The following is a 57671-nucleotide window of genomic DNA, read 5'->3' as shown; positions in this document are numbered from 1 at the left end:
AGCAGTGGCGGCAGGTAAGTGAGGGCGGGTATCGCGGCGGGACAGCGGTCCACCTGGCTGGGCGGGCGGTTGAGGCGGTGGGGACAGCGGCGGCGATGCGCGGGTGGAGGGCGGCGTGCTGCAGCGGGACTGGCGGGGGCGCTTTGACGGCTGAAAGCCGTCGGGCCGGACGCCGCTGGTCAGGCGGTACAGGATTTAGAGCCGACCCCGCATTTTGCGGGTATAGTACACCAGCGACAGCAGGCTGGGGACCCCCAGCCAGAGACACATCACGGCCAGCGTGACCACCTCGAAACAGGGGACGGCCACCAGGCCGGCGATGTAGAGCACCACCGCCGCCGGGGAGATGATACCGAGCAGTCGGTGGGCCAGATCCCAGGTGTCGCGGTCGCGGACCGTCCAGGGCAGGCGCAGGCCGGTGTGCCTGTTAAAGGGCAGCTTGGGCGACACCGCCCCGCTAAAGAGGATAACCACCGAGAGGATGGCGGCGGCCAGCCATTTTTCGCCATTTTGGGTGAGCTTTAGCACGCCGGTGCCCAGCAGGACGGCGACGGCAGTGCACAGCAGGAGCAGCACGACATGAAACAGGGTGGTGACCCGTATCGCCCCGAGCCGGCAGTTGCCGTCGGTGGGGCTGGTGAGCAGGGCCAGATTGCGATACAGCACCGCCAGCGCCGCCAACATACAGAGCCCCACCGCCACTGCGGCGGCCACCGGGCAGCGGCGCAGGGCCATCGCCAACAGCAGCGCCAAAAAGGTGAGACACAAAATGAGGTGCCGCTTATTTTCTATTTGGCGCAGAGTGCGGTAGGCGCGCACCTGTTGGGCCAACTGCTGGTTGAGCTGCGCCAGCTGCTCGCTGAGCTCGGCGATGGGGGCGCTTGGAGCGGTTGGGGCGGGGCTGCCCAGCAGCTGGCTGACCGGGACTTGCAGCAGCGCCGCCAGCTGTACCAGCATGTCGGCATCCGGCACCGACAGCCCTTTTTCCCATTTGGAGATGGTCTGCCGCACCACGTGCAGGCCGACGGCCAGCTGCTCCTGACTCATTCCTCTCTCGCGGCGCAGCGCTCTGATGTTGTCACCGATCACGGCGATCACGCTCCTTTCACCACGATCATAGCAGCTGGGGCGGCGGCGGGCAAGCAACGGATGTTAACAGTGGCCGACAGAGCGCGCGGGAGCGGGTGTTAGGCGGGTATCGTATCGAGACGGCGGGCTGGTTTGGGCTGGTTTGGGCTGGGTCTGGGCCGGGCTGATTTGGGCAGGGCTGGGCTGGGACCGGTATGCCGGGCTGGCCCCGTTGGCGGCGGGGCGACCAGCGATAGGGGCCGCGGCGACGGACTGCACTTAGCGGTACCGGGCAGCCGTTTCGTTTAGACCGGTTTTATTTCGCTGACCTGGCGGCATAGAAAAGAGCGCCCCGACACGGTGTATTTCGTGTCGGGGCGCTCTTTTAGAGTGTTGCGGGTGGTTTTTTGTTCACACCGGGGCGCGGCCGGGGCGGACAGCCCGCCTTTATGGATGGCTGGGGGAAACTACTTCCACAGGTCTTTGAGCCGCTCGAAAAAACCCTTCTGCTTCTCGTAATTTTGCTCGATAGAGAGGGACTGCTCGAACTCCTCCAGCTCTTTTTTCTGGTCTTTATTGAGCTTTTTGGGCACCTCGATAGACACCTTTACGTACTCGTCGCCTTTGCCGCGGCCGTTGAGGTAGGGGATACCTTTGCCCCGCAGCCGGAAAGTGGTGCCGGGCTGGGTGCCCTCGGGTACCTCGTACTTGACTTTGCCGTGGACGGTGGGCACCGTGACTTCGCCGCCCATGACGGCGGTGTAGTAGGTGATGGGCACCTCGACCCAGACATCGAACCCGCGGCGCTCGAACAGCGGGTCGGGCCGCACCGAGACGATGACGATGACGTCGCCGCTGGGGCCGCCGTTGACGCCGGCGTCGCCGTAGCCGCGCAGGGCGATGGTCTGGTCGTCGTCGATGCCGGCGGGGATGTTGACATCCACCTTTTTGGTGGCGCTGACCCGGCCGCCGCCACCGCACTTTTTACAGGGGGTGTCGACGATCTTGCCGGTGCCGCCGCAGCGCGAGCAGGGCCGCTGGCTCTGTATGACGCCGAACGGGGTGCGCTGGTTGGTGGTCACCTGGCCGGTGCCGCCGCAGTCGGGGCAGGTCTTGGGGCTGGTGCCTTTAGCCGCACCGGTACCGCCGCACTCGTCACAGGTCTCGAGCTTTTCGATGGTGATGGTCTTTTTACAGCCCTTGGCCGCCTCGAAAAAGTCGAGCACGATGTTTACGTGGTTGTCGGCCCCGCGGCGCGGCGCGTTGGGGTTCTGCCGGCGGCCACCGCCGCGGCCGCCAAAACCGCCGCCGAAAAAGGTCTCGAAAATATCGCCCAGGTCGTCAAAGCCGCCAAAGCCCGCGCCGCCGTAAGCGCCGCCACCGCCGCCAGCCCCGTAGCTGGGGTCGACACCGGCGTGACCGAACTGGTCGTAGCGCTGGCGCTTTTGCTTGTCGCTGAGCACCTCGTAGGCCTCGTTGACCTCTTTGAACTTTACCTCCGCCTCTTTGTTGCCGGGGTTTAGATCGGGGTGATATTTTTTCGCCTTTTTGCGGTAGGCCTTTTTCAGTTCGTCGTCGCTGGCGGTCTTTGCGACCCCCAGGACCTCATAGTAATCTCTTTTCTCTGCCAAAAGCTACCACCTTCTCCTCATGGTCGGCCCCGGCACAAATGGGGCCGGGCGTATGGGCCACAGGGACCCTATACCCGCCATAGGGGCGGGAGAATCATTCCCCCACCCCGCCGGCGCTGGGCGCGGACAGCGCCGCGCCATCTATGTGTTTGGCCCGCAGTCGATCAGGGCTGGGCCATTTTCGTGTGTGCTGAGTGCCGAGTGTTGTGTGCCATGTGCTGTACACAGTAAACAGTGCACAGTGCACGGTGAGCAGTTCCCGCAAAGGCGGCTTATTTCTTGTCCTCGTCGTCTTTGACCTCGGTGTACTCGGCGTCGACGACACCGTCGTCAGCCGGGGCCGACTGGGCGCCGGCAGCTGCCGCGTCGCCGGCGGGCTGGGCGCTGGCGCCCGCCTCTTTGTACACCCGCTCGCTGACGGCAAAGAAGGCTTTCTCCAGCTCCTCGCGCTTCTGCTTCATACCCTCGATGTTGTTTGCGCTGATCTCGGCTTTGAGGGCGTCGACTTTGCTCTGCAGGTCGCTCTTCTCGCTGTCAGTCATCTTGTCGCCCAGGTCTTTGATGCTCTTCTCGGTCTGGTAGACCACCTGGTCGGCGGCGTTTTTGGTGTCGATCTCCTCGCGGCGTTTCTTGTCGGCCTCGGCGAAAGCCTCGGCGTCTTTGACCGCTTTGTCGATGTCGTCTTTGGACATGTTGGTAGAGGAGGTGATGGTGATGTTCTGCTCTTTGCCGGTGCCCAGGTCTTTGGCCGACACGTGGACGATGCCGTTGGCGTCGATGTCAAAGGTGACCTCGATCTGCGGGACACCTCTGGGGGCGGGGGCGATACCGTCGAGGATAAAGCGACCCAGCGTCTTGTTGTCGGCGGCCATCTCGCGCTCGCCCTGCAGCACGTGCACCTCTACCGAGGTCTGGCCGTCGGCGGCGGTGGAGAACACCTGGCTCTTTTTGGTGGGGATGGTGGTGTTGCGCTCGATGATCTTGGTGGACACGCCGCCCATGGTCTCGAGGCCCAGCGACAGGGGGGTGACGTCCAGCAGCAGGATGCCCTCGACATCGCCGCCCAGCACGCCGCCCTGGATGGCGGCGCCGATGGCCACGCACTCATCGGGGTTGATGCCCTTGAACGGGTCTTTGCCGATAAAGCCCTTGACGGCTTCCTGCACGGCGGGGATACGGGAGGAGCCGCCCACCATCAGCACTTTGTCGAGCTGCGAGGCCGAGAGGCCGGAGTCGGACAGCGCCTGACGGACCGGGCCCATGGTGGCCTCGACCAGGTCGGCGGTGAGCTCGTTGAATTTGGCCCGGGTGAGGGTGAGATCTAAGTGTTTGGGGCCGGTGGCGTCGGCGGTGATAAAGGGCAGGTTGATGTTGGCCTGGGTCATGCCCGACAGCTCGATCTTGGCTTTCTCGGCGGCCTCTTTCAGGCGCTGCATGGCCATCTTGTCGCCGGACAGGTCGATGCCGCTGTCTTTTTTGAACTCGGCTACCAGGTAGTCCATCACCCGCTGGTCGAAGTCGTCGCCGCCCAGTTTGTTGTTGCCGGCGGTAGCCAGCACTTCCTGTACGCCGTCACCCATCTCGATGATGGATACATCGAAGGTGCCGCCGCCCAGGTCGTAGACCATGACTTTCTGGTCGTCCTCTTTATCTACGCCGTAAGCGAGCGCTGCGGCGGTGGGCTCGTTGATGATGCGCTTTACGTCCAGACCCGCGATGCGGCCGGCGTCTTTGGTGGCCTGACGCTGGGCGTCGGTGAAGTAGGCGGGGACGGTGATGACCGCCTCGGTGACCGAGCTGCCCAGATAGGCCTCGGCGTCACCTTTGAGCTTTTGCAGGATCATGGCCGAGATCTCTTGCGGGGTGTACTTTTTGTCGTCGATAGCGACGGTATAGGAAGAGCCCATGTGCCGCTTGATGGAGCTGATGGTCTTTTCGGGGTTGGTGATGGCCTGACGTTTGGCCACCTGACCCACCATGCGCTCGCCGGTCTTGGAGAAGGCGACCACCGAAGGGGTGGTTCTGGCGCCCTCTGCGTTGGCGATGACTACTGCCTCGCCGCCCTCCATGACGGCTACGCAGGAGTTGGTGGTGCCCAAGTCGATGCCGATGATTTTTCCCATTGTTGTTTCCTCCTTATATAAAACCTGATATTTTACCAAATCGTCTGTCTATGAAAAAGGGTCTGCCGCCCGCACAGGTGTTTTTGCATGTACGGTACAGGTGGCCGTGCGGCCCTGAGATTTTGCGCTGCTATAAGTGGCAATGTGCCCCTGCTTTCTTCTGTAAATGGCCAGCGACCAGTGTCTTACATCGACACTGTGACCGGAAGAAGGGGCGGTGCCGCGCACAGCGGCAGGAGGGGCTGCGCCCCGACAGCGCCTTCTTCTTGGAGTGGCAAATTTCTAATTTGCCACTTTTACCATGGCATACCGGATGACCCGGTCGCCCATGACGTAGCCCTTTTGGAACACATCTACGATGGCCCCTTCACCCAGTTCGTCGTCCTCGATGTGCATGACGGCGTTGTGCAGGTTGGGATCGAAACTGCCGCCGGCGGGGTCCACCTCGGTGACGCCCAGCTTTTCGAGCGCCGCTTTGAATTGGGTGACGACCATGGCGATGCCTTTGGTAAAGTCGTCCTCGGTCTCGCTGGCCGCCAGCGCCCGCTCCAGATTGTCGAGCACATCGATAAACTGGGTGACGGTGCCGGCCACGCCTTCGGCGTAGATGCCGTCTTTTTCTTTGGTGGAGCGCTTGCGGAAGTTATCGTACTCGGCGCTTATCCGCAGCAGGCGCTCCTGCAGCTGGCTGTTTTCCTCTTTTTGCTTATCCAGCTCCTCCTGCAGGGGATCTTTTTTCTTTTTGCGGTGTTTTTTCTCTTTGCTCTCCGCCTTTTCCTCTGATGGGATCTGGTCCTTGTCGGTACTGGGCGGGTCGCCGGCAGCGGCCGTAGCCTGCTGCACCTCGTTGTCTGCGCCGGGCTGCTGGGCCTCGGTCTCTGGCGTCTTCTCTTCGCTGTTCACCTAAAAGCTCCTTTCTGGCCCGCTGGCCGCGGTCACTGGTCGCCCTCACTGTCGGCGCCACTTAAAATATTGCCGAGCAGGGCGGTAAAATATTCTATATGGGGTATGATCTTGCTGTAATTGAGGTAACTGGGCCCGATGACGCCCAGCACGCCGCTCTCGCCACCGCCGGAGCGGTATGGGGTGCTGACAAAGGCGATACCCGACAGGTTGGCACCCAGGTCGTCGCCCATGGTGATGGCGATCTGCCGGGGGGCGGGGCTCTGGTCGCGCCGGGCGCGCTGCTGCAACAGGTCGAGAAAGGTGAAAAAGTCGGTGTCTTGCCGGGCGTAGCGCAGGAGGTTGGTCTGCCCCTGCACCTGCACCTTTACCGAGCACAGCTCCTGACACAGGCCGATGAGCTGGGCCAGCACCGGCTTTAATACCGGGCAGGCCGCCAGCACCGCCAGCATCTCGCCCTGCAGATGGGCGGGGACGATCTCGCCCACCGGGCGGTCGAGGATGTTGCGGCGGACAAAGTTCTCGAGCACTACCAGCGCGTCGGCGTCGGCCGGCTCCTCCAGCCGACACACCCGGTTGAGCACCAGCCCGCCGCCGGTCATGGCCACGATGGCCAGAGTGGTGGGCGAGAGCAGCAGCAGCTCGATCTTCTGAAAGCATATATCCTGCATTTGGGGGGAGGTGGCCAAGGTGGCGTACTGGGTGAGGTAGGCCAGCAGGTTGCCCGCCCGCTGCAAAATGCTGTCGGGATCGGGCAGGCCGTGGGTCAAAAACTGGGCGATCTGCTGCTGCTCGTCGGCCGAAAGCTCGTCGCGCTCCATCAGGTGGTCGATGTAAAAGCGGTAGCCCAGACTGGTGGGCACCCGGCCGGCCGAGGTGTGGGGGTGGGTGAGAAAGCCGTACTTCTCGAGGGCGGCCATCTCGGCGCGGATGGTGGCCGAGGACATGCTGATGCCCGGCAGCGCGGCGATGGCTTTGCTGCCCACCGGCTCGCCGGTGCGGGCATATGCGTCGCAAATGGATTTTAATATGAAGCTCTGTCTCTGGGTGATCAAACCGCCCGCACCTCCTGCCCGGGCAGCCCGCCGGCAGAAAACCGGCAGCCGCCGCTCTATCTTTTCTTTAGCACTCATATACATCGAGTGCCAACACATACAATGTATCACGAAAGTCAAACAAAGTCAAGCGAGGATTTTACAATTTACATATTGGTCACAAACCGGCCTTACAACCGCTAAACATCGCCGTTTATCCCGCTGTTTTGACAGCGGTGCAGCGGCGGCGTATACTGGTGGGCGAGAGACTGGCAGCCATTTGCCAGGCGACGATGATAGAGGAGAGTTGCGACATGCCCACTGATAGACCGACCGCCCCGGCGGTACGCCCCTTTGCACCCCAAGACCTGCCCCAGATGACCGCGCTGTGGAACGACGTGGTCGCCGCCGGCTGTTACTTTCCGCAGGAGGTGCCGCTGGCCGCGGCGGAGGCCGGTGACTTTTTTGCCGCCCAGTCGTTTACCGGTGTGGCGGAGCTAAACGGCCGGGTGGCGGGCCTTTACATTTTGCACCCCAATGGGATCGGGCACTGCGCGGTGACGGCCAACGCCTCCTACGCGGTGGACGCCGGCTGCCGGGGCCAGCACCTGGGGGAGCTGCTGGTGCGGCACTCGCTGCAAAAAGCGCGGGAGCTGGGCTTTGTGGGGCTGCAATTTAACGCCGTGGTGTGCACCAACGCCCCGGCCATCGCCCTGTATAAAAAGCTGGGCTTTACCCAGCTGGGGACCTGCAAAAACGGCTACCGGCTAAACGATGGCCGCTGTGTGGACCTGCTGCTGTTCCACCACCCGCTGTAGTGCGATATGAAAACAGGCCGTGCCTGTCGCCGTTTGGCGACAGACACGGCCTGTTTTTTTGTGAGAGCGCCCGCCTGGCTGACGGGCAGGCATCGGCAGCGGACACCAGAGCGGGGGCGCGAGCCGGAAGTGGCGGGCCGGCGTCGGTGCGGTCTGCCGCCGACAGGTGGGCGCTCGGGCCCGGCCGCTACATACCGCCCTCTAGGGGGGTACGGTCTTGCCGCTGCCGCCGGCGGTGAGCGTATAGCCCTGCCCCGCCTGCAGGCCGGGCGCCGAGAGGCAGTACCACTGGTAGCTCTTTTCAGCGGTGACCGAGAGCAGCGCGTTGCCGGCGGCATCGGTGAGCGTGAGCTGTGCGCCGGCGGAAATGCTGGCAGTACCGGCGATAAAGGGCTGGCTGGAGGACTGGTCGGGCTGCTGGGCCATACCGGAGCTGCCCAGAGCCAGCAGCGTACCGCCGGAGAGATCAAATGAGTCGTCGAAATCCAGCGCGCCGTCGCCGCCGCTGGTGGGGCCCTGCACGGTGACGGTGCCACCGGTCATGGTGATGCTGCCGTTGGCGTCGAGACCGTCGCCGCTGGCATTTACATAGAGCGTACCGCCGCTTATGGTGAGACTGGCCCCCTGACTCTGCTCAAAGCCGCCGCGGCCGAGGCCGGTCTCGGGGTTTTGGGCGCTGTCGCTCTGCTCGTCCTGTCCGGCGTCGCCGGCGGCGTTGATGCCGTCGTCGCTGGCCAGGATCTGGATATCGCCGCCGGACAGCAGGATATCAAAGGCCTCGAGCCCCTCGTAGCTCCTTGTAATGTCGATGGCGCCGCCCTCGACGGTGAGCGTGCGGTCGGCGTGCATGCCGTCATCGCCGGTGGCGATGGTGTAGCTGCCGCCGGTGACGGTGATGGAACTGTCGCTGTGCACCCCGTCGTCGTAGGCGTCGATGGTCCCGGTGCCGCCGGCCAGCACCAGATCCACATAGCACTTGAGCCCCTTGGTGCTGTTGCTGATGCTGTCGTCATCGGTGGCGGCGACGGCTTGGGCCGTGACCTGACTGCCGGCGGCCAGTGGCCGTTGGCCGCCCGGTCCGCCGCCACCGCCGCCCCAGGGCAGCTCGGCATCGGGCACGTTTTGATTTTGGGGGGCGTTGGCGCTGCCGCTGCCGGTGGTGAGATCGAGCGTGCCGCCGTTTACCCGCAGCAGCGTCTCGGCCTGGATGCCGTCGCCGTCTGCACGGATACAGATGTCGCCGCCGTCGATCATCACATAGCCGCGGGTGGCGTCTTCCGTGTTGGTGGCCTTGATACCGTCGCCACCGGCGGTGATGGTGAGACTGCCGTCTTTGATCGAGACACTGTCTTTGCCCACCGCCCCGTTGCCGGCGGCGGTGATATCGACAGTGCCGCCGACAACTTTGAGGGCGTCTTTACACTTGACACCGTGCTGGGCGGCAGCCTGCACGGTGAGCGACCCGCTGCCGTTCACCGTGAGATCGTCTTTGGCGAAGATGGCGGCGTCAGGGTCGTCCTGGCTCTCGCTGGGGCGGGCGTCGATAACTGTGTTTTGACTGCCGGGGGCCAGCGTGAGGATGGTATCGCCGTCTTTTATATAGAGGGGCGCCGAGCTGGCGCAGCTGATCGATACGCCGTCCAGCACCAGCTTGACCGCCTCGCTGCCGGAGACCTCGACGATGATCTGTCCGTCGCTGATCGCGCCGCTGAGCAGGTAGGTGCCGGCCTTGGTGATGGTGACCGTGCTGCCGCTGACGGTGGCCCCGCTACCGCTGACGGTGCTGCCGCTGTCGCTGAGTACGATGGTGGGGCTGTCGTTTGACCAGCTGGCATCGAGCTTTTCATCGCTGTACTTGCCGGCGGACAGCGCGACGGCATTTATGGTGGCGTGGCCGTCGGCGGTGAGCACCTGGGCCACGGACGGTGCATCTTCTGACTGGGTGGCGGTGCCGGTGCTGGCGGTGGACTGCTGCCGGCCGCTACAGCCGGCCAGCAACAGCCCGGCCAGGCACAGCGCCAGATATTTTTTACCCGTTCTTATCACTTTCATCACCCGCCTATAGCTCCTGCTGCTCGGATGCCAGACGCCCGCAGCTGACTGTCAAGTTGCCGTTGCGGCAGCGGATGGCGTCGATCATCTGTTTTTCGCGGCGGCTGTCGCGCAGCACCACGGTATAGCACAGCTGATACATGCTGCCCAGGTTGGTGGTCTTGACCTTGACCAGCGCCGACTCTTTGGTGTACTCGGCCAGGATGTCGTCGAAGATCTCGGTATAATCGAGGTTTTCGGGGATGGTGATGGACAGGTCTTTTTGTTCCCACCGGTGCTCGCCAAAGCGGGTCTTGCCCAACAGGAGCAGCGCCAGACCCACCAGCAGCGAGAACAGCGCCGCCAGCGTGAGATAGCCCATACCGGTGGCCAGGCCTACGGCCATGGCGATAAAGATGGCCACGATCTCACGGGAGGTGCCGGGCGCCGAGCGAAAGCGGACCAGACTGAAGGCGCCGGCCACCGCCACGCCGGTGCCCACGTTGCCGTTGACCATCATGATGACCACCTGCACCGTTACCGGCAGCAGCACCAGCGTCATGACGAAGTTTTTGGTATAACTGCCCAGCTGCATATACACCACGGCGATAAACAGCCCCAGCGCCAGCGAGACCAGCGCACACAAAAGCGCCTGGCCGATATCCAGCCCGCCGGTGACCCCGGTCAAAATACTGTCAAACATCATCGATCTATCCTTTCGCGCCCAGGGCTGCCGGGCCAAACAGACCGCGGCTGGCCAGTGTAGGTGTACAGCCCGCTGTTGGGGCGGGGTGCTCTCCCCGAGGTAATGTCAGCTGCCCCCGGGAGAGCGCCCGCCGGTATACGCTGCCGTACTTGGAAAAAGAGATCGGGTACAGCTGCATCGCGGACAGCAGCTGAGACAGCCAAAGCGGATAGGCGCCGGGGACCTTGATCTCCATAATAAAGTGACTGGGATCGAGCAGCTCGTCCTGAGGGCTGTCCTCCAGGCTGATGTGACTGCGCCGGCTGCGGATGCGCTCGTCGATGGTGATGCGCAGGCCGTCTTCGCCGGTAAAGGCCTCGCGGTCGTAGGCCAGGTACAGCGCTGGGCGCGGGCGGTAGAAGGAAAAGAAGTACTGGATCTCGCGCAGCACCTGATCGGGGCACGGGGGCAGCTGGCCGCGGCGCAGAAAATCGCCGGCCTGCGGGCGGCTGAGCGCGGTGCGCCGCTTGTACACGATACCGCGGTATTTTTTCTTGATCTCTAAAAACACGGTGCTGTCGCCGGTGAGCTGGTTATAGCAGCGCACGCGAAACTTCTCTTTGTATTTGGGCCCCTCGATGGACTGGCGGATCAGGGCGTAGGTATCGGTGTCGTAATAGATATTGTGGATGGTGTGATGGCCGTATTGGTCCAGCTGGATACGGCCGGCGGCCGCCTGCAAAAAGTCCGCCCGCTGCCGGGCGGTGAGCCGGTACTTTTGTTCTACCCGCTCAAAGACGCGTTCCTCGCGCATACTGTGTCACCTCTCTACTTTGATGCTACCAGCATAGCCGGGCTATCTGTAAAGAAGATGTAAAGCCGGTGAAAGTTGTGTGAATACCGCCCCAGGAGATGCCTGCCGGCGCGCGGCGCCGCTAAGACGCAGCGAGCGGGCCCTGACAGCAGATGCGTCAGGGCCCGCTTAGACCGTTTTTATTGAGCTCCCATCAGCCAAACAGCAGTTTGGCGGTGATAGCATTGGAGAGCAGAAAGCCCGCCGGTGTGAGCGAGACCCGGCTGCCCTGTACCAGCACCAGACCGGCTGCCGCCAGCGGCGCCGCCCGGCCGGTGACCGCCGCCAGATCGATATCCGGGTCGGGCGGGAGACGGCCGCTGCGCAGCTGGCGGCTGGCGGCCGACACGTCAAGCCCGTCGGTGAGCCGCAGCCGCAGCATGCAGTACTCCTCCAGATCGCTTCTCCCCTCGTGCCGCAGCAGCTCCAGCCCGCCGCCCAAAAAGGCAGACAGGTCGCTGGGGTAGTAACAGCGCCGGCCGCGGTACAGGCTGTGGGCGGCCGGACCGATACCGATGTAGTCCTCCAGCTGCCAGTATTTCATGTTGTGCACACACCGGCGGCCGGGCCGGGCGAAGTTGGATATCTCGTACTGGTCGTACCCCAACTGGGAGAAAGCCTGCACCGCCGCCAGGTAGAGGTCGGCCACCGCGTCCTCGTCAGGCAGGTCCAGCGCATCCTTTTGCGCGTACAGCGGGGTGCCCGGCTCGAGCTTTAGCATGTAAGCTGAGATGTGGGTGGGGCGCGTCTCGTGCAAAAAGGCCGCCATATCGTCTGCCGCCTGCACCTGCTGGCCGGGCAGGCCCAGCATAAAGTCGACCGACAGATCGCTAAACCCGGCGGCGCGGGCATCCAGCAAGCTGTCTTTTGCCTGCTGCACGGTGTGCAACCGACCCAGCTGTACCAGCTGGGCGTCACAGGTGGACTGCACCCCAAAAGAGAGCCGGTCTACCCCGGCTTTTCGCAGGGCGTTGTACTGGTGGGGGGCGATCGTGGCGGGGTTGCACTCCATCGATATCTCGCAGCCGGCCGCGACGTTAAAGTGGCGGCGCACCGCGTCTAGGACGGCGGGGATATCGTCGGCCAGCAGGCTGGGGGTGCCGCCGCCAAAATAGATGCTGTCCACCGTTTCGCCGCTGCACCGCTGCCCCCACAGGGCGATGTGCCGCCCTAACGCCCGCAGGTAGTCGGCCCGCTGCTGCCGGCCGCCGGGCAACGAGTAGAAGCTGCAGTAGGCGCATTTGCGGGCGCAGAAAGGTATGTGGATATACAGGCCGACAGCCATAGGCGCACCTCCCATAGAAAAGTAAAGAACAACTTTTGACAGAGAGAGCCGCCGCCCCAAGGCGGTGGCTCTCTGTCAACGGATCACATGTGTAAGATCTGGACGACCGATGATGCGGCAGACCCGCACCGCGAAAAATACATTATTGCGAAGCAGCGGGAGGGACGGTATCCCGACAGTAGTTCTTACACTTTTTGCGCCACTGGGTGGGAAACACGATCTCTCCATTCGTACCGAGCCCGTATGACCTTTTGCGCAAGAACAAGCATCAAGCGTACCACTGACCGTAAGAATCCTGTTGTTGCAGCGCAACACGAGGGGCTGCGCCCCGTGAGGGATTCTTACTCTTTTTGCGCTACTTGGTGGGGAACACGATCTCTCCATCCGCACCGAGCCCGTGTCACCTTTTGCGCAAAACAGTCAGTAAGCGTACCACTGACCGTAAGAAATACGTCGCTGCGAAGCAGCGGGAGGGGCTGCGCCCCGACAGGATTTCTTACTCTTTTTGCGCCACCAGGTGGGGAACACGATCTCTCCATCTGTACCGAGCCCGTGTGACCTTTTGCGCAAGAACAAGCATCAAGCGTACCACAGACCGTAAGAAATACGTCGCTGCGAAGCAGCGGGAGGGGCTGCGCCCCGACAGGATTTCTTACTCTTTTTGCGCTACTAGGTGGGGAACACGATCTCTCCATCCGTACCGAGCCCATATGACCTTTTGCGCAAGAACAGGCATCAAACGCACCACGGACCGTAAGAATCCTGTTGTTGCAGCGCAACACGAGGGGCTGCGCCCCGAGAGGGATTCTTACTCTTTTTGCGCCACCAGGTGGGAAACACGATCTCTCCATCCGTACCGAGCCCGTATGACTTTTTGCGCAAGAACAAGTATCAAGCGTACCACTGACCGTAAGAATCCTGTTGTTGCAGCGCAACACGAGGGGCTGCGCCCCGACAGGATTTCTTACTCTTTTTGCGCCACCAGGTGGGAAATACGATCTCTCCATCTGTACCGAGCCCGTGTGACCTTTTGCGCAAAAACAGACAACAGCGAACCACAGACCGTAAGAATCCTGTTGTTGCAGCGCAACACGAGGGGCTGTGCCCCGAGAGGGATTCTTACACTTTTTGCGCCACCAGGTGGGGAACACGGTCTCCCCATCCACACTAAGCCCTTATGACCTTTTGCGCAAAAAAAGGCAGTAAGCGTACCAGCGACCGTAAGAAATACGTCGCTGCGAAGCAGCGGGAGGGGCTGCGCCCCGACAGGATTTCTTACTCTTTTTGCGCTACTAGGTGGGGAACACTGTCTTTCCTCCCCCACTAGGCCCACATGACCTTTTGCGCAAAAAGCTAGTCGCCGCTATCCAGCTTGAGCACCGCCATAAACGCCTCTTGCGGGACCTCCACCGTGCCCAGCTGGCGCATGCGCTTTTTGCCCTCTTTCTGTTTTTCAAGCAGCTTTTTCTTGCGGGTGATATCGCCGCCGTAGCACTTGGCCAGTACGTCTTTGCGCAGGGCGCGCACCGTTTCCCGGGCAATGATCTTGCCGCCGATGGCCGCCTGGATGGGGATCTCGAACATCTGGCGGGGAATATTGTCCTTTAACTTCTCGGCCATTTTGCGCGCCCGGGGGTAGGCCTTGTCGGTGTGCACGATGAACGACAGCGCGTCCACCACATCGCCGTTGAGCAAAATATCCAGCTTGACCAACTTGGAGGGGCGGTAGCCGATGAGCTGGTAGTCCAGCGAGGCATAGCCCTTGGTGCGGGACTTGAGGGCGTCGAAAAAGTCGTAGACGATCTCGTTGAGAGGCAGCTCGTAGTGGATATCCACCCGGGTATCGTCTAAATAGGTCATGTCTTTAAACACGCCCCGTTTCTCCTGACACAGCTCCATGATGTTGCCCACAAAGTCGGACGGGGCGTAGATATCGGCCCGCACGAACGGCTCGTAGGCCTGCGCGATGACGGCCGGGTCGGGGTAGTTGGTGGGGTTGTCGATAAACACGGTAGAGCCGTCGGTGAGCTCGATCTTGTACACCACGCTGGGGGCGGTGGTGATGAGGTCCATGTTAAACTCCCGCTCCAGCCGCTCCTGGATGATCTCCATGTGCAGAAGGCCCAAAAATCCGCAGCGGTAGCCAAAGCCCAGCGCCACCGAGGTCTCGGGCTCAAAGGAGAGCGAGGCGTCGTTGAGTTTCAGCTTTTCCAGCGCCTCGCGCAGGTCCTCGTACTTGGAGCCGTCGGCCGGGTAGATGCCCGAAAACACCATGGGCTGCACCTCGCGGTAGCCCTGCAGCGGCGCAGCGGCGGGGCGCTCGGCGTGAGTGACGGTGTCGCCCACCTTGGTCTGGCCCACGCTCTTGATGCTGGCGGTGATGTAACCCACCTCGCCGGCGCGCAGCACATCCGCCGGCTCCATCTGGGTGGCGCGCAGGTAGCCGGTCTCCACCACGTCGAACTCGGCGCCGGAGGCCATCATGCGGATGCGGTCGCCGGGCTTGACGCAGCCCTCTACGATGCGCACGTAGACGATGACGCCGCGGTAGCTGTCGTAATAGCTGTCGAAAATGAGGGCCTGCAGCGGTGCGGTCGGGTCGCCCGATGGGGGCGGCACGTCGCGCACGATCTGCTCCAGCACCGCCTCGATATTGACGCCGTTTTTGGCCGAGATACAGGGGGCGTCTTCGGCGGGGATGCCGATGACGTCCTCCACCTCCTGCCTGACCCGCTCGGGGTCGGCGGCGGGCAGGTCGATCTTGTTGATGACCGGCAGGATCTCGAGGTCGTGTTCCAGCGCCAGATAGGTATTGCCCAACGTCTGCGCCTCGATGCCCTGCGAGGCGTCGACCACCAAAATGGCCCCCTCACAGGCGGCCAGCGAGCGGGATACCTCGTAATTGAAGTCGACATGGCCCGGGGTGTCGATCAGGTTGAGCTCGTAGGTGTCGCCGTCCTTGGCGGTGTAGTCGAGCTTGACGGCACGGGCCTTGATGGTGATGCCCCGCTCGCGCTCCAGGTCCATATTGTCGAGCAGCTGGGCGCTCATCTCGCGGCTGGCCACCGATTGGGTGGTCTCCAGCAGGCGGTCGGCCAACGTGGACTTGCCGTGATCGATATGGGCGATGATAGAAAAGTTGCGGATCTTATCTAAATAGGACAGAATGCTCACCTCGCGCTAAAGTCTCGGGGCGCGCCGTCGCGCGGCCCCTGCCGTCGGCACAGCTCGTCCCCCAGCGGGGCCCGGGGCGGCCGACGGATCTATCGTGAGCCGGCTGCCGGGCAGCGGCCCCTTTTATAAGGTATATGCTAAGGTATTGTACCACAGCCGGCCGCAAAATACCAGCAGTTTTCCCGCTGTGGGGCGGCGGTCTCGCCGGCGCGGGTGCGGGCAGAAAAAAGAGAGGGTCTCCCCTCTCGATCTCTCTTTTTAAGGCCGCTGCCAAAAGTTAAAACAGCGCCGCCAGCCAGCTGTAGGCCAGCTGGCAGAGCACCTTGACCTCGCTGGGCAACAGCCGGTAGCCCAGCTCGCCGCCGCGGTGGACCCAGCGCTCGAGCGGCAGCTTGGGCAGCCGCAGCTGGCCCTGCATCATCTGGTAGGTATTGAAAAACGCCACCCCGATGGCCAGCGCCATGCAGATGATGGCCAGCGCGAGCAAAAAAGCGGTAAAGAACCGGCGGGGCGCATCGGGGTCTGAGATGTATTTTCTGTGCAACTGCGCACCTCCTGTATCTTGAGACATCTGCCGGCTCACGCGGCGCCGCTCAGCCGGCGCGGGCCTTGAGGTATTGGGCCAAACCGCGGCCGATGAGCTCGCCGGAGTACACCGCCTCGCCCAAGGTGTTGGCGTGGCCGCCCACCTCGATGAGGATGTTGGCGGGGGTGAGATCCTGGTTGTAAAAGCGGTAGTCGAACAGGATGGGCCGGGTGAGGTCGGGAAAGCTGGTCTCGAGCACGTCCTGCAGATCGGCGGCAAAGCGCAGGTTCTTGGCGTACCCCGGCAGCTCGTTGTCGCTGGTGTTGCAGCCCACGATCATCATGATCTGGGCGGCGTTTTTGCCCTCGATCTGGGCGGTGGGCTTGGCACGGGTGCCATCGGAGTACTGTATGGCGTCGCGGTGCACGTCGATGACCACTTTGATGGAGGGGTACTTTTTGAGGTACTCCTGCACGGTGATGCGCGAGCGGTCGTAGGCGCCGGTATACTGGGGGTTATCGTGTTGGGTCTTATCCTGGATGGCACAGATGCCGGCGGCGTTGAGCTGAGCCACCAGCGCCTCGCCCACCCGGGTCATGTTCTGGGCGTTGTCCTCGTTTCGCGAGGCGGCGCCTGGGTCGTAGTAGCCCAGGTCGTAGTTTTCATAGCTCTCGGTGGCGTGGGTGTGGACGATGAGCACCTGTGGCTCGGAGGCGCCCAGCTGTATTTTAAAGTCGGCGTCGTCCGACAGTGCCGAAAGCACCTGCTCAGCGCTCATCTCGGTCTTGTTGTTGATGGCGCCCGATTTATAGGGGATGCCTTTTTTGGTGGAGAGGTTGACCGTCTCGATGGGCAGCGCGCCCTCGGGGCGCTGCTGGTCGGCGGGGGCGGCGGGCTCGGTCTGCGGGGGCAGGAGCGACTTGAAATCGGTCCAGCTCTCGTCTTTTTCCAAAATGGTGGTGCCCTCATCGTCGTCGCGGTTGGCCCTGTTCTCTGACGGCGACAGGCCGGAGAACACCTGGCTGCCGATCGCCACATTTTTGCCGGCAAATTTCTGGTACCAGCCCACCAGCGTATCGAGATTGCCGTATACCGTCAACAGCACCAGTGTCAGCGCGGCAAGCACCACCTTGCCGCGCCCCTGTCTTTTTTTCCTTTGTGTCGCGATCCTTGTCCGACTGCGCCTGGCCATAGGGCACCTCCCAGATAGTCACTGGGTAGTAGTATATGTGCCCGCCGTCGGCGGTATGTCAGCGGCGCTACGACACCAGGTACTGCATGTCCTCAGGCGAAATGCTCGGCTGCAGCGCCCGGTTGAGGGCGGCGGCCATCACCGCACAGCCCCGCTTTAAAATGAGATCGATCTCGCGGTTGGTGACCATCATGGCGCTGCCGGCCGCGTCGCAGGGACGGCCGGTAAAGTGCTCTACCAGAGTCGCAGCGTCCACCACCGTGGGCAGCCCCATAGCGATGACCGGCACTCCCAGCGTGTTTTGCGACAACTCTTTGCGGGCGTTGCCCACCCCTGAGCCGGGGGCGATGCCGGCGTCGGATATCTGAATGGTGCTGCCCAGACGCTGGGTGTCGCCGGCGGCCAGCGCGTCGATCACCACCGCACAGCTGGGGGCGGTGGCCCCGGTCAGCGAGCGGGCGATCTCCTGTACCTCCATGCCGGTCTGACCCAGTACGCCCGGCGCCAGCACCGATACCGGGCGCAGCGCAAGACCCAGCTGCTGGGCCAGCTCGACGGGGATGTGGCGGGTGGCCAGCACCTGGCCGGCGGTCTGGGGGCCCACGGCGTCGGGGGTGATGGCGGGGTTGCCCAGACCGATGACCAGCACGCCGCCGCTCTCTGGCAGCAGAGGGGCGATCTCACCGGCGATGCAGTCGATGATCTCATCCGACTGGTTTTGGCCGTGCAGCAGGTTTTCAAAGGTGACGGTCACATAGCGGCCCACCGGTTTGCCGATCTTCTGGGCCATGGCCGCCGTTTTGATGTGGGTGGTCGTCACCTCCACCCCGCCGCATTTGCGGCTGTGGTGTGCCAGCTCTTCGCTGTCTTTTACCAGCGCGGGGTCGATGCACTCTACTGCCAAGTCGGTGCGCACAGACACGGCACTCACCTCTCTTTCCAGTTTTTCGTGTGGCCGCCGGCGCTGCCGGGCGGCGCCCGGACCACGCGCGCCCAAAGCGGTGCTTTCGGCGGGGCACGGATAGGCGCCCGGCGGCCACAAAATTTTTTAGGTGTTCTTTTTTAGAAAAACGCTTGCAATCTCCCGCAAAAAATGATAACATAACTTGTACGATTATCGGGTCGAAGGAGGTGCGATTATGCCGAACATTAAATCCGCGAAGAAGAGAGTGAAAGTCACCCAGGCCAAAACTCTCCAGAACAAGATAGTCAAGTCTGCTCTGAAGACTGTCATCAAATCCGCCGAGATTGCTCTCGAGCAGAATACCGAAAACAAGGCGGAGCTGGTCAACACCGCGATCAAGAAGATCGACATGGCAGTGACCAAAGGGATCCTGCACAAAAACTGTGCGGCCAGGAAAAAATCCAGCCTCGCCCGCAAGCTCAACGCCTCCGCATAATAAAGCAGGTATTCAAAAGCAGACCATCTGGGCTGCTTTTTTCTTTTGCCTGTTTCTCGCTGCCGGCGGTGTGCCGTCCTCTGGGTGGGGGCGGCACACCGTTTTTTGGACAGAACGGCGGCAACGGCTGACACTGGGGCCGGGGGCTCTATCTCGGTGCGCAGCGGATACGGGTGGCGATCACGATTTGTCTTTGGGCTTAAAGATCAGCGCCACCAGCAGCCCGAACAGCACCGCGGCGGTGATGCCGGCGGCACCGGCGGTGAGCGGGCCGGTAAGCGCGCCCAGCAGCCCGTCTTTTTGCACGGCCTGCAGAGTGCCTTTGGCCAGCAGGTTGCCAAAGCCGCTGAGCGGGACGCTGGCGCCGGCGCCGGCAAAGTCGACCAGCGGCTGGTACAGTCCCAGCGCCCCCAGCACGACGCCGGCCACCACGTAGCCCACCAGAATGCGGGCCGGGGTCAGCTTGGTCTTGTCGATGAGGATCTGGCCGATGACGCAGATGATGCCCCCGACGATAAATGCCTTTAAATAATCCATGTTTTAACCCTCTCTTCTACTCGGCGGTGATGTGCACCAGGTGGGCGATACCGGGTATCGATTCACCTTGGGCCGAACTGGTGGGCGACAGCAGCGCGCCGGTGGCCATGAACAGGATATCCCGCAGTTTGCCGGCGGCCATCTGGCGCAGGATGTGGGCGCACAGCACGGTGGCGCTGCAGCCGCAGCCGGAGGCGCCGGCGTGCACGTCTTGCGTTTGGCGGTCGAAGAGCAGCAGACCGCAATCTTTGTGCCGCGGCTGCAGGTGGATCTTGTCCATGCCCAGCAGCTCGTAGAGCAGCTCGCTGCCCACCTGACCCAGATCGCCGGTGGCGATGAGATCGTAGTCACCAGGGGTGGTGCCGGTATCCTCAAAGTAATTTTTGAGGGTGTCGGCCGCCGCCGGAGCCATGGCTGCGCCCATGTTGTTGGCGTCGGTGATGCCCAGATCGACGATCTTACCAAAGGTGATGTGGCGCACCCGCGGGCCGGCACCGCCCTTTTGCACCACTACGCAGCCGCCGCCGGTGGCCGTCCACTGGGCGGTGGGGGTGCGCTGGCCGCCATAGGCAAGCGGCAGGCGGTACTGGCGCTCGGCGGTGCAGAAATGCGATGAGGCCACCGCCGCGCAGCGGGCGGCACAGCCGCTCTCGATAAAGATGCTGGCCAGACTCAGGCTCTCGGCCATGGTGGAGCAGGCGCCATAAAGCCCCACCAGAGGGATGCCGAACTCGCGCAGGCCAAAAGAGGAGGCGATACACTGGTTGAGCAGGTCGCCGGCAAAGATGTACTCCACCTCTTTTTTGTCCAGCTTGGCTTTCTCCAGGGCCAGCGTCACCGCCTTTTTCTGGATGGCGCTCTCAGCTTTCTCCCAGGTCTTTTCACCGAAGGTGGTATCGGTGTCGGTAAAGTCGAACTCTCTGCCCAGCGGGCCCTCCTGCTCTTTTTTGCCGCCCACTGCGGCATAGCTCTGTATGGTAGGGCCCTCACTCAGGGCCAAGGTGCTTTTGCCCACTTTTTCTATCATCAGCAATACGCCTTCTTTCCTATAATAATGGGCGGCCGATCAGACCAGCCCCATCACGAATACGATGGCCCCGTACAGCACTGCCGCACAGGCCCCGTACACGATGACCGGGCCCGAGATGACGAACAGCTTGGCCCCCAGGCCCAGTACATAGCCCTCGGCTTTGAACTCCAGCGCCGGCGATACCACCGCGTTGGCAAAGCCGGTGATGGGCACCAGCGTGCCGGCGCCGGCGACCTTGGCGATATCGTCGTACAGGCCGAGGCCGGTGAGCAGTGCGCTCAAAAACACCAGCGTCACCGAGGTGAGCGTGGCGGCGTCCAGCTTGCTGGCTCCCAGGTAGCTGTACAGATTTATAAGGCCCTGACCCAGGGTGCAGATGGCCCCGCCAATGAAAAAAGCACCCAGGCAGTTTTTAAAGATGGGCGAATTGGGCGAGTATTTCTTTACCATCTTGTCGTATTCCATATCTGAGATATGCATGGCTTTCCCTCCCTTTTTTCGTAGTATTTGAGTGGTGCTGCCGGTTTATGCCAGTTGTCACCGTGGCAAAATATGCTATAATAATAAAAATGACATTGTGCGTCAGGCGCTGCCGGCAATGGATGCGGCGGCGCGGGTGGGAGGACCGAGCTCATGATTCAATCTAAGACGATACGGCGGCTGATCGCGCTGCTGGCAGCGGCGACATTGCTGCTGGCCGGCTGCACCAGTTTTGCCGACACCTATTTCGACTACGACGGCAGCGGCTATTTTGTCAGCGAGGACGGCTACCTGCAGATCGAGTACCGCGACGGGTTCCAGCAGCTCTCCAGCGTGGACAAGGCGGTGCTGGGGGCAGACTGGAAAAAGCAGCAGGTCAATATCCAAGTGGGACACCTGGCCAAGGACAGCGAGAGCATCAAGGAAAACGAGATCAGCTCTCTGGCCGGGTTCATCGGCCTGTACCAGGAGACCGACCTGGCCAATGTGCTCAAGTACGCCACTGTGGGCAAGCTGCAGGACTACACCTTTGAGGGATTCACCGCCGCCCAGGGGTACGACCTGGATATCAATAAGAGCGGCGACAAGGTGGGCGCCCGCATCTATTATCTCGAGGACGAAAGCAGCTATTACGTCATCTACCTCAACGGCGAAAAGGAGCACTTTAAAAAGAATTTTGAGTTGCTCGACGAGATGGCCCACACGTTAAAGGTCCTCAAATAGCTGTTCCCGCAAAATTGCATAAAAACCCCGTCTTCTGTAAAAGCTACGGAAGACGGGGCTTTTTATTGACATTTTGAAAAGATCGTTTTTATCCGCCAAACAGCAGCTATAGACCCAGCGGGCGGCGGGCTCTCTTACAGTGGGCCGGATGAGCAGGCAAGCCTTTTTGCGAGATACGGCGTTGGGGCGCACGGGGGCCGGTCTAATGGGGCGCTTAAGCGGCACCCGATGGGCGGCTGATCCTGAGCGGAGCCTGAGCAGCGCCGGCACCGCCGGTAGGGGCACTCAAAGAGCGGCGAGCTGGAGGTGCGGCGCTCCGGGCACTGTTTGGCTGGTCAATATAAATAGACCCAAATAGACCCGGCCAGAATATCCATGACCGGGGCTGTCAACAATATGGGTGGAGGTGACTACAATGCAAAAACTGCATTACGGCAAATCGAAATTCCAGCGGTTTTTCAGCGGTAAGGGATTTTACATCGCGCTGGCGGCCTGCATTTTGGGCGCTGGTATCGCATCCTGGGCCCTGATAAACGGGACGATGAACGACATCAAAAAGCAAAACAAGGCCATAGGGAGTGAAACGCCATCATGGGAATCCTCGGATACACAGATCGTGGAAAAACCGGTAGAGGATCAGGCCAAACCGTCCGAAGACTCGTCAGCACAGCAAAATACGCAGTCATCGTCGGAACCGGCATCTACTACATCGCCAGATTCATCCGCATCGCCAGATGCACAGGACAACTCGCAAACTGCGCCGACTGGGGGCTTTCTCTCGCCGATCTCTGGCGAGACCATTAATCCCTTTAGCGGCGGGGACCTGGTGAAAGACGCCACACTGGGCGACTGGCGCACCCATAATGGCGTGGACATCGCCGCCGATGTGGGCACCCAGGTGATCTCCTGCGCGGCCGGCACCGTCAAGTCGATCAGAGACGACGACCTGTGGGGCACCGTGATCGAGATCGAGTTCGAGGGCGGCGCCACCGGTATCTACAAGGCCATGAGCCCCGAGACCACCGTCAAAGAGGGGCAGGCAGTATCCGCCGGCGACCCGATCGGGACCATCGCCAAATCCTGCGTCAACGAGAGCAAGCTGGCCCCCCACCTGCACTTTGAGCTGAAACAGGATGGGAAGTATGTGGACCCCACGGGGTACTGGGGGTAAGGTACCATTTGTCTCTATAAAAAAGCGCAGTCCTGCACCGGGACTGCGCTTTTCACTTTATTTTTCGTCTTTTAGGGCCAGATCATTTTTGATCTGGGTGGTCGATATTTCCGGCGTTCGGGGCAGATATATAACTTCGCAATACTCTTTTAAGTAATCAAATCTGCCTTCCCAGTCATCGCCCATAACAAAGGTCTCGATGTGAAATTCTTGTATATCCTGCGCCTTTTGTTCCCAGCAGGTCTCGGGGATCACCAGATCCACATAGCGAATGGCTTCCAACAGTTTTTTGCGCTCCTCATACCCAAAATAGCACTTTTTTTGTTTGCTGTCCCAATTAAATGCATCGGTCGATAGCGCAACGATCAGATAGTCGCCGAGTGCCTTTGCCCGTTTGAGCAAGTTGATATGTCCATAATGGAGCAGATCGAAGGTCCCGTATGTAATGATCTTTTTCATTTCTCTCCCCGTTTCAAAAAAAGTGTCATCTGTTGGCTGATCTCTTTTCGCTTTATAAAGGCAGCGGTCAGCATGACCACAATACACCCATAACGCAACCACACTGCCTGATAAGTCATCGTCAGTACTGCCGTGATGCCCAAAAATAGGATAGAGAGCACAAACACAAATTTTGTATCATAAATCTGCATGTCACCTATATGTTGCCGTACCACTTTTTTCATAAATATGTAGTGAGATAAGCTATACACTATATAGCAAAACAGTGTAGTATAGCCGGCCGCAATGTATCCGCAGAGCGGTACAAAAATATAGTTCAGTATAATATTCAGTACTGCACCAAGTACCGAGGCTATCATGATAAATTTATTTTCTTCAAAGTAAAACTCTACATTGCCAAAAAGATTGTAGAGAAACATGAAAAAGACGCTGGCGGCCACTGGCGGGATGACCCATATTGCACCATGATAGCTGCGTGGAGCTAAGATGCTGATGGCCTCAGGAGCAAAAGCGATGAGTATTAGATTCATACCAGCAATGAGCAGGAGCACTGCATTGGATACTCTCTTAATACCGGTATACGCCTCGTCTTTAAGTTTTTTATATGTCCAAGGGATCAGGGAATTGTTGATACTGCCGTTGAGGACCAACAAGACCATGGCCGCCGAATATGCGACACTGTAAATACCGGCCGGACCTTCCCCACAGAGCTGGCGAATAATGATCCTATCAGAATTGTTGAGCACGGTCTGCGAGAGATAATGGGGGATCAGTGGGATATTAAATGTCAGTGCAAATTTCCAGTATTTTTTAGAGAAAAAGCATCGACCTTTGGCGGCGTTATAGATATACAACACCAGTCCAGCTGCCACCTGAACCAGCACTGCCGAAATGATCTTTGCCGTCGCTTTATCTTCACTGTTTAAAACCGCGATTATACCCAGTAAAGGGTCCGCTATGGCCATCGTCAGTGTGAGCGCCACCAATTTACGGTACTTAAATTCATAGCGCTGGCGGGCAGACCAATACTGTATGGCTGGAAAAAACAGTATTTGCACAAACATTACCAACACCAGCACCGTGGGGAGTTCGAATATACGGTTCCAAAAAGAAGCCGTACACAGATAAACGGTCAGCAGTGCAGTTGTGATAGCCGTACTAGCCCCCTGTACAGAGGAGACAAAGCGGTCACGATCCGTCTCGAATTTTAACATACCATTGTTAAATACGCCGTAAAAGAGATTTAGCGAGGCGAAAATAAGAACGATCTGAGACCAGGAGTTGTATACGTTATACAGACCATACTGCTCTTTCGTGAGTAATCTTGTAAAGATCGGTACCGTGATAAATTGGATACCTTTCTGTAAAAAACTGCATATCGTAAACCACATGGCCGCCTTGACCGGCGCCGACATCTGCCGATATTTTTCAAATATTCTAGTCATGATTCACCCTATTTCAGGACTCTCCTGCAAGCCCAGCCACTGTGCGAACCGCTGGCAGTTATTGTTGTCCTGATAAAAATTGGTAAAGTCCCTTACCCGCTTTCTATCGGCAGAATACTGGTCGATACCGCTCTGCACCTCATGTACAAAAGCGACTAAGTCTGCATAATCGTAGAGCTTGGCACCGGGCATATATGATAAATAGTCGTCGAACAAAAAGCCTCTGCCAGCTATATACGTGTCGATATCACCCAACAGAAAGCCGACCGGCCTGTCTACCAGCAGATAATCCAGATAGACCGATGAGTAGTCTGTGAGCAGTGCATCTGCCTCACCCAGTAAGTGGTAGAGCTGTACATCGCAGTGTAACAGATCTGCATCTTTGAGATATCGGATATGGGAGAGTTCTACTTCATTGAGAAAAGAGAGGTCCTGCAGGTGGTGGATCTTCACCAGAAATAGCATGTTCATCTGGGCTAGAACATCATTGAACTCCTCTAACTGCTGGCGAGATTCAATACCCTGTATGTAAAACGGGAGTACCTTCTCGCTGTCCACCCAGTTTTCGGTCTGCTTATAGGTCGGCATACAGATAATCACCTTTTGATATCCGCCGCAGCCCGGCAATTTCTCCAGTGCGTGGCCAGACTGAAAGAGCAGGTCGTTGCGCGGGTACCCCAATACGATATCCTGCTCTTCTTTTGCCCCGCAAAACTTGTTGAACCAGGGGCGCGTATTTTCTGATGAACAGAATATCACATCGAACGCAGCTGAAAGATCTTTGGAAATACCATCCTTAATGGGAATACCATGCCAGATATTTACAACCAACTGTCCCTCTCGTCTGTAGGTGAACCAGCTGGGGTGCGTAAAGATAAAATACTTGGATACAAAAACGTAGTAGAAAAAGCAAACACTTGAAAAAAATTGCTTTTGTCTGCTGATAAAGCGGACATTGGGAGGTGCGCAGTACTGCTTGGGTTCTTTGACGATCCAGATCAGTCGATATCGCTCGTGATAGTTGTGCGCGAGCAGGTATTCGTAAAAAGCGCGCGCGCTGTCACAAAAATCGCCTTCGCTCTCAAATACGATATAGTTTTCCTTTATAGGTAATTTTTTAAAAAGCAAACTACCGACCGCTTTGGCCGTGTATCTGCCACAAGCACTTCCGATGCGGTACAGAAAGGAGCCTAATCCCTTTCTGTGCAAGACCGTAAGCAATCTTCCCATTCGCTCCGTCATGTATTATCCTACTTTCTAATACTCTCACCGAACAAAATAAGTGTTTCCAACTCATGCACTCTTTGTTCTTTTCTAAAAAATGCAGAGCGCTCCGCTGTCTTTTCTCTATAGTGCTGATAGCACATCGGGTCTTCCAGCATTCTCTTTATACCGCCATATAGTCCATCATCACTGTTATCAACAATCAGGCCAAACTCAGATTCTCCCAGAATATCCCTCATCCCTGCGCAGTCTGTTGTCACTACCGGTACTCCCAAAACGATTGCCTCCGAGACCACAGTACTAAATCCTTCTGCTATGGAAGAGCATACAAATAGATCGCTGGCCTTCAAATACGGATAAGGATTTTCTAAAAAGCCTTTAAATTCCACCATATCATCGAGTCGTTCCTCGCGGCAAAAATTTTTTAAGGACTCCTCTTGGTCGCCTGTTCCCAAAATAGTCAGGCAGAACTTATAGTCCTCTTTTTTTAAGCGTGCGCAAACTCTCAACAACCGCATATAATTCTTTTGACGTGATAGCCGCCCAATCGTGATCATATTAAAGCAGCCGCTTTTGTTCTCTAATTGGTACTGCTGACTCTTTTCGATCACTTTCTGTTCATCCAAAATGTTGAGCTGTACCGAGGTCTTATCCCCTGTTTGGTACTTTTTTTTCATGCCTTCGCAAATTTGAGATGAGACACAAAGCACCCGGTCAAACTGTCTGTACGCCAGCTTTTCCTCCTCTAAACTTTTAAATTCTTTTGTAGAGTTGGGGAAGGCGATTGGATCCACGTGCACCCAGGCATATTTTTTTGCCTGGCTTTCTGAACCCGATAGTATTTTCGTAGGAGTACCCTCTAAAAAGGCTATTTCAACATCATATTTTCCCCGGATAAATGTTTTGTATTGCCACCGAGCTGATGTGTATTTAAACAGCCTCAAGATCAGAGAAAAGTATATTTTTTTTAGTAGCGCTGGGCCCTTGATATCAGGGAATATTCTTTTATATGTACATAATTTTTTAATCTCTGCAGTATAAATTCCCCTGTCAAGCACAGTTTGAACAGTTATTTCATATTTTTGAGGATCTAGAGAAGATACTGTGTCAACAAGTATCTTCTCTGCACCACCGCCATTTAAAGTAGTAATCAAAAACAGTATTTTTTCCATTATATATCCCATCTATGCAGATAAATATGCAAAATAGTGAAATGAGAACAGTATCTCGATAAATTTTATAAAGTAATATGCAAATAAACCGCTTATCACTGTATAGTGTATTGGCTTTGCAGTCATACACACCCCGAGCAACCTTCTTGCTGGTACGCCTGTTTTTCTGCCAGCAGTTTCTCTGCATCTACAGCCAATTTTCTGCCAAATCGGAAAGCGCTGTACACGCTGCTGAATATGAGGAATCGAGGTTATATAGATCGGTATCATGGCCAACTCAAAATACCGAAAAAACACCGATGCCCGCACAGCCATCATCTCTACCGAATGGAGACCAGCAAAAATGCAAATCCCCAACAAATACCCATTCAACAGCAGCCGATGTAAGCGATCTTTTCGGTCATAGCTAAATATCCAAAAGAGCATGAAGACAACTATACGCAAAACAAGTGTGAGAGAAAGGACTTCCGTTGTACTGCTATTTATGTACAGCTGTATTTTTTCCTGTATACGGCTACTGTGCAAAAAGCTCGTATTCAGTGCAGCCAAAATTTTCATAAGATCGATACAAGATACGGCTGCCGTACAGAGTGAGATGAACGCAACACCTTTAATGGTCAGTACTATGTTTGGCAAAATGTATACTGCTAAAAAAAAGATAGCTGTTGTATGAAACGTACAGGCCAACAAAACACAACTAAAAAACTTGAGCGGTTCTCGTTTCAGTACATATTTGATTGCAAAAAAACAGATCCCTATGGCCAAGCCATGTCGAATCTGCTCCATGTCATTGACAATGTAAAACATCAAATAGTACATGATCCAGCTGACTATGGGCAATGGACTAACTTCGTTCATAAACTTGTATTTAGAGGCTATCGAGACAAATGCCACGGTCAACATAAATGTGTGGATGCCTAAACCCATGCGCTTGAATAAAAAGACCATCAAACTATATCCCTTATCAAAGGTTGAGGCTAACACATCTTTTATTGAATTTATTTCAGACCAGTGGATGACATAATTTTTAAAATCATTGCCATAGTCATTCCTTAACCCTGCAACCAAAATAAGCAGCAGACAGCATACCAAAGGAATACACCACCGATTTGCCCGTGTAGAACGCTTCGCTTTAAAAATGCATACCAAAATTACTGTAAATAGAAGAAGAAATATCAAAATGGCCTCCTGATATCATACTTTCTCTCTGCGTAGGTGCGACAGCAGGGGTTGCGGCATGAGGCCGACGATCAGCGGCTTCACGACGTATGGCCAGGCTCCGGGTAGCAGACCCAGCAACTTAAATCCTCTATAGCGCACTTTGGCTTCCTCGAGGCGGTGTCTGTATTTTCTCCTGCTATAGGCCCCGCTGTCTTCACGGAACTGGAACAGAACTTCTGGCAATATATATCCGGCAAAACCGGCGGCATACATCCGCATCCATAAATCATAGTCTTCTGCGCGAGTAGTCTCGGGAGCTACTCTATAGCCACCCATTTTCTCCAATACACTTTTTCTCATCAGTACTGTAGGATGAATAAAGGGAGGGCCAAATAGCAGTGTCTTTTTATCTGGTCTGGCAATATTTTTCCTCAGTCCCCAAACACCGCCCTCATCGAATAGGTCGGCCCAACAGGATACCAGTGCAAAATCGGGATGATGTTCTAAAAATAGATATTCTTTTTCTAATCGGTTAGGTAAAGACACATCGTCTGCATCCATTCGGGCGATATATTGCCCAGAAGCTTCTTGTAGACAATGATTTAGCGAGAATGCCAGCCCCATATTTTTCTCGTTTTTTAACAGCCGCACTCTTATATCGTGCGCTGTAAGTTTTTTTACCAGCTCATAGGTACCGTCTGTGGAACCGTCGTCACAGATAATAAACTCAAAATCTTTAAAAGTTTGATTTAGGATAGAGTCGATAGCCGCTTTTACCATGTCGGGGCTGTTGGTGTTATAGATCCCCATGATCACACTGATTTTTGGCATTTTCCTCACTCCTCCAAAAAAGAACGGTAAATGTCAGCCATAGACTCTACAGCGCGATCCAGCGCGTACTTTTGTACGTCTATGGTGTTTCTTTTCCCTATCGCAGTGCGCATGGATGGATCTTCATACAGGTCACAGATCGCCCGACAAAAGCCGTTCTCATCGTCGACATCGTATAGAAAGCCGTTCTCACCATCGACTATTACGTCTACCTGTCCCCGGATCTTTGCACAGACAATAGGCAGGCCGCAGGCCATTCCCTCGATCACATTGATCGGGAGCCCCTCTTGCCTACTGGATGAAATGAGCACATCAGAAATATCTAGCAGTGCGTCTACATCGCGCCGATAGCCTAAAAAGGCGCAGATATCGTCTACACCGAGCTCCTTTGCCCTCTGTTTGCTCTCTTCTAGCAAATCGCCTTTTCCCGCAAATATGACCCTTAGGTCACCTATCTTTTTTTTCATTTGCGGCAATTGGGATAAGATAAAAGCGTGATTTTTCCGCGGGATAAATTCGGCAATATATATTAAGATAAAGTCTTTTTCCGCATATCCATATTGCTTTCGCAGAGAGTTCTTTTGCTCTGTCAAGACAGGGGAAAACTTTGTCAAGTCCACCCCCACACCGTCTATTTTTTCAATGTGACCAGCGGGGAAGCGCTTATGCTCCGCCGTGGCAAAATCCTCTTCGTTCATCACGATCAGGCAATCGGTGTAGCGGGCCATCCATTTTTCGACGGGGTAGAACAGCAGCCAGTTTTTCAGTGGGGCCCCCTTAAAAAAATGAAAGCCATGTGCGGTGTAGAGGACTTTTGTGCCACGCTTTCTCGCCTGACGGGCCGCCAACCGGGTCACTACACCGCCGACTGGAGTATGGCAGTGGATGAGCTTGTAGTTTTCACGATCGATCACCTGCTTCAGCTGCCGATAGGCCTGTACATTTTTAAGAGAAAAGGGACTGCGCTCAAAGGGAATGACAAAGTGCCGATCACAGTCGAGCACCTGCTCCTCTCCGGCAGACGCATAGTGTACCGTATATCCCTGTTCTTGGAACCAACGCATAAATGGCCGGTTAAACTTTGAGAAATTGGCAGTATGTGAAACAAATAGGACTTTTTTCACGTGGAATAAATCCTCCTCCAGATTTTTAGTGGGCACACGGCCTTGACTCCTAGTCGCAAACCTTGTTTGTAGCCGTAGAATATGCTATACTTTTAAGGCTATATGCTTTTATCGGTATAGCTTTATAAGCACAAAAATCCCAATAAAATATACGTTTTCGTTCAGTCAAGGCTGAGGATTTATTGCATAAAAAAACAGGCCTGCAAAATGCAAGCCTGGCAATGTAGAACAAATATCGTTATATTTATTTATCGAACGATAAAGCATCTATTTTCTTATATTACCAGTTTTAAAAGAAAAAATCCACCCCCCGCTTATTGGTAATGTGTGTTTTCATTCGCGAGTAAAGAGACTGAGGAGCTTATTTTTATGAACTATAGCGTTTTAATGTCTGTCTACAAACGTGAAAAGGCAGCGTTTCTTCAAGCCAGTATCCAGAGTATGATGGCACAGACAGCCCTTACCGATGATTTTGTCCTGGTATGTGACGGGCCATTAACAGATGAATTAGATGCAGTAATCAACCAGTTTGTCAACCAGTACCCGGCAATATTTCATATTGTGCGTCTACCCACCAATCAAGGGCTCGGCAATGCCCTAAATAAAGGAATGGCACAGTGTAGAAATGAACTTATTGCCAGGATGGATTCCGATGATATCTCCATGCCCCACCGCTGTGCTAGACAATTAAAGCTGTTCGAAGAAGACCCTACTCTAGATATCGTCAGCGCGTCTCTGTATGAGTTCGAAAAAGAAATTTCAGACATAAGAGCGATGAAGACTGTCCCTGAAAAAAATGTCGATATTTATCAGTATGCGCGGCGGCGGTGTCCCTTTAATCATCCCGTGGTGATGTACAAAAAATCGGCCGTACTTGCGGCCGGCGGCTATCAGGACTTTCCACTGTTTGAGGATTACTATTTGTGGGTCCGTATGCTACAAAATCACGTTCACGCTTACAACATTCCCGAACCGCTGCTGTATATGCGCGCCGGGACCGATATGTACAATCGTCGCGGGGGACTCTCATATTTAAAGAAAATGAAAGATTTTCGCCGTTATATGCTACAAATAGGTTTCAGCAAAAAAAACGATTATCTAATCGCCATCATCGGCCAAACCATGATCTGCATTTTGCCCAACACGGTACGTTCTTACCTATACAAGAAACTGTTAAGAGATACCTAAATTGCATGAGGAGGGACGCTCGTTGTCCAAACCATCTATAAGTATCATTATACCCGTGTTCAATGCGTCCTGTTATTTATCACGTTGTATAAAAAGCATACGGGGGCAATCTTTTGTTGCTTGGGAGCTTATTGTGGTAGATGATGGTTCCACAGACGATTCCGCTGATATCTATCATCGTTTTGCAAGCCTTGATAATAGAATACATATCTTTAGGCAAAAAAACGCCGGTCCTAGTAGCGCAAGGAATACCGGCATTCGGCATGCCAAAGGTGATTATGTCGTATTTGTTGATGCAGACGATTGGTTAGAGCCCAATATGTTAGCGACGCTCCATGCTCTTATAAAAACTTCGGATCTCGCTCTCTGCGGCTATTATCGTGACTTTTTTAAACCTCATAAAAATATATTTAAAGAAATCTCTGTAACCATCCCCTCTACCACTTTGCACTTATACGACATAGATAATACTGTATTCAATGAGCTCTATAAAAAAAGCTATCTAAACGCCTTATGGAATAAACTTTACAGGAATGACTTTATTAAAAAGAATAGCCTATGTTTTCGTGAGGATATTCAAATTGGCGAAGACCTTCTTTTCAATCTTGCCTATTTGTCGAATATAAATACCATTCGTATTTCATCAGAACCTCTTTACCATTATGTTGAAGAAAACAGTAGATCTCTTACACGAAAATTTACTCCTGAGCGCATTCGATATAATGAGCTAGTATATCAATCGATCTGCACATTTAAAACTGATGTATTATCACTCACGCATCCCAACACAGTAGACAGCGATATCTATCTACGCGGCTGTTTTACAATACTTGAACAAATTTTTTCCTCTAAAGATTTAAGAGAAACCGAAAAAAATATATATGTTCAAAAAATCCTTAACAGCGCTTTTACGTCACAAGCAATAAACGCTACGGGTTGTAGGTCATTGGAATTTGTGTTGTATAGGGTTCTACTAAAGATAAAAGTCCCATTTCTACTTAAAGCATTTACTCACTTTCGGCTCTTTGTTAAGAAGATGCTGCGATAAGAAATATAGAGGAGGCCATCAGTGTCTTGAAAGTTTTGACGATTATAGTGCCCTGCTTTAATGTGGAAAAATATTTGCATAAAACTTTGCAGTCTTTTATTTGTAAAGAAGACTATATGAAGCAGTTAGAGGTGCTGATTATTAATGATGGGTCTACAGATGGGACTGAAAGCGTAGCAAATGAATTTGTTTCTGCTCATCCTAGCACTTTTTCATTATTAAATAAGCCTAATGGGGGACATGGCTCTACTATCAATTCTGGCTTACGATTGGCGACGGGAAAATACACCAAGATAATAGATGGCGACGATTGGGCCGAAGAAGGATCTGTGCCGGCACTGATAGATGAGTTAAAAAAGACAGATGTCGACGCTGTTTTAACTAACTACAAGACTTTTAATATGGTAACAGAAGAGGTTATTCCGTATCCTTTCCCCAAAACATATACAGCATATGGCAACGAGTTGTCATGGCCTGAACATATCCCCGCGGTCCCCCACTTTACACTATGTACAGCTTGTTTCAATACCCAATATTTAAAATCGCTAGACTTCACATTACAAGAGAACACCTTTTATGTGGATGAGGAGTATATCTTTTTTACCTTATCTAACATTAAGACATGGAAATATACGAATATATATTTATATGTTTACCTGATTGGGAATACACAGCAAAGTATTTCCATAAAAAATCGTATAGGTAGATTAGATCATTATCATCGGGTAATCTGCCGTCTTGTTGAATATGTACGCAGTCATACTAATGTGCGCACAGATCGGCCATATTGTTTGGATCGTCTCGTAACATTGGTTACTACCTATTACTTGCTCTGTTTGATTTACCACCCAGATAGAGAAATCGGGAAACATCTTGCTGCTGAATTGCACAAAAACATTTCTGATATACAGGAGTTACGAGCTAAAAGCAATCGTAAATATAAAGTTTTCCTCATTATGCACAACATACATATTTCTGGAAATATGTATGACTGTTTGTCCAATTGTAAAATGCTAAAATTTTTACATGCAAAATATTGAAAGGGTTAAAACTATGATTTCGAAACCGTCTTTTATTGTAGTCGGGTGTGGATACGCCGGTGCTGTAATGGCAAGACAGATCGCAGAGCAGCTTAATAAAGATGTTCTAATTATCGACAAAAGAGGGCACATCGCCGGAAATATGTACGACTACACAAATTCCTATGGGATTCCTGTGCATAAATATGGTCCGCATATCTCTGTAATGGACCAAGATAAAACTTACCATTATTTATCTCGTTTTACTGAATGGATCCCCTACCGCCATCGAGTGAACGCTGTTATATGTGGGAAAGAAGTCCCTCTGCCCATTAACTTTACCAGCATAGATCTTCTTTTCCCTAAAAAAGCAGATTCTCTCAAGAAAAGTTTGATTAGGTCCTATGGAGAAAATGCCAATATTCCAATTATGACACTTAAAAAAAATACCGATCCTGATATTCGTGAGTTATCTGACTTTATTTTCGAAAATGTATTTTTGCATTATACGGAAAAAATGTGGGGATTAACCCCTGAAGAGATAGATCCCGGGGTCACAGCGCGTATACCTATTCGGTTGTCATATAATGATGATCATTTTTTGCACAAATACCAAGTTATGCCCAAAGATGGATTTACAAAGTTATTTGAAAATTTATTGGATCATCCTAATATTACTGTACAGCTATCTACGAATAGCCTGGACTTGCTATCTTTGTCTGAGGATAAACAAAATGTAATCTATAATGGAGCTGTATTTAAGGGAACAGTGGTATATACTGGTGCTCTGGACGAATTTTTTAACTATACTTTCGGCGAACTTCCCTATCGATCTTTAGAATTTGAATTCGAAGATCATAAAAAAGATTATATTCAAAACACTCCGGTCTTAAATTGGCCGGATACTCGTCGTGCAACACGCCGTACAGAAATGAAACGGCTTGTACAGAAAAGCATTCCCGATCATACGACTACAATCACAGAATATCCTGGCGCATATAGCAGAAGTGGAGAACATTTCAACCAGCCTCTTTACCCAATAGCCAACGATGCTTGTTTCGAATTACACCAGCGTTATAAAAAACTTGCAGATCGAATAGATAATTTTTACTATCTGGGCCGACTGGCAGACTATAAATATTATAATATGGAAGCGACTATTCTCCGAGCATTATCTTTTTTTGAAGAGCACTTTGCGGGGTGATGATTTGAAAGTTAAAAGACCCAACAATGTGATAATCTTATTACAGAGAGTGTATGTCTACATTTTCTTAGCCGCTATGTTTTCTATATCTATCCCTATGCTACACAAATATACTGGTAGATATATTAAATTTGTATTGTTATTTGGTTTTTTTTCTATCGCCGTAGATGCATTTTACCGACGTGGAATCTTTAAAAACAAAAACAAAACTCTAATCATACTATTTCTAAGCACGTCTGTGTTAACTATCTTACTAAATTTTCGGCTTAATGCGATAGAAAATTTAACGCAGTTTCTCTACAATAGTATCTTCCTATTGCTCTTTTTTCCCGCCTGTTTAGTCGACTCAGAAGACAGTGCTCAAAAACATTTTATAAATTTCTCCCTATTTTTTATACTGATCTCGTTTATTGCGGCATTCGCATCTCTCATTCTCTATTTCATACAGTTCAGCGCAGTTATCGACAATGTTCGAATAGGCTTTTATTTAGGAAGATTATGGGGTGTCTACACCAGTCCCAATGCGGGCGGTATTTATGCCATTATTTCTATTGTCTTATCAACTTACTGCTACAAGAGGCTAAGCAAAAATTGTTCTAAAATAAAAAACATACTAAACATTGCTTTTTTTATTTTGAATCTAGCTGTTCAGCTTATTTTCATATCGTTAACTGACTCAAATAGTAGCATTTTGACAATCTTGGTATTGTTGTCATTTTATATTTTGTTTAAGTCTTTTTATAGTGCTCACCGGCCAAAACCGATCTTACATTTTGGCATTGTGTTTATGAAGATTGTTTTCAGTTGTCTAATTACTGTAATTGCTTTGAAATTAACCTCGTATTTGGTGGGATATATTCCACCTGCATTGGTTTCTCTATCAGATAATCAAGCTGTTCGTATTTTATCTACAGAAACTACGGACGACCAATCTGTAACTTTTGCAGCGCTTCCACAACTTGTACCACATAACAAGCCCACTACTTCCTATGCAAAATTGCCCCATGTCGATACCGGAAGAAGGTATAAAGACACCGGAGGATTTGCATCAGGTAGACTCGCCATATGGAAAATGGGGTTATCAACACTTAAAAATAATCCTCTTTTTGGCGTAGGGCAGGAAAACGTTTATGAAATAGCAAATGAAATGTACCCTGAACATCCAGAAATAACCAAAAAACTAAAATCTGGCACACATAACCTTTATATCCAAACTCTGGTTTCCACAGGGATCATTGGCTCTATATTTTTCTTTTGTCTTTTATTCAAATCTATTTTTTTATGTGTTAAAAAAGTCTCCTATCATTACTATGCTGAATGCATCGGCATTCTCGCCCTTGTACTCTGCATGCTTTTTAACAATATTGCTGAGTCCACAATATATTTTTGCCAGTCAGGTATCGGATGTATCTTCTGGTTTTGTTTAGGGTTCTGCCTTTCTAAAGCGGATTATAAGTCTACTAACGGAGGTGATCACATTTGATCGCTTTTCTCTGTGCAACACCTTATCAGATATTCAATGTAGTAAATATTAAGCTCTCTATGTACGCAGATGAACCCGCTGATTTATATCTTTTAAATTTTGCGACTGATCTGCTCTCCTATAGAGAATCGCTCCAGTCTTCTGGATTATTTGAAAACATTTATATGATTGACGATTTTAACAATCCGTCAACAAATCTTGTTATTTCCTTATGCCTGAAACGTCACTATCCAACAAAAGATTTATTAACACAAAAGGTCTACACTGCCCTATTTGTTACTTGTATGGGTTTTTGCAATACTATTTTTTATTCATTTTTATCCAGAAATAACCCCGATCTTTCTCTCTATTATTACGATGAAGGTATTGGGATATACACCACCCCTATCTTAAACTTCTCAACTAAACTCAACATTTTCTTTTTATTAACAGGTTTTAAAAATTACGCCAATTATATCAATTGTCTGTATCTATACCTTCCAGATGCTAGAACAACAAATTTGAACTATCCGACGCAAAAAATTTCGCCAGTCAAAAGCTCCTCGCTTATTGATCAGCTTCGCAAGGTTTTTACAGTGCCAACCGAAAAAAGCCACTATAACACTGCAAAGTTTATTTTTCTAGATCAAGCATTTAAAAAGCAGATTGGACTAAATATTGATTATCCGCTTTTACTAGATCAGTTGACACAAAACACTTCCCCACAAGATTGGCTGATTAAAGCTCATCCCACAAGATTAAAAACCGATCCTGAGTATAGTGCGGTCACTTCTAAGTTTAATATTCAGGCATCAAATGACATACCTTGGGAAATATTGCTGCTCAATATTAAAAATATAGAAAATAAAGTATTTATTTCTGTAAATTCCACAGCATGTGTAACTGCCAAAATGATTTATGATAAAGAGCCTACTGTAATTCTTTTATATAAGTTAATTCCTGAATATATGCATCGATTTAAAAGCAGTCTTAAAGAAATCGACCAATTTTTTTCTTTAGTAAGAGCCTCATATCGAGAGCCCTCGAAATTCTTTATACCTAATAATTATAAAGAGCTACAGCATTTTTTGCAAAGCATTTGATATTTGTGTAAACAATATAAATATTTTAACTTGGGCTTTTTATACCTATGACCGTTTTGATCGATTTACCATACAAACAAAGTCAGAAAGGATCATAATGCCATTCGTTAGTGTCGTTGTACCTGTGTACAATATAGAAAAATATCTCTCCACATGTATAGATAGTGTGGTCAACCAAAGCTATAAAAATTTCGAACTTCTACTGATCAACGATGGCTCAACAGATAATAGCCGTGCTATCTGCTATCAATATGCACGTAATCATGCCTTTATCCGAGTTATAGATCAAGAGAACAGTGGACTATCAGCTGCCAGGAATACTGGCATTCGCAGCGCTACCGGCGATTACATCTATTTTATAGATGGTGATGATCTCATAAATCCAAAGGCTCTTGAAAGCTTCGTCGAAATCTCCGAAAGAGTCCCAAATGTAGATTACATTATAGGGCGGATGTCTTTCTTCGTTGACGGGACAACAGAATATATTCCAGATAAATGGTTGGTCGATCCAGAAACTGTCTCTGGGAAGGACGGTCAAGATGCATTTGCCTCAATTATTGAGGTTAATCATTATTTCATGGCCGGTATACGCGGTATGTATCGGAGAGAGTATCTTATCAAAAATCGACTATTCTTTGATGAAGAGCTCAGGTACTCTGAAGATATCGACTTCTCGTACCGTCTATATCGCACAGCATCTTCTGTTGAAAGTAATCCGCTTCCGTATTACTACTATCGTGAGGGGCGCCCAGGCTCACTTATGAACACCTTATCCCTTGTAAAGGTGTTTTTAACACTCGGTATTTTAACAAACTGGTACCAGATAGTCGTGGATGACCAATTATCACTGAAGCCACGATTTCATCGTGCATTATGCAAAAACTTACAGGATAGGTTTATCGTGTACTATTCTCAGTACCCGGCTATGATAGAGAGATCTGATATCCCTAATTTTTTTGAAAAAATTTCTGAATATAAGTACATTCTTCGAAATGCAACAAGTGTTAAACATCGGCTGATTTACCATTCGATTCAAACTATCGGTCCTAGGCTAACGCACAAAGTATTATCGCTCTATCTAAAAGTCAAGGGGGGATAAGCGATGAAAATGTCCTGGAAAAACAATATAAATGTAGTTACGTTTTTCAATCTTCTAGGGCCAATATTTTTAAACGGGATTTCTTTTTTTACCATACCTATTTTTACGCGATTGCTCGGTACTGAGAATTATGGAATCGTAACGATCTACACCACATGGCTACAGGTGCTCACGATAGTAATTAGTCTTCAAATTACTGCAACGATCGGCAATGCATCGATTCTATTTACAGAGGAAGAGCAGTCTAAATATTACTCTAGTTCTATGAGTTTGGTGTTATTATCTGCCACTATATTTAGTCTATTAATTATAGTATTTAGGAACAACTTAGCCCAATTTACGGAACTCCCGATACTCCTCGTCTGCCTCATGCCTTTTCATGCTCTGGGTACAATCGGAGTAAATTTTTCAACTTCAAAATTCACATATTTTAAACAGGGTTATAAAACATTCTTAGTATCTGTTTTAACAACGCTTTTTTCTATATTTCTCTCTTTATTACTCATTAAAAGAATTCCGCAAACCAACTATCGATATGTAGGACGTATTTTGGGCTTTGCTGCCCCCAATCTTTTGATCGGTTTTCTATTTCTTGCCTTTTATCTTGTAAAAGGTAAGACTTTCTATAACAAAAAGTTTTGGGGTTTTTGCATTTCTTTTAGCTTACCTCTTGTTTTTCACGCGCTCTCACAAATCGTGTTGTCACAGTGCGATAAGATCATGTTACAAAAATATTTGGATAACAGCGCTGTCGGCGTATACGGCTTTACCGTTACCTTTACACAGATCCTATCTATTATTTACAACGCCCTCAACAGCACTTGGGTCCCCTTTTTTTATGAAGACACCAAAAAAGAGCTCTATGAAAAAATTGAAAAACGTCAAAAAAACTACATTTACCTTTTTACCGGCCTTACAATAGGTTTTTTACTTGTCTCTCAGGAGGTCATCAAATTACTCGCTCCATCCGCCTACTGGGGAGCGACTTCTCTGATACCGGTCATGGTTTTCAGTATCTTTATTGTGTTTTTGTACAGCTTTCCGGTCAATTTCCAGTTTTACTATAGAAACACAAAAATGATTGCTGCCGGGACTTTATTTGCCGCCCTGATCAATATTCTTTTTAACTCCATACTTATCCCCCGCTTGGGAATGCTGGGTGCTGCCATAGGCACCTTGATCGCCTATATAGCACTTTTTACCGTCCATCTGTTAATTGCTAAATACTACATCAAGGAGACCTTTGTTTTCCCTGTAAAATACGTGGCACAGAGTACCGCTGCTGTAGTCCTCTGTATCTTTATATATACAGTCACCGTCAACATGCCTATTCTTCGCTGGGCGCTGGCTGCCGGTGTAGGTGTCCTGTTGCTCCGGCGCATTATTAAAAATAGAAGCATCTTCTAGCGGGCATCCCCTATGTAGATTGGAGAGATCGTATGAACATCTTAGCAGTCATCCCCGCCCGGGGCGGGTCAAAAGGAATTCCCCGCAAAAATATTCGGCTGATGCACAAAAAGCCACTCATTTACTACGCTATCCATAACGCGCAGTCGTGTGCCGCCATCACCGATGTTGCCGTGAGTACCGACGACGAGGAAATCGCCGCTATCTCTGCCCGCTACGGGGCCGAGGTGCTTGCGCGCGATGCCGAACTGGCCAGAGACGCCACCACCCTCGACCCGGTGATCTACGACGCCACCCTACAGATGGAGGCCAAAAGAGGGATCGCTTACGATGTGGTTATCACGTTGCAGCCCACCTCGCCGCTGCTCAGCGCCGAGACGCTGTCACAGGCTATCACCTCCTTTCTCGCGTCCGGCTGCGACACCTACATCAGCGCCAGCAACCAACCGCACCTGGCCTGGTCGAAGGGGGAGGACGGTACCGTATATCCCCTCTACCAAAAGCGCCTCAACCGGCAGCAGTTACCGCCCAATTATGTAGAAGCCGGCGCATTTTTTATTACCAAGCGGCAGTTTGTAGTGGCCGACAGCCGCATGGGGAAAAGCATCTCGGTCTTTGAGATCCCTGAAAACGAGGCTGTGGATATCGATACCACTGCCGACTGGATCGTCTGCGAGCAGCGCCTGAGCCGCAAGAAGATCGTCTTTCGGGCCGACGGTTACCGCCAGTTGGGTATGGGGCATATCTACCACTGCCTCACGCTGGCCTATAATCTTACTGGCCATGAGGTGATGTTCGTCACCAGCAAAGAACACACCGAGGGGCTGGAAAAGATCCGACAGAGCCACTTTCCCTACCACGTTATCGAGAGCGATGCCGAATTTTTTAAATTTCTGGGTGATTATCGGCCCGACGTGGTGGTCAACGACTGCTTAGATACCAGTGCCCGCTACATACAAAAGCTAAAAGAACTGGTCCCCCGTGTCGTCACTATTGAGGATCTGGGGGAGGGGTCCCGTTACGCCGATGCGGTCATCAACGCCCTGTACGAAAACCTCGACGAGCGAAAAAACGTATACAGCGGTAAAGATTATGTCTGCCTGCGCGATGAATTCGTCGCCGAGACCGCTCATCCAGTGCGCGAACAGGTAAAAAACATCCTCATTGTCTTTGGCGGGGCCGACCCGGCCAACCTCACCGCAAAAATGTATCGTCTGGCCACCCGATACAACGCCCATTATCACACCGACATCCGCTTTGTGTTCATGACCGGCAGCGCCTACGACTGCGAAGCCAACGGCGTAGTGACCAGAGAGGACAAAAATGTCTGTGTGCTGCGCGATGTCAAGCGAGTCACTACCTACATGCACCAAGCTGATCTGGCCGTTACCTCGCAGGGTCGCACCGTATTTGAACTGGCCTGTATGGGCGTGCCGGCCATCGTCATGGCCCAGAATGAACGCGAGCAGCTGCACACATTTGCCCAGATGAGCAACGGTTTTTTAAATCTGGGGCTGGGCACCAATGTCTCGGAAGATACGCTGGAAAAAACGCTCAATTGGCTCATCAATACGCCGGCCATACGGCGGGAGATGCAGCAGCTCATGTTGCGCCATGATCTGCAGGCCGGGATAGAGCGCGTTAAAAAGTTGATACTGGAGGACACATCCCTATGAAGAGCACCATTATCGAGCGGGCCCAAAACGGCCGATTCGTGCTGATCGCCGAGATCGGCGTCAATTATTACGACATTGCCGCCAAGCTCAATATTCCACTGTTGGAAGCGGCCAAACTGATGGTCGCCGAGGCCAAAAACGCCGGTATCCACGCGGTGAAATTCCAGAGCTATAAAGCCGAAACACTGGCTGCCAAAGATTCCCCCTCCTATTGGGACACCAGCGAAGAGCCCACGACGTCGCAGTATCAGCTGTTTCAAAAATTTGATGCATTTGGCCGCGAGGAATACGCGCAGCTGGCCGCTTACTGTCAGACCATCGGTATCGAATTTCTGTCCACTGCATTCGATATCGACTCGGCCGACTATCTAAACGACATGATGGCCGTATACAAGATCTCCTCCTCCGATCTCAACAACAAGCCGTTTGTGGCGTATCAGGCTAAAAAGAACAAGCCGATCCTGCTCTCGGTAGGTGCCTCTAATCTGGACGAGATCACCGAAGCGGTAGCCACCATACGCCAGTATAACGATCAGCCACTGGCTCTGCTGCACTGCGTGCTGGAGTACCCGACACCGTTTAGCGACACCAATCTCAACAAGATCGTCTCACTCAAACAGGCTTTTCCCGATCTGATCATCGGTTATTCCGACCACTCAAAGCCCACCGCCGAGATGGATGTGGTGAAGACCGCCTACAATTTGGGCGCCGTCATCATCGAAAAACACTACACACTGGATAAGACGCTACAGGGCAACGACCACTACCACGCCATGGACCCCCACGACGCTCAAAAGATCCTCCGTGGCATCGATTTTATCGACCGCATACGCGGCTGTGGGGATATCTCTTGTCTAGAGACCGAGCGCACCGCTCGCCAAAATGCACGCCGCTCGCTGGTCAGTGCCTGTGCGATCGCCAAAGGCACGGTCATCACTTCCGAGATGCTCACCTTTAAACGCCCGGGCACTGGTATCGCCCCTGCCCGTATGGACGAGATAACCGGCCGCACAGCAGCAGTCGATATTGCCGAAGATACCATCTTACAAGACAGCATGTTCTGCTAACTATCTCCACACACCAAAAGAGCCGGCTCACGCCGGCTCTTTTTCTCCCGTCTCGGCACCGCCGCTCTCGCGCTGGTGCATTTCCTCGTACTTATATTTTGTCGCCTGTCCACCGCGGATGTGGCGTTCGTTTTTATTTTGTTCCAGTACTTTTTTCACCTCTTGATACAGCGTTGGATTGAGCCGCTTCAGCCGTTCAGACACGTCTTTATGTACCGTGCTTTTGCTCACGCCAAACTTTTTGGCCGCGCCGCGCACCGTGGCCCGGTTCTCCACGATGTATCGGCCCAGTTCGGCAGCTCGCTCCTCTGGTAACCCCTTCAAATCAAACCCTCCCTATCCCGGATATGGTCCATATATATGCGCCGAAAAAGGGGAACATGCCCGCCCCGGCGAGCCACAGCCCTCCACGCAGTCCGCGCAGTACCCGCTCGGTGCCGCCACCGCACCCATATACCGCCGCTTTCCTATATAATAATGAGGAGCACCGTCAGCCTGGTATTCCGCCCGCCGCTCATACCCCCATCTGGCCGGCCATATACATAGCGGTGGGCACCCGCGCCGGTGTTGACAGAACTGGGCCCGCGCAGTACCATTTATATAAAGAAAAGAGCGGCAACTGCCGGCCCTGCCGTGCAGGCCGGGCAGCCGCCGTGCGCATCGCCCCGATCCCTCCCCGCCCGCCGCTGCCGCGGCTTTTATTTTGGGCGGGCCTTACAGGTTCGGCGCGGCGCTCTTTTATGAGAGAGGATGGTTATTTGAAAGCGAAAAAACGGCATTACGCGTGGATGGTACTGGCCTGCTGTATCCTGATCTCGGTCTCGCACAGCATCATCACCTGCGCGGCGGGCAACTTCGTCACCCCCATCGTGCAGGATCTGGGCTGCAAGGTGAGTGCCTTCACCATGATCGTCTCGATCGAGGCCTTTACTATGGCCCTGCTCTACCCCATCGCCGGCAAGGTGCTCACCACCGGCAAGATCGGGCTGGTCATCACGCTGGCGCTGCTGCTGCAGTACCTGGGCATGTTCCTCATGGGCACCTACCGCTCCATCTACGGCTTCTATCTCTCCGGAGTGATGATCGGGGTGGGCTCTGCCTTTTCGGTGCTGGTGGCGCTGCCCATCATCATCAACATGTGGTTTAAGAAAAAGACCGGCATGGCCCTGGGCATCGCCACCTCTTTTGGCAGCGCCGGCGCCATCATCTGCAACCTGCTCTCGGCCCAGCTCATCGCCGCTTTTGGCTGGCGCAACGCCTACTTTATCCTCGCTGTGGGCGGGGCTGTCATCTCGGTGCCGTTTGTCTGCAAATTCATGAAATCCCCGCAGGAGGTGGGCTGCGCCCCCTACGGCGCCGACGAGCCCGACACAGCAGACGACACCTCGGCCCATACTGAGAGCGAGTGGGGCCTCACCCGCAAGCAGGCCTTTAAAAAGCCGCTGTTCTACCTGGCCTGGCTCACCTGCCTGTGCTACAGCATCGGCACCGGTGTGCCCGGCTATGTGGCCACCTTCACCACCATGGAGCTGGGCAAATCGCTGCAGTTCGGCTCTATCGCCGCCACCTGCGTCAGCGTGGGCACGGTGCTGTGTGGCTTTTTGCTGGGCTCGGTCAACGACCGCTTCGGCGTCAAGGCCGGCATGCTCTGGGGCGTGGTGTTCATGGGCTCCGGCCTGGGCGGCATGATCCTGGCCATCTCCAACTCCGCCTTTCTGCTGCCGGCCTGCCTGCTGATGGGCCTGGGCGGCAGCATGTACACGGTGCAGGCGCCGCTGGTGGCCCGCCACGCCGTGGGCGGCAAGCACTACTCCGACATCTGGGCTATCATGATGATCGGCAACAGCATGATCGGCGCCTTCTCCTACGCGCCCATCGGCCTGTTCTACGACAAGACCGGCACCTACAAAGGCGCCTTTATCCTGGGTATCGCCATGTTCGTGCTGGCGCTGATACTGGGCAGCGCCGCCATCGACATGAGCAAAAAAGAGCGCCGGGCCTACACTGCACGTCAAAGAACCGGCCAGCCCCAATAGCGCCCTATGCCCTCTAAAGCGCCGCCGCACCATAAAAGCGGCGGCGTTTTTCTTTTACCCACCGTTATCGGGCCGGAGATTATTGACATTTTATTCACAATTTATCGTCACTTTTTTCACAATCTTTTCTGTCCAGCGTGTATCCTGAGAATACAGCATTTTTATACTGCCAACATAGCATTACAGCACTACAGCACCCCATATACCCCGCCGGGACGTCCTTCTCAGGGTGTCTTTTCCCTTTTTGCGGGCCCACTGCGGCGGCCGGAGCCGCCTCTGCTAGACCCGCGCCGGGGAACAGCTGCTGTCGAAACGCCGCGACCCTGCGGTCAGATTTTCCCGATTGGGCTATCAGTACAAAAATACCGATTATGTCCGCGCGCGTATCATACAAAACACACGAAAAAAACCCGTAAATTACGCCGAAAACCGGCCCGGCTAATTGTGTGACGAACGGCAAAGCAGTATAATGAAACAGAATGCTGAGCATATTCCCTACAGCGTATTTCCAGTGCATAAACAGCAGCCAAAAAAGGGTGGTGATAACAGATGGCAAAAGAGATCGTCGACCAGGTGCGCCAAGCCGAGCTTGACGCCGACAGCGCCGAGAAGCAGGCCCACCTGCAGGGCGAGGACCTGATCGCCCAGGCCCACCTGGCGGCCAAAAAGGCGCTGGCCGAGGCGGTACAGCAGGCCAAAGAGCAGGCCCGTGTGCAGCTGCAGCAGGCCAGAGAGCAGGCCGCAGCAGCCGAGGACGCCGCCGGGCAAGAGGTGCAGCAGCAGATACAGGCGCTGCGCCAGCAGGCGGCCGGCCGCCAAAAAGAAGCCCAGTCGATCATCCTGAAAGAGGTGCTGCCCCAGTAACTTTTTCTGCGCTGCTGCCCAAGCGGCGGCACACCACCATAAAGAGAGGAGGAGATCGACTCCATGGCAGTATTGCCCATGAAAAAAGCGAGCATCTGCGGCCTGCAAAAAGACCGCAAAAAGATCCTGGAGATGCTGCAGCGCCGGGGCGTGGTAGAGATCAGCGACCAGATCGAGCAGGACAGCGTCTTCTCGCGGGCAGATATGTCCAGCGCCCAGGCCACTTTTGAAAAGAACATCGCCACCGCCACCGCGGCCCTGTCGGTGCTCGATCGCTATGCCACCGAGAAAAAGCCCATGCTGGCCGCACTACAGGGCCGGCAGGCCATCTCGGTAGACCGGTACGACAGCTTTGCCGACGTGCGGGAAGAGACGATGAAACACGCCTACCGGCTGTGTGCCCTGGACCGGCAGCTGGAGGAGGGTCGGGCCGAGATACCCAAGCTGCAGACCCAGATCGACGGCCTGCTCCCCTGGAGTGGGCTGGATGTGCCCCTGCATTTTAAGGGCACCAAGACCACCAGCTGCTTTATCGGCACCCTGCCCGGCGAGTGGTCGCTGCAGGCACTGTTAGAGCGGCTGGGCGAATTGGCGCCCGACGCCAGCCGGGTACACGCCGACATCGTCACCGCCGACAAGGAGCAGACCCGCATATTCCTTTTGTGCCCGCAAAAGCACGCCCATCTGCTGGAGGACGCGCTGCGCCAGCTCAACTTCGCCCGCCCCCCGGCCGACGCCGACTTGGTCCCGGCCGAGCGCATCCGTCAGCTGGAGGACGAGATACAATCTGTGCGCCAGCAGCTGCAGGACGCCGAGGAGGAGATCCGCCAGCTGGCCGCGCACCGGGAGGACATCCGCTTTGCGGTGGACTACTACCAGATGCGGGCCGAAAAATACGGCGTCATCGGGCGGCTGGCCCAATCTAAGCGCACCTTTTTCGTCACCGGCTACGTGCCCCAGCGCGATACTCAGCGGCTGTGCCGCGAACTGGAGGACCAGTACGATGCGGCCGTCTACCTAGAAGATCCGCTGCCGGAAGACGACGTGCCGGTGCTGCTGCAAAATAACAAATTCGCCGAGCCGGTGGAGGGGGTCTTAGAATCGTTCAGCCTGCCCGGCAAAGGCGAGATGGATCCCACCTCGGTCACGGCCATCTTCTACTACGTGCTGTTCGGGCTCATGCTGTCCGACGCCGCCTACGGCCTGATGCTGGTCATCGGCTGCGGCCTGATACTGCTCAAGTTTAAAAACATCGAGCAGGGGCTGCAGAAGATGCTGCGGATGTTCTTCTTCTGCGGCATCTCCACCACCTTTTGGGGCATCGTCTTCAGCAGCTACTTCGGCGACGTGGTCAACGTGGTCTCGCGCACCTTTTTCGGGCACGAGGTCGGCATCCCGCCGCTGTGGTTCACCCCGCTGGAAAAGCCGATGCAGATGCTCCTATTCTGCCTGGCCATCGGCATCGTGCACCTGTTCGCCGGCCTGGCCATGAAGCTGTACCAGCAGGTAAAGGCCGGCCAGTATAAAGACGCGCTGTACGACGTCATCTTCTGGTACATGCTGCTGGGGGGGCTCATCCTGTGGATGCTCTCCATGCAAAAATTCGCTGATATCGTGCAGCTCAGCTTTGTGCTGCCGTCCGCGGTGGGCACCGTCTCCTGTATCGTGGCCGGCGTCGGCGCGGTGGGGATCATCCTCACCTCCGGGCGGGAGTCTAAAAACCCCGTCAAGCGGCTGCTCAAGGGCCTTTATGGCCTGTACGGCGTCACCGGGTACCTCAGCGATATCCTGTCGTACTCCCGCCTGCTGGCGCTGGGCCTGGCCACCGGCGTCATCGGCTCGGTCATCAATCAGATGGGCAGCATGGTCGGCGGCGGCGCCGTGGGCGCTGTCGTCTTTATCCTGGTGTTCATCGTCGGCCACACCCTCAACTTCGGCATCGAGCTGCTGGGCGCCTATGTGCACACCAACCGCCTGCAGTTCGTCGAGTTCTTTGGCAAGTTTTATGAAGGGGGCGGCCGCAAGTTCGACCCCTTTGCAGTCCACACCAAATACTACAAATTCAGGGAGGATAACGAAAATGAGTAACATGGGCATTGTATTCGCGATCTTGGGTGCGGCGCTGGCCGCCCTGTTGGCCGGCGCCGGTTCGGCTGTCGGCGTGGGCATGACCGGTGAGGCCGCCGCCGGCGTCGTCACCGAGGACCCCTCTAAATTCGGCAAGGTACTGCTGCTGCAGCTGCTGCCCGGTACACAGGGCATCTACGGCCTGCTCATCGCCTTTATGACGCTGTCGCAGATCGGCGTTCTGGGCGGCTCGGCCGAGATGAGCTTGGCCAAAGGCCTCATGTACTTCGCCGCCTGCCTGCCCATGGCCATCGTCGGCTACTGGTCGGCCATCCGCCAGGCCCGCGTGTCGGTAGCCGGCATCCACATGGTCTCTAAAAAGCCCGACCAGATGGGCAAAGGCATGATCTTTGCCGCCATGGTCGAGACCTACGCCATCCTGGCTCTGCTGGTCTCGCTGCTGGCGGTCACCGGTATCGGGGGTCTCAACATCTAAAGTTAGGAGATTTGGTTACATGACAGGATTAGAAAAGATCATCGGCGAGATCCGGCGCGAGGGCCAGATGGCCGCCGACGACATCCTGGCCGTGGCCCGGCAGGAGGCCGACCAGATCGCCCAGGCTGCCCGCGCCCAGGCCGAGGCCCAGGTGCAGAAGATCCGGCAGGAGGCCGCCGCCCAGGCCGAGGATATCGCCCGCAGGGCCCAGTCGGCCGCCGACCTCAAAAAGCGCGGGGCGGTGCTGGCTGCCAAGCAGCAGCTCATCGCCCAGTGCATCGACTCTGCGCGCCGGTCGCTGGCCGAGCTGGACGACGCGGCGTACGCGGCGCTGCTCATCAAGATGGCCGCCGCCTTTGCCCATCCCGAGCCCGGCGAGATCTGCCTGCGCGCAGGCGACCTAGAGCGCCTGCCGGCAGACTTTGCCCAAAAATTGCAGGCCGCCCTGCCCGCCGGCGCCGCGCTGCGGATAAGCGGCGAGAGCCGCGACATCGACGGCGGGTTCGTGCTGGTGTACGGCGGTATCGAGGAGAACTGTTCCTTCCAGGCGCTGTTTGACGCCGACCTGGAAAAGCTGCAGGACCTGGTGCAGCACAGCCTGTTCGGCTGAGCGCCCGCTGCGATGACCGGGACTGCAACATTTCCAGAAGAAGGAGGAAGCCATGGCCGATAAACAGTACATCTACCAGGTGGCCCGCATCCGCTCCAAAGAGATGGAGCTGCTCACCGGGCAGAACATCCAGCAGCTGCTGGCCAGCGACAGCTACGACAGCTGCCTGCGCGTTTTGTCCGACCGGGGCTGGGATGTATCCAGCGGCGACGCGGACACCATCCTCGCCATCCAGCGCCAGAATACCTGGGCGCTGATGGAGGAGCTGGTGGAGGACATCTCGGTGTTTGACGTGTTCCTCTACCAAAACGACTTTCACAACTTAAAGGCCGCCATCAAGCAGGTCTGTACCCAGGAGCACTTTCAGGATATCTACATCCCCGACGGCACCGTCGAGCCACAGCAGATCGAGCAGGCGGTGTCCCAGCGGGACTTTGGCGCTCTGCCCCCGCGCATGCAAAAAGCCGCGCAGGAGGCCTTTACCGCCCTGCTGCGCACCGGCGACGGCCAGCTGTGCGACGTCATCATCGACAGCGCCTGTCTGGCAGCCATCCTACAGGCCGGCCGCGACAGCGGCGACGCGCTCATTTTGGCCTACGCCGAGCTGACGGTGGCCGCCGCCGACATCAAGACGGCGGTCCGCTGCCAGCGCACCGGCAAAGAGCTCGACTTTTTAAAGCGGGCGCTGGTGCCCTGCGACAGTCTGGATGCAGCCCAGCTGGCCGCTGCCGCGGCCGACAGCGAAGAGGCCATCTACAGCTATCTCGAGCGCACCGCCTACGCCCCCGGCGTCGAGGCGCTGCGCCAGTCGTCCGCCGCCTTCGAGCGCTGGTGCGACGACTTGATGATGCAGCGCATCCGCCCGCAGCTGCACAACGCCTTTACCATCGGCCCGCTGGCCGCCTATATTCTGGCCCGCGAGAACGAGGAAAAGACGGTGCGCATCATCCTCTCGGGCAAGAAAAACCACCTGGACGAGAGCGCGGTGGCGGAAAGGGTTCGTGATATGTATGTATAAGATCGCAGTGCTGGGAGACAGAGACAGCGTGTACGGCTTCGCCGCCGTGGGGCTGGACGCTTTTTTTGCCAGCGAGCCGGAATACGCCGCCAAAAAGCTGCGGGAACTGGCCGGCGGCGACTACGCGGTGATCTATGTCACCGAGTCGCTGTGGGCCGGGCTGGATCACGAGATCGAGCGCTACCGCCAGCAGCCGCTGCCGGCTATCCTGCCCATCCCCGGCGCCTCGGGCAACACCGGTATCGGCATCACCCAGGTGCGCCGCTCGGTAGAGCAGGCGGTGGGCAGCGACATCATTTTTGGCGGCGACGCTTAAGCCGCCGGCGACGAAACGAAAAGCCAGAAAGGCGAGGTTTGATATATGAGCACAGGTACCATTAAAAAAGTAGCTGGGCCGCTGGTCATCGCCCAGGGCATGCGCGACGCCAACATGTTTGACGTGGTGCGGGTCAGCGACCAGCGCCTGATCGGCGAGATCATCGAGATCCACGGCGATCTGGCCTCGGTCCAGGTATACGAGGAGACCTCCGGTCTGGGCCCCGGCGCGCCGGTAGAGTCCACCGGCGCCCCCCTGAGCGTCGAGCTGGGGCCCGGCCTCATTAGCAGCATCTTCGACGGCATCCAGCGCCCGCTGGTCGAGATCATGGCCCGCAGCGGCAACAACCTGAAGCGCGGCGTGGAAGTGCCGTCGCTGAGCCGCGACAACAAGTGGGAGTTCGTCCCCACCGCCCAGGTGGGCGACACCGTGGTGGGCGGCGACATCATCGGCACCGTACAGGAGACCGAGATCGTCTGCCACAAGATCATGGTCCCCAACGGGGTGGAGGGCGAGATCACCGCCATCACCGGCGGCAGCTACACCATCGACGAGCCGGTGGCCACGGTGGCGCTGAAAAATGGCGGCACCCGCCAGCTGACCCTCATGCAGAAGTGGCCGGTGCGGGTGGGCCGCCCCTATAAAGAAAAATTGTCTCCGGACATGCCGCTGGTCACCGGCCAGCGGGTCATCGATACGCTGTTCCCCATCGCCAAAGGCGGCGTGGCGGCGGTGCCGGGGCCCTTTGGCAGCGGCAAAACGGTGGTGCAGCACCAGCTGGCCAAGTGGGCCGAGGCGGATATCGTGGTCTACATCGGCTGCGGCGAGCGCGGCAACGAGATGACCGACGTGTTAAACGAGTTCCCCGAGCTGCGCGACCCCAAGACCGGCCACTCGCTGATGGAGCGCACCGTGCTCATCGCCAACACCTCCGACATGCCGGTGGCCGCCCGCGAGGCGTCCATCTACACCGGTATCACCATCGCCGAGTACTTTAGAGATATGGGCTACTCGGTGGCGCTGATGGCCGACTCCACCTCCCGCTGGGCCGAGGCCCTGCGCGAGATGTCCGGCCGCCTGGAAGAGATGCCCGGCGAGGAGGGCTACCCCGCCTACCTGGGCAGCCGTCTGGCCCAGTTCTACGAGCGGGCCGGCCGGGTCATCGCCCAGGGCCAAGAGGGCCGTGAGGGCGCGCTGTCGGTCATCGGCGCCGTGTCCCCTCCGGGCGGCGATATCTCCGAGCCGGTGGCACAGGCCACGCTGCGCATCGTCAAGGTGTTCTGGAGCCTCGACTCCGCCCTGGCCTATAAGCGCCACTTCCCGGCCATCAACTGGCTGACCAGCTACTCGCTGTACGTGAACAACATGGCCGGCTGGTTCAACGACCAGGTGGCCGAGGACTGGACCGACCTGCGGGCGCGGCTGATGCTGCTGCTCCAGGAGGAGGCCGAGCTGGAGGAGATCGTCAAGCTGGTGGGCATGGACGCGCTGTCGGCGCCCGACCGCATCAAACTGGAGGCCTCCCGCTCCATCCGCGAGGACTTTTTGCACCAGGACGCCTTCCATGAGGTGGATACCTACACCTCTCTGCAAAAACAGCACACCATGATGGAACTGGTGCTGCGCTACTACGACGCCGCCACCGAGGCGCTCAAAAAAGGCGCCTCGGTCGAGGGGTTGGTCAAGCTGCCGGTGCGCGAGTCCATCGGTCGCTTTAAGTACGTGTCCGACGACAAGATCGGCGAGGAGTACGCATCGATCGCCCGCGCGCTCGACCAGGAGATCGACGCGCTGATCAGTGAGGAGGAGGAGCTGTAATGCCTAAAGAATACAGGACGATCCAGGAGATCGCCGGCCCTCTGATGCTGGTCAAGGGGGTCGAGAACGTCAGCTATAACGAGCTGGGCGAGATCGAGCTGAACAGCGGCGAAAAGCGCCGCTGCAAGGTGCTGGAGATAGACGGCGGCAATGCATTGGTGCAGCTGTTTGAAAACTCCACCGGCATCAACCTCAGCAGCAGCAAGGTGCGCTTTTTGGGCCGCAGTATGGAGCTGGGGGTGTCGGAGGACATGCTCAGCCGGGTGTTTGACGGCCTGGGCCGCCCCATCGACGGCGGGCCGGAAATACTGCCCGAGCAGCGGCTGGATATCAACGGCCTGCCCATGAACCCCGCCGCCCGCAACTACCCGCAGGAGTTCATCCAGACCGGCGTATCGGCCATCGACGGCCTCAACACGCTGGTGCGCGGGCAGAAACTGCCCATCTTCTCGGCCAGCGGTCTGCCCCACGCCGAGCTGGCGGCGCAGATCGCCCGCCAGGCCAAGGTGCGCGGCACCAGCGAGCCGTTTGCGGTGGTGTTTGCCGCCATGGGCATCACCTTTGAGGAGGCAAACTTCTTCATCGAGAGCTTTAAAGAGACCGGCGCCATCGACCGCACAGTGCTGTTTGTCAACCTGGCCAACGACCCGGCCGTCGAGCGCATCGCCACCCCGCGCATGGCGCTGACGGCGGCGGAGTACCTGGCCTTCGAAAAGAACATGCACGTGCTGGTCATCATGACCGATATCACCAACTACGCCGACGCGCTGCGCGAGGTGTCGGCCGCCCGCAAAGAGGTTCCCGGCCGCCGCGGCTACCCCGGCTACATGTACACCGATCTGGCCTCGCTCTACGAGCGGGCCGGGCGCCAAAAAGGCAAGTCGGGCAGCATCACCATGATCCCCATCCTCACCATGCCCGAGGACGACAAGACCCACCCCATTCCCGACCTCACCGGCTACATCACCGAGGGGCAGATCATCCTCAGCCGCGAGCTGTACCGCAAGAACATCACCCCGCCGGTAGATGTGCTGCCGTCGCTCTCGCGACTGAAAGATAAAGGCATCGGCGAGGGAAAGACCAGAGCCGACCACGCCAACACCATGAACCAGCTGTTCGCCGCCTATGCCCGCGGCAAAGACGCCAAAGAGCTGATGGTCATTCTGGGCGAGGCGGCCCTCACCGATATCGACAAGCTGTACGCCCAGTTCGCCGACGAATTTGAAAAAACTTACGTGTCGCAGGGCTACCACACCGACCGCAGCATCGAGGAGACGCTGGAGATCGGCTGGAAGCTGCTGCGCATCCTGCCCCGCAGCGAGCTCAAGCGCATCAAGGACGAATTTTTGGACCAGTACTACGAGGAAAAATAGGTCCATATGCCAAATACCTGATGCGATGAGAGGGGGGAGACCAAAGTGGCAACGACCCAGATAAACCCGACCCGTATGGAGCTGACCCGGCTGAAAAAGAAGCTGGTCACCGCCATGCGCGGGCACAAGCTGCTCAAAGATAAGCGCGACGAGTTGATGCGCCAGTTTTTAGACCTGGTGCGCCAGAACAAGGCGCTGCGCGAAAAGGTTGAAAAGGGGCTGGCCCGCGCCAACGCCAATTTCGTGTTGGCCCGCGCCGGTATCTCGCAGGAGGCCATGCAGGTGGCGCTGATGTGCCCCAAACAGGAAGTCACGCTCGAGACCTCGTCGAAAAACATCATGAGCGTGGATATACCGGTGTTCTCCTACAAGACCCGCACCGCCGATAAGGGGGATATCTACCCCTACGGCTACGCCTTTACCTCCAGCGATCTCGACGACGCCGTCAAGTCGCTGGAAGATGTGTTGCCCGATATGCTCAAGCTGGCCGAGACCGAGAAGTCCTGCCAGCTGATGGCCGCCGAGATCGAGAAGACCCGCCGCCGGGTCAACGCGCTGGAGCACGTGATGATCCCGCAGACCCAGGAGAGCATCCGCTACATCACCATGAAACTGGACGAAAACGAGCGCAGCACCCAAATCCGCCTGATGAAGGTAAAGGATATGATGCTGGAGGCGGCACACCACTACAGCGAGCACGAACACTAAGCGCCCGTGCCAACACCAAGAGCCACTGCACAAGATCTTTTAACACGACATAAAAAAAGAGCGCCGACGGCAGTCCGACGGCGCTCTTTTTTGTGTTATAAGTTCTATGTTTTGCACATTTTTTGTAAAATCAGGCCGAAAAAGGTAGAGTTTGTCGTTCCGCATAACGCGGGGATATACACAGTAAAATACCGGTATAAAAAGCGGCAAAAACTTGCTGTTTTCACAGTTTATTAACATATTACCACTATACGATATCAGAACGATAATGTCTAGTTTTTCGCGCAGTCAAGCCATTTCTTGATGGCCGCCGGCATCGCCGAAAGTGATGTGCACCTCCGACCCCACCCTATCTCGCCGCCGCCACATTTCCCCCCACTATGCATGCTGTTTATTGACTGCTGTGACCAAATACGATATACTGATTGTGTCGAAAAAACACAGAACGTTTAACGATTTTTTACTTTTTATTCATATTAGGGAGTATCCTATGGCTGTATTGCTTACCGGCGGTGCCGGCTACATCGGTTCTCACATCTGTATCGAACTGCTGCAAGCGGGGATGGATGTGGTGGTCATCGACAACTTTTCCAACTCTAAACCAGAGGCGGTGCGCCGCGTGCAGCAGATCACCGGCAAGAAGTATCCCGTCTACCACGAAGACCTGCGGGACCGTGCCGCGGTGGAGAAGATCTTTACAGAGAACACCATCGACTGTGTCATCCACCTGGCCGGCAGCAAAGCGGTGGGCGAGTCGGTGCAAAAACCCATCCTGTACTACGACAACAACCTGGTCTCCACCCTGGTTTTGTGTGACGTGATGCGGGATCACGGCTGCAAAAAGATCATCTTCAGCTCTTCGGCCACGGTGTACGGCGCCCCCGAACAGGTCCCGGTCACCGAGGAGACCCCGGTCTCGGCCGACACTACCCCCTACGGCAAGACCAAGCTGTTCATCGAGTACATGCTACAGGATATCGCCAAGTCCGATCCGGATTGGTCGGTCATCCTGCTGCGGTACTTTAACCCCATCGGCGCCCACGCCAGCGGCCTCATCGGCGAAGATCCGGCGGGCATACCCAACAACTTAATGCCTTTTGTCACCCAGGTGGCGGCCGGCAAGTTGGAAAAGCTCTCGGTATTCGGCACCGATTACGATACCCCCGACGGCACCTGTGTGCGCGATTTTATCCACGTAGTGGATCTGGCTCAGGGCCATGTAAAGTCGATCGCCAAAGCTATGGAGAACAGCGGGGTGTTTATCTACAACCTGGGTACCGGCAAGGGTTACAGCGTCCAGCAGCTGGTGGATGCCTTCCAGCAGGCAAACGACATCGAGATCCCCTACCAGTATGCGCCCCGCCGCAAAGGCGATATCGCCCAGATCTACGCCGACTGCTCAAAGGCGCAGCGGGAGTTGGGCTGGCAGGCCCAGCACGACCTGTTTGAGATGTGCCGCGACAGCTGGAACTGGCAAAAGAAAAACCCTCAAGGGCTCGCATAGCGCAGACCTGGCCGCCCACATTTTTTGACGATAAGGTGAGGATGACGATTATGGATATCCGCGAACATACCGGCACCGAATATGGTACGTCACGGGCTTCTTCCACCTCAGGCGCCGACAGCGACCTGTGTACGGTCTATGTCCCAACTAGAGCGCAGCGCCTGTATAATGCTGTTTTTAAGCGCGCATTCGGCTTTGTACTGGCGCTCCTAGCAGTGCTGCTCCTCTCTCCCATCATGCTCCTCTGTGCGATCGCGATCGCGCTGGAGTCTCGTGGACCGATCATTTTTCGCCAGCGCCGGGTGGGCAGAGATGGCCGCGAGTTTTACATCTACAAGTTTCGCTCTATGCGTGTCTCGGCTCCCAAATATGTGGCCACTGCCGACCTGTCTAACGCCCATGAATACATCACCAAGGTAGGGCATTTTCTGCGCAAGACCAGTTTAGACGAGCTGCCGCAGCTCTTTAATGTGCTCAAGGGAGACATGAGTTTGATCGGCTATCGGCCGCTGGTCCCATCTGAAGGGACTATCCATCCGCTGCGAGATCGGTGTGGGGTACACTATCTGCGCCCCGGCATTACCGGGCTGGCCCAGGTGAATGGGCGCGACCTGGTGACCACCGAGCAAAAGGTGCGCATGGACCTGCTCTACTTAAAGCAGTTATCGCTGTGGGAAGATATAACCATCCTCTTTAAAACGGTGGCGGTCGTATTTTGTAAAAAGGATTATGCCGAGGGCAACGAGGTCTATGAGATCATGTTGCAGCAAAAATCAGTAAACGAGCAGGAGTCAGCCAAAACAAAATCTAAGCTAACCGATACGCAGGTTTTAAAAAAGATATCGTGAGCAAGAGGAGAGCGCAAAGCTCTTCTCTTTTTACTTGTTCTTTTCTGCCCCCGCGATCTGTGTTACAATAGTGCTCATCTCTATCGAGGAGGTCGCCCCCTTGTTTTTTACTGTCTATCTGTCTGTTGGACTGGTGCTCCTAGCGCTGTCGCTGCCGCCGTTTGTCAGCCGTATCCGTCACATCGGTGTCTTGCTGCCGGCTGCACAGGGGCTATGCATGGTCTCTTTGGCGGCTGTTTCCCCGCTTTTACAACCCTGCGGATGGTGGGCCGCTGCACAGTGGGTGCTGCTTGGCTTTTTATTACTGGAAGGGCTGCTGTTTTTGGCCGGCTCGCTGCTGCTGTGCTGTTTTCCCCGCTACCGGCACGGCGGAAACGATAGCTGCATCGTGGTGCTGGGTTGCCGGGTGCGCGGACAGATTCCATCAAAAATGCTGGCGCGGCGGCTGCAAAAAGCGCATCAGCTGCTGGTGCAGAACCCCCATGCCTGCTGTGTCGTCACCGGCGGGCAGGGGGAGGATGAGGAGGTGCCCGAGGCCGAAGTGATGGCCGCCTGGCTGGCGCAGCGCGGTATTGACGCAGAGCGCATCTACCGGGAAGACTGCTCGCGCTCCACTCGCCAAAATCTGCAGTTTGCCGCCCAGATCATCGAGCAACAGGATCTCCCCCGTCGGGTGATCGTAGTAAGTGACTTCTACCACCTGGCCCGCGGCTGCATTTACGCGCGTCGGTTCGACCTATTGCCCTGTGGGGCCGCCTGCCGCACCAACCCCGCCATGATCTTTGGCTACTGGGCCCGGGAGGTACCGGCAATATTTAAGGCGCTGCTGGGCCGATAAGACGGATATGCATGCCCTCGACCGATCTATAACGAAAAAAGGGCAGCCCCAGCAGGGACTGCTCTTTTACACTTTATATAGGGGGGCACGCAGCTCACACGTAATACAGATTTTCGGAGGGGAAAACCGGATCACAGGTCACATCTACCCCCAGTTTGCGGAAAGTCTGCTCGTCGGCCCGGTTGAGGATGGTGGTGGTATGGGCCTGGCAGTTTTTGAGCTGAGGCAATTTCTCCATAGCCACCTGGGCAGTGGGGTTGGTCACCGCGCAGATGCTCAGGGCCATGAGGATCTCCTCGCAGTCCAGCGCGGGGCGACGGCTGCCCAGCGTTTTAGATTTTAGATCGATGATGGGCTGCAGGATGACCGGCGAGATGAGGTGGATCTCGTCGGCAATGCCGGCCAGCTGCTTGACCGCATTGAGGATCGCCGCCGCCGAGCTGTTCATCAATTCGCTGGAGCGACCGGTGACGATGGTGCCGTCCTCCAGCTCGATGGCGGTGGCCGAGAGCAGCTCTTCTCCCGTCTCGAGACCTTTAGCCGCAGCATAACTGCGGGCGCCGGCCACCACTTTGCGGTCTTCTGGCCGCAGTTTCATATCTTTCATGATGGCATCCATACGGTGGAAGGTCTCCTCGTCCATGGTGCCTTTTTTGTACTCACAGCTGGTCTTGAAATAGCGGCGTATGATCTCCTGCCGGGAGGCCTCTTTGACCACCTCGTCGTCGATGATGCCAAAGCCCACCCGGTTGACCCCCATATCGGTGGGGGACTTGTAGATAGACTCTTTGCCGGTGATCTTTTCGATGATGCGGCTGATGA

53 protein-coding genes (1 of these 53 running past the window's edge) are annotated in these 57671 nt (G+C 54.9%); 27 read left to right on the top strand and 26 right to left on the bottom strand.

Annotated elements, in window-relative coordinates:
• Positions 1-195: 195 nt before the first annotated feature.
• From C6Y32_RS15390 to hrcA, 5 genes are all read right to left on the bottom strand, one after another.
• On the bottom strand, positions 196-1089 hold the full coding sequence (locus C6Y32_RS15390) for an XRE family transcriptional regulator (RefSeq protein WP_164998225.1): 894 nt from the start codon (positions 1087-1089) through the stop codon (positions 196-198).
• Positions 1090-1535: 446 nt separating this feature from the next.
• A complete protein-coding gene (gene dnaJ, locus C6Y32_RS10385; RefSeq protein WP_105205185.1) occupies positions 1536-2699 on the bottom strand; it encodes a molecular chaperone DnaJ in 1164 nt (387 codons plus the stop codon).
• A gap of 272 nt (positions 2700-2971) precedes the next feature.
• Positions 2972-4822, bottom strand: a complete 1851-nt coding sequence (dnaK, locus tag C6Y32_RS10380) for a molecular chaperone DnaK (RefSeq protein ID WP_105205184.1) — start codon at positions 4820-4822, stop codon at positions 2972-2974.
• 282 nt (positions 4823-5104) lie between these two features.
• Positions 5105-5725, bottom strand: a complete 621-nt coding sequence (gene grpE, locus C6Y32_RS10375; RefSeq protein ID WP_105205183.1) for a nucleotide exchange factor GrpE — start codon at positions 5723-5725, stop codon at positions 5105-5107.
• Positions 5726-5757: 32 nt separating this feature from the next.
• Positions 5758-6780, bottom strand: a complete 1023-nt coding sequence (gene hrcA / locus C6Y32_RS10370; RefSeq protein ID WP_164998224.1) for a heat-inducible transcriptional repressor HrcA — start codon at positions 6778-6780, stop codon at positions 5758-5760.
• Between the two features lie 293 nt (positions 6781-7073).
• Here hrcA and C6Y32_RS10365 point away from each other — a divergent pair, with 293 nt between their 5' ends.
• Positions 7074-7577 (top strand): GNAT family N-acetyltransferase, encoded by a 504-nt coding sequence (locus C6Y32_RS10365; protein WP_105205181.1) that lies wholly within the window; start codon positions 7074-7076, stop codon positions 7575-7577.
• 201 nt (positions 7578-7778) lie between these two features.
• On the opposite strand, the gene C6Y32_RS10360 is transcribed toward C6Y32_RS10365, so the two are convergent.
• The 8 genes from C6Y32_RS10360 to gpr all read right to left on the bottom strand — a co-directional run bounded on the left by C6Y32_RS10360 (position 7779) and on the right by gpr (position 18245).
• Positions 7779-9629 carry a carbohydrate-binding domain-containing protein gene (locus C6Y32_RS10360; RefSeq protein WP_105205180.1) on the bottom strand — a complete coding sequence of 617 codons (1851 nt, stop codon included), beginning with the start codon at positions 9627-9629 and terminating at the stop codon, positions 7779-7781.
• Positions 9630-9636: 7 nt separating this feature from the next.
• Positions 9637-10311, bottom strand: a complete 675-nt coding sequence (locus C6Y32_RS10355; protein ID WP_105205213.1) for a DUF4956 domain-containing protein — start codon at positions 10309-10311, stop codon at positions 9637-9639.
• A 7-nt stretch (positions 10312-10318) separates the two neighbouring features.
• On the bottom strand, positions 10319-11107 hold the full coding sequence (locus C6Y32_RS10350; protein ID WP_105205179.1) for a polyphosphate polymerase domain-containing protein: 789 nt from the start codon (positions 11105-11107) through the stop codon (positions 10319-10321).
• Positions 11108-11300: 193 nt separating this feature from the next.
• Positions 11301-12431, bottom strand: a complete 1131-nt coding sequence (gene hemW, locus C6Y32_RS10345) for a radical SAM family heme chaperone HemW (protein ID WP_164998223.1) — start codon at positions 12429-12431, stop codon at positions 11301-11303.
• 1353 nt (positions 12432-13784) lie between these two features.
• On the bottom strand, positions 13785-15596 hold the full coding sequence (gene lepA, locus C6Y32_RS10340; RefSeq protein ID WP_105205212.1) for a translation elongation factor 4: 1812 nt from the start codon (positions 15594-15596) through the stop codon (positions 13785-13787).
• A gap of 286 nt (positions 15597-15882) precedes the next feature.
• Entirely contained in the window at positions 15883-16149 is a 267-nt protein-coding gene (locus C6Y32_RS10335) for a hypothetical protein (protein WP_105205177.1), read from the bottom strand.
• A 49-nt stretch (positions 16150-16198) separates the two neighbouring features.
• The gene (gene spoIIP / locus C6Y32_RS10330) at positions 16199-17323 is read right to left on the bottom strand and encodes a stage II sporulation protein P (RefSeq protein ID WP_105205176.1); all 1125 of its coding nucleotides are present in this window, start codon (positions 17321-17323) and stop codon (positions 16199-16201) included.
• Between the two features lie 67 nt (positions 17324-17390).
• Entirely contained in the window at positions 17391-18245 is an 855-nt protein-coding gene (gpr, locus tag C6Y32_RS10325; RefSeq protein WP_164998222.1) for a GPR endopeptidase, read from the bottom strand.
• A gap of 217 nt (positions 18246-18462) precedes the next feature.
• Here gpr and rpsT point away from each other — a divergent pair, with 217 nt between their 5' ends.
• On the top strand, positions 18463-18723 hold the full coding sequence (rpsT, locus tag C6Y32_RS10320; protein WP_105205174.1) for a 30S ribosomal protein S20: 261 nt from the start codon (positions 18463-18465) through the stop codon (positions 18721-18723).
• Between the two features lie 180 nt (positions 18724-18903).
• Here rpsT and spoVAE read toward each other — a convergent pair whose 3' ends face one another.
• Genes spoVAE through spoVAC form a run of 3 tightly spaced genes read right to left on the bottom strand, consistent with a single transcriptional unit; the run spans position 18904 to position 20770 of the window.
• Entirely contained in the window at positions 18904-19260 is a 357-nt protein-coding gene (gene spoVAE, locus C6Y32_RS10315) for a stage V sporulation protein AE (protein WP_105205173.1), read from the bottom strand.
• 16 nt (positions 19261-19276) lie between these two features.
• The gene (spoVAD, locus tag C6Y32_RS10310) at positions 19277-20287 is read right to left on the bottom strand and encodes a stage V sporulation protein AD (protein ID WP_178089825.1); all 1011 of its coding nucleotides are present in this window, start codon (positions 20285-20287) and stop codon (positions 19277-19279) included.
• A 39-nt stretch (positions 20288-20326) separates the two neighbouring features.
• Positions 20327-20770 (bottom strand): stage V sporulation protein AC, encoded by a 444-nt coding sequence (gene spoVAC, locus C6Y32_RS10305; RefSeq protein ID WP_105205172.1) that lies wholly within the window; start codon positions 20768-20770, stop codon positions 20327-20329.
• Positions 20771-20923: 153 nt separating this feature from the next.
• On the opposite strand from spoVAC, the gene C6Y32_RS10300 reads away from it, so the two are divergent.
• Positions 20924-21493, top strand: coding sequence for a hypothetical protein (locus C6Y32_RS10300; protein ID WP_105205171.1), 570 nt, complete (start codon positions 20924-20926; stop codon positions 21491-21493).
• A 415-nt stretch (positions 21494-21908) separates the two neighbouring features.
• Complete coding sequence (locus C6Y32_RS10295) at positions 21909-22664, top strand: M23 family metallopeptidase (protein ID WP_105205170.1); 756 nt, start codon at positions 21909-21911, stop codon at positions 22662-22664.
• A gap of 57 nt (positions 22665-22721) precedes the next feature.
• On the opposite strand, the gene tagD is transcribed toward C6Y32_RS10295, so the two are convergent.
• From tagD to C6Y32_RS10260, 7 genes are read right to left on the bottom strand one after another with little or no spacing between them, the layout of a single operon-like run.
• Positions 22722-23123 (bottom strand): glycerol-3-phosphate cytidylyltransferase, encoded by a 402-nt coding sequence (gene tagD, locus C6Y32_RS10290; RefSeq protein WP_105205169.1) that lies wholly within the window; start codon positions 23121-23123, stop codon positions 22722-22724.
• A complete protein-coding gene (locus tag C6Y32_RS10285) occupies positions 23120-24568 on the bottom strand; it encodes a lipopolysaccharide biosynthesis protein (protein WP_105205168.1) in 1449 nt (482 codons plus the stop codon). The genes tagD and C6Y32_RS10285 overlap by 4 nt, the downstream gene beginning before the upstream one ends.
• Before the next feature lie 3 nt (positions 24569-24571).
• Positions 24572-25810 (bottom strand): CDP-glycerol glycerophosphotransferase family protein, encoded by a 1239-nt coding sequence (locus C6Y32_RS10280; protein ID WP_105205167.1) that lies wholly within the window; start codon positions 25808-25810, stop codon positions 24572-24574.
• An 8-nt stretch (positions 25811-25818) separates the two neighbouring features.
• Positions 25819-26964 carry a glycosyltransferase gene (locus tag C6Y32_RS10275; RefSeq protein WP_164998221.1) on the bottom strand — a complete coding sequence of 382 codons (1146 nt, stop codon included), beginning with the start codon at positions 26962-26964 and terminating at the stop codon, positions 25819-25821.
• Positions 26965-26976: 12 nt separating this feature from the next.
• A complete protein-coding gene (locus C6Y32_RS10270; protein ID WP_164998220.1) occupies positions 26977-28143 on the bottom strand; it encodes an EpsG family protein in 1167 nt (388 codons plus the stop codon).
• A gap of 15 nt (positions 28144-28158) precedes the next feature.
• Positions 28159-28956: a glycosyltransferase family 2 protein gene (locus tag C6Y32_RS10265; protein WP_105205164.1), complete on the bottom strand. Its 798-nt coding sequence runs from the start codon at positions 28954-28956 to the stop codon at positions 28159-28161.
• Between the two features lie 5 nt (positions 28957-28961).
• Positions 28962-30116 carry a glycosyltransferase family 4 protein gene (locus tag C6Y32_RS10260; RefSeq protein WP_105205163.1) on the bottom strand — a complete coding sequence of 385 codons (1155 nt, stop codon included), beginning with the start codon at positions 30114-30116 and terminating at the stop codon, positions 28962-28964.
• Between the two features lie 333 nt (positions 30117-30449).
• On the opposite strand from C6Y32_RS10260, the gene C6Y32_RS10255 reads away from it, so the two are divergent.
• From C6Y32_RS10255 to C6Y32_RS10215, 10 genes are all read left to right on the top strand, one after another.
• On the top strand, positions 30450-31268 hold the full coding sequence (locus C6Y32_RS10255; RefSeq protein ID WP_105205162.1) for a glycosyltransferase: 819 nt from the start codon (positions 30450-30452) through the stop codon (positions 31266-31268).
• A 1-nt stretch (position 31269) separates the two neighbouring features.
• The gene (locus C6Y32_RS10250) at positions 31270-32316 is read left to right on the top strand and encodes a glycosyltransferase family 2 protein (RefSeq protein WP_306418978.1); all 1047 of its coding nucleotides are present in this window, start codon (positions 31270-31272) and stop codon (positions 32314-32316) included.
• A gap of 26 nt (positions 32317-32342) precedes the next feature.
• Positions 32343-33356, top strand: coding sequence for a glycosyltransferase family 2 protein (locus tag C6Y32_RS10245; RefSeq protein WP_164998218.1), 1014 nt, complete (start codon positions 32343-32345; stop codon positions 33354-33356).
• 13 nt (positions 33357-33369) lie between these two features.
• Positions 33370-34539, top strand: a complete 1170-nt coding sequence (glf, locus tag C6Y32_RS10240; RefSeq protein ID WP_164998217.1) for a UDP-galactopyranose mutase — start codon at positions 33370-33372, stop codon at positions 34537-34539.
• Positions 34540-34543: 4 nt separating this feature from the next.
• Positions 34544-36022 (top strand): O-antigen ligase family protein, encoded by a 1479-nt coding sequence (locus C6Y32_RS10235; protein ID WP_129589430.1) that lies wholly within the window; start codon positions 34544-34546, stop codon positions 36020-36022.
• On the top strand, positions 36019-37104 hold the full coding sequence (locus C6Y32_RS15130) for a polysialyltransferase family glycosyltransferase (protein WP_129589429.1): 1086 nt from the start codon (positions 36019-36021) through the stop codon (positions 37102-37104). Before C6Y32_RS10235 ends, C6Y32_RS15130 begins: the two co-directional genes overlap by 4 nt.
• A 97-nt stretch (positions 37105-37201) precedes the next feature.
• Positions 37202-38203: a glycosyltransferase family 2 protein gene (locus tag C6Y32_RS10230; RefSeq protein WP_105205157.1), complete on the top strand. Its 1002-nt coding sequence runs from the start codon at positions 37202-37204 to the stop codon at positions 38201-38203.
• A gap of 3 nt (positions 38204-38206) precedes the next feature.
• Positions 38207-39610, top strand: a complete 1404-nt coding sequence (locus tag C6Y32_RS10225) for an oligosaccharide flippase family protein (protein ID WP_105205156.1) — start codon at positions 38207-38209, stop codon at positions 39608-39610.
• Positions 39611-39642: 32 nt separating this feature from the next.
• Positions 39643-41286 (top strand): cytidylyltransferase domain-containing protein, encoded by a 1644-nt coding sequence (locus tag C6Y32_RS10220; RefSeq protein WP_105205155.1) that lies wholly within the window; start codon positions 39643-39645, stop codon positions 41284-41286.
• Positions 41283-42353, top strand: coding sequence for an N-acetylneuraminate synthase family protein (locus C6Y32_RS10215; protein ID WP_105205154.1), 1071 nt, complete (start codon positions 41283-41285; stop codon positions 42351-42353). Before C6Y32_RS10220 ends, C6Y32_RS10215 begins: the two co-directional genes overlap by 4 nt.
• A gap of 27 nt (positions 42354-42380) precedes the next feature.
• Here the strand turns inward: C6Y32_RS10215 and spoIIID are convergent, their stop codons facing one another.
• Positions 42381-42677: a sporulation transcriptional regulator SpoIIID gene (gene spoIIID / locus C6Y32_RS10210; protein WP_105205153.1), complete on the bottom strand. Its 297-nt coding sequence runs from the start codon at positions 42675-42677 to the stop codon at positions 42381-42383.
• Positions 42678-43111: 434 nt separating this feature from the next.
• Here spoIIID and C6Y32_RS10205 point away from each other — a divergent pair, with 434 nt between their 5' ends.
• Positions 43112-44389 carry an MFS transporter gene (locus tag C6Y32_RS10205; protein ID WP_164998216.1) on the top strand — a complete coding sequence of 426 codons (1278 nt, stop codon included), beginning with the start codon at positions 43112-43114 and terminating at the stop codon, positions 44387-44389.
• 94 nt (positions 44390-44483) lie between these two features.
• Here C6Y32_RS10205 and C6Y32_RS15125 read toward each other — a convergent pair whose 3' ends face one another.
• Positions 44484-44945 carry a hypothetical protein gene (locus C6Y32_RS15125; RefSeq protein ID WP_129589428.1) on the bottom strand — a complete coding sequence of 154 codons (462 nt, stop codon included), beginning with the start codon at positions 44943-44945 and terminating at the stop codon, positions 44484-44486.
• Here C6Y32_RS15125 and C6Y32_RS10200 point away from each other — a divergent pair.
• The 12 genes from C6Y32_RS10200 (at position 44939) to C6Y32_RS10145 (ending at position 56849) form a co-directional block, all read left to right on the top strand.
• Positions 44939-45253: a hypothetical protein gene (locus tag C6Y32_RS10200; protein ID WP_105205151.1), complete on the top strand. Its 315-nt coding sequence runs from the start codon at positions 44939-44941 to the stop codon at positions 45251-45253. The two genes, C6Y32_RS15125 and C6Y32_RS10200, sit on opposite strands and share 7 nt — an antisense overlap.
• Before the next feature lie 63 nt (positions 45254-45316).
• A complete protein-coding gene (locus tag C6Y32_RS10195; protein WP_105205150.1) occupies positions 45317-47341 on the top strand; it encodes a V-type ATP synthase subunit I in 2025 nt (674 codons plus the stop codon).
• A complete protein-coding gene (locus tag C6Y32_RS10190) occupies positions 47334-47816 on the top strand; it encodes a V-type ATP synthase subunit K (RefSeq protein WP_105205149.1) in 483 nt (160 codons plus the stop codon). The genes C6Y32_RS10195 and C6Y32_RS10190 overlap by 8 nt, the downstream gene beginning before the upstream one ends.
• A gap of 19 nt (positions 47817-47835) precedes the next feature.
• Positions 47836-48426 carry a V-type ATP synthase subunit E gene (locus C6Y32_RS10185; protein WP_105205148.1) on the top strand — a complete coding sequence of 197 codons (591 nt, stop codon included), beginning with the start codon at positions 47836-47838 and terminating at the stop codon, positions 48424-48426.
• Positions 48427-48478: 52 nt separating this feature from the next.
• On the top strand, positions 48479-49444 hold the full coding sequence (locus tag C6Y32_RS10180; protein ID WP_105205147.1) for a V-type ATPase subunit: 966 nt from the start codon (positions 48479-48481) through the stop codon (positions 49442-49444).
• A complete protein-coding gene (locus C6Y32_RS10175) occupies positions 49437-49760 on the top strand; it encodes a V-type ATP synthase subunit F (protein WP_105205146.1) in 324 nt (107 codons plus the stop codon). Before C6Y32_RS10180 ends, C6Y32_RS10175 begins: the two co-directional genes overlap by 8 nt.
• A gap of 45 nt (positions 49761-49805) precedes the next feature.
• Positions 49806-51578 carry a V-type ATP synthase subunit A gene (locus C6Y32_RS10170; protein WP_105205145.1) on the top strand — a complete coding sequence of 591 codons (1773 nt, stop codon included), beginning with the start codon at positions 49806-49808 and terminating at the stop codon, positions 51576-51578.
• Entirely contained in the window at positions 51578-52951 is a 1374-nt protein-coding gene (locus C6Y32_RS10165) for a V-type ATP synthase subunit B (protein WP_105205144.1), read from the top strand. Before C6Y32_RS10170 ends, C6Y32_RS10165 begins: the two co-directional genes overlap by 1 nt.
• A gap of 45 nt (positions 52952-52996) precedes the next feature.
• Entirely contained in the window at positions 52997-53659 is a 663-nt protein-coding gene (locus C6Y32_RS10160) for a V-type ATP synthase subunit D (protein WP_105205143.1), read from the top strand.
• Positions 53660-54149: 490 nt separating this feature from the next.
• Complete coding sequence (gene galE / locus C6Y32_RS10155; protein WP_105205142.1) at positions 54150-55163, top strand: UDP-glucose 4-epimerase GalE; 1014 nt, start codon at positions 54150-54152, stop codon at positions 55161-55163.
• Positions 55164-55213: 50 nt separating this feature from the next.
• Positions 55214-56011 (top strand): sugar transferase, encoded by a 798-nt coding sequence (locus tag C6Y32_RS10150; protein WP_164998215.1) that lies wholly within the window; start codon positions 55214-55216, stop codon positions 56009-56011.
• 100 nt (positions 56012-56111) lie between these two features.
• On the top strand, positions 56112-56849 hold the full coding sequence (locus C6Y32_RS10145; protein WP_105205140.1) for a YdcF family protein: 738 nt from the start codon (positions 56112-56114) through the stop codon (positions 56847-56849).
• 94 nt (positions 56850-56943) lie between these two features.
• Here the strand turns inward: C6Y32_RS10145 and C6Y32_RS10140 are convergent, their stop codons facing one another.
• Positions 56944-57671 carry the 3' portion of a DUF1846 domain-containing protein gene (locus C6Y32_RS10140; protein WP_105205139.1) on the bottom strand. Its footprint extends 775 nt past the window's final position, so only the last 728 of its 1503 coding nucleotides appear in the window; its start codon lies off the right edge, out of view; the stop codon is at positions 56944-56946.

Source organism: Neobittarella massiliensis (ex Bilen et al. 2018), from assembly GCF_900289145.1.
Taxonomy (GTDB): domain Bacteria; phylum Bacillota; class Clostridia; order Oscillospirales; family Ruminococcaceae; genus Neobittarella; species Neobittarella massiliensis.
The sequence above is the reverse complement of the archived record's forward strand: the minus strand, read 5'-3'. Positions and strand labels throughout refer to the sequence as shown.

Excerpts from the sequence above, each read along its gene's own strand:
- C6Y32_RS10185 (WP_105205148.1), top strand. The coding sequence starts at position 47,836 with ATGACAGGATTAGAAAAGATCATCGGCGAGATCCGGCGCGAGGGCCAG.
- C6Y32_RS10255 (WP_105205162.1), top strand. The coding sequence starts at position 30,450 with ATGAACTATAGCGTTTTAATGTCTGTCTACAAACGTGAAAAGGCAGCG.
- C6Y32_RS10225 (WP_105205156.1), top strand. The coding sequence starts at position 38,207 with ATGAAAATGTCCTGGAAAAACAATATAAATGTAGTTACGTTTTTCAAT.
- C6Y32_RS10275 (WP_164998221.1), bottom strand. The coding sequence starts at position 26,964 with ATGGAAAAAATACTGTTTTTGATTACTACTTTAAATGGCGGTGGTGCA.
- hemW (WP_164998223.1), bottom strand. The coding sequence starts at position 12,431 with ATGGCTGTCGGCCTGTATATCCACATACCTTTCTGCGCCCGCAAATGC.
- C6Y32_RS10300 (WP_105205171.1), top strand. The coding sequence starts at position 20,924 with ATGATTCAATCTAAGACGATACGGCGGCTGATCGCGCTGCTGGCAGCG.
- tagD (WP_105205169.1), bottom strand. The coding sequence starts at position 23,123 with ATGAAAAAGATCATTACATACGGGACCTTCGATCTGCTCCATTATGGA.
- C6Y32_RS10150 (WP_164998215.1), top strand. The coding sequence starts at position 55,214 with ATGGATATCCGCGAACATACCGGCACCGAATATGGTACGTCACGGGCT.
- C6Y32_RS10195 (WP_105205150.1), top strand. The coding sequence starts at position 45,317 with ATGGCAGTATTGCCCATGAAAAAAGCGAGCATCTGCGGCCTGCAAAAA.
- C6Y32_RS10365 (WP_105205181.1), top strand. The coding sequence starts at position 7,074 with ATGCCCACTGATAGACCGACCGCCCCGGCGGTACGCCCCTTTGCACCC.
- C6Y32_RS10215 (WP_105205154.1), top strand. The coding sequence starts at position 41,283 with ATGAAGAGCACCATTATCGAGCGGGCCCAAAACGGCCGATTCGTGCTG.
- C6Y32_RS10230 (WP_105205157.1), top strand. The coding sequence starts at position 37,202 with ATGCCATTCGTTAGTGTCGTTGTACCTGTGTACAATATAGAAAAATAT.
- C6Y32_RS10165 (WP_105205144.1), top strand. The coding sequence starts at position 51,578 with ATGCCTAAAGAATACAGGACGATCCAGGAGATCGCCGGCCCTCTGATG.
- C6Y32_RS10175 (WP_105205146.1), top strand. The coding sequence starts at position 49,437 with ATGTATAAGATCGCAGTGCTGGGAGACAGAGACAGCGTGTACGGCTTC.
- spoVAE (WP_105205173.1), bottom strand. The coding sequence starts at position 19,260 with ATGGATTATTTAAAGGCATTTATCGTCGGGGGCATCATCTGCGTCATC.
- C6Y32_RS10200 (WP_105205151.1), top strand. The coding sequence starts at position 44,939 with ATGGCAAAAGAGATCGTCGACCAGGTGCGCCAAGCCGAGCTTGACGCC.
- C6Y32_RS10285 (WP_105205168.1), bottom strand. The coding sequence starts at position 24,568 with ATGACTAGAATATTTGAAAAATATCGGCAGATGTCGGCGCCGGTCAAG.
- C6Y32_RS10265 (WP_105205164.1), bottom strand. The coding sequence starts at position 28,956 with ATGCCAAAAATCAGTGTGATCATGGGGATCTATAACACCAACAGCCCC.
- dnaK (WP_105205184.1), bottom strand. The coding sequence starts at position 4,822 with ATGGGAAAAATCATCGGCATCGACTTGGGCACCACCAACTCCTGCGTA.
- C6Y32_RS10360 (WP_105205180.1), bottom strand. The coding sequence starts at position 9,629 with ATGAAAGTGATAAGAACGGGTAAAAAATATCTGGCGCTGTGCCTGGCC.
- C6Y32_RS10170 (WP_105205145.1), top strand. The coding sequence starts at position 49,806 with ATGAGCACAGGTACCATTAAAAAAGTAGCTGGGCCGCTGGTCATCGCC.
- C6Y32_RS10355 (WP_105205213.1), bottom strand. The coding sequence starts at position 10,311 with ATGTTTGACAGTATTTTGACCGGGGTCACCGGCGGGCTGGATATCGGC.
- spoIIP (WP_105205176.1), bottom strand. The coding sequence starts at position 17,323 with ATGGCCAGGCGCAGTCGGACAAGGATCGCGACACAAAGGAAAAAAAGA.
- C6Y32_RS10190 (WP_105205149.1), top strand. The coding sequence starts at position 47,334 with ATGAGTAACATGGGCATTGTATTCGCGATCTTGGGTGCGGCGCTGGCC.
- C6Y32_RS10350 (WP_105205179.1), bottom strand. The coding sequence starts at position 11,107 with ATGCGCGAGGAACGCGTCTTTGAGCGGGTAGAACAAAAGTACCGGCTC.
- rpsT (WP_105205174.1), top strand. The coding sequence starts at position 18,463 with ATGCCGAACATTAAATCCGCGAAGAAGAGAGTGAAAGTCACCCAGGCC.
- C6Y32_RS10295 (WP_105205170.1), top strand. The coding sequence starts at position 21,909 with ATGCAAAAACTGCATTACGGCAAATCGAAATTCCAGCGGTTTTTCAGC.
- glf (WP_164998217.1), top strand. The coding sequence starts at position 33,370 with ATGATTTCGAAACCGTCTTTTATTGTAGTCGGGTGTGGATACGCCGGT.
- spoVAD (WP_178089825.1), bottom strand. The coding sequence starts at position 20,287 with ATGATAGAAAAAGTGGGCAAAAGCACCTTGGCCCTGAGTGAGGGCCCT.
- C6Y32_RS10220 (WP_105205155.1), top strand. The coding sequence starts at position 39,643 with ATGAACATCTTAGCAGTCATCCCCGCCCGGGGCGGGTCAAAAGGAATT.
- galE (WP_105205142.1), top strand. The coding sequence starts at position 54,150 with ATGGCTGTATTGCTTACCGGCGGTGCCGGCTACATCGGTTCTCACATC.
- C6Y32_RS10180 (WP_105205147.1), top strand. The coding sequence starts at position 48,479 with ATGGCCGATAAACAGTACATCTACCAGGTGGCCCGCATCCGCTCCAAA.
- C6Y32_RS10280 (WP_105205167.1), bottom strand. The coding sequence starts at position 25,810 with ATGACGGAGCGAATGGGAAGATTGCTTACGGTCTTGCACAGAAAGGGA.
- spoVAC (WP_105205172.1), bottom strand. The coding sequence starts at position 20,770 with ATGCATATCTCAGATATGGAATACGACAAGATGGTAAAGAAATACTCG.